Raw genomic sequence first — 53,608 nt, 5'->3', positions numbered from 1 at the left:
AGCCGATCCTGGATATCTGTATCTCGGACGGGCGGGTCGGCGAAGGCCCGTCCCCCCTGACGCTGCATTTCGACCATGCCGAGATCGAGGAAGGCCCTATGGGCCACATGGTCGAAGACCGCCACCTTCGCCCCGCCCTTCTGAACGCGCGCGGCGACATCGTCCGGATCGAGGCCGGCGTCGCCCGCCAGCAGATCGAGCCGGGTGCGGTCGAGGTGACGCTGACCAATGGAGACACGTTGCAGGCCGCGGCGTTGGTCGGCTGCGACGGCAAGCGATCGGGTGTGGCACAGCGGGCCGGCATTCGGCGCACGGGATGGGACTATAGCCAGTCGGCCCTTGTCGCCGCGATCAGCCACGAAAAGCCCCACGAAGGCATTGCGCATCAGTTCTTCATGCCCGAAGGCCCGCTGGCGATCCTGCCGTTGATGGGCAACCGCGCGTCGATCGTGTGGACCGAGCGGCGCGACCGGGCCGACGCGTTGACGGCCTTGCCCGACGCCGCCTATCTGGATGTTCTGCGCCCGCGCTTCGGGGATTTCTTGGGGGACACCACGCTGGCGGGCGCGCGTTTTAACTATCCCCTGAGCCTGTCCATCGCCAATCGTTTAGTCGCCGATCGCATGGCGCTGGTGGGCGACGCGGCCCATGCGGTCCATCCCATCGCGGGACAGGGCCTGAACGCGGGGCTGAAGGATGTCGCGGCGCTGGCCGAGGTTCTGATCCTCGCTCGTCGGCGCGGGGAGGACATCGGCAGGATCGACGTTCTGGAACGCTATCAGCGCTGGCGGCGCTTCGACGTCGCGACGTTGGCCCTGGCAACGGACGGGTTCAACCGCCTGTTCTCGAACGACAACCCGGTTCTGAGATTGGCGCGCGATCTGGGGCTTGCAGCGGTCCAGCGCCTCCCCGACCTGCGCCGGGGCTTCATTCGTGAGGCCGCGGGCCTGACCGGGGACCGGCCGAAACTGTTGCAGGGACAGAAGGTCTAGTCTTCGATCTTCCGCGCTTCGTCGCTGAGCATGATCGGGATCCCGTCGCGGATCGGGTAGGCCAAATGCGCGGCTTTCGAAATCAACTCCTGCCGCTCGGCGTCATAGGTCAGAACGGCATGAGTTTCGGGACACACGAGGGACTCGAGCGTCTTTCGGTCCACCTTGGTCATTGAAGGTTCTCCTCTCCGCCGCCGGCCAGCGCGTATTCGATCAGGGTGACCAGAGTCTCGCGCCGGGTTTCCAGCGTGGGCGCTTCCAGAAGGGCCTGCTTGTCCTCGGGCTCGAACGGGCACAGCATGGACAGCGCGTTGATCAGAAGTTCGTCCTCGGCCTCGCTGAGGGAATCCCAGTCGGTCTTCAGTTCCTCGTTCGCGAAATACCGCCCCAAGATTTTCAGGAACCGCTTTCGGTCGAAATTCGGATCGCGCTCGACCGCACCCAGATCGCGGCTGAAGGCGTCCCAGGTCACATCGCACTTCCGGTAGGGGGTGAACCCCTCGACCTCTTCGCGGATGCGGAAGCGGGACACGCCTGTCAGCGTGATCATGTACCGACCGTCCTCGGTCTCGGAAAAGCCGGTCAGGCGACCCGCACACCCGATGGAGTGAAGGCGCGATTCGCCGCCCGGCGTCTCGCGCGGTTGAACCATGCCGATCAACCGGTCCGGCGTCTTCATGCAATCCTCGATCATCGCAAGATACCGCGGCTCGAAGATATGCAGGGGAAGGCGCCCCCGCGGAAGCAGGAGTGCACCCGGAAGCGGGAAGATCGGAAGCGTCTGAGGAAGGTCCGCTATGCTGAACATGATGGGCGACGTAGGACGCCGGTCAGGTCAGGCAAATATCATCGAGGACAACCGCCTGCGCCCTTTCAGCGCGACAGGATCCTTCGCCGGCAGCGCGTCGAAGATCGTGAACAACTGGGCGCGTGCGGCTTCGTCGTTCCAAGTCCGGTCACGACGGAAGAGTTCCAGAAGTTCGTCCACGGCCTCCTCCGTCATGCCCTTGGCGTGCAGGGCCTGGGCAAGGTCGAAACGGGACTGATGGTCGTCTGGATCGGCATCGACCTTGGCCCGAAGTTCGTCCACGGGCCCTGCGTCCGCGCCCTGCTTGGCCAGTTGGAGCTGGGCATGGGCGGCTTCGAGTTCGGGGGCGTGACTGATGGAAGCGTCGGCGCCGTTCAGGATCGCCTCGGCCTGATCCAGATCGCCCATCGCGATATGGGCGCGCACCATGCCCGCGTAGGCAGCGGGATGGTTCGGCTGTTCGCCCAGGATCGCGGCGTAGGTTTGCGCGGCGTCGGAGGCGGCGCCTTGCTCCAGCATCTCGTCCGCGGCGGCGACGGCCTCATCCAGGCCGCCCCCTTCGGCTTCGCCGCCTGCCTGTTCGATCAGCCGGTCCACGAAGGCCTTGATCTCCGAGCCCTGAACCGCCCCTTGGAAGCCGTCGATGGGTTGCCCCTGATAGAACGCGTAGACGGTCGGGATCGACTGGATCCGCAGCTGCGCGGCGATCTGCTGGTTCTGGTCCACATCGACCTTCACCATCTTCACCTTGCCGCCGGCGGCGCGCACGGCGTCTTCCAGCATCGGGCCCAACGTCTTGCACGGACCGCACCACGGCGCCCAAAAATCCACGATGACCGGGACCTGCTGGCTGGCCTCGACGACATCGGCCATGAAGGTCGCCTCGGTCGTCTCCTTGATCAGGTCGTCCCCGCCTTGGCTGGGCTGCGCGCCGCCCATCAGATCGATCACCATATCCGTCCTCGCATATTCGTGTGCTGCCGCATCAAATGGGTCGCCCGGGCCCGATCCTCAAGTCTTCAAAGGTCAAAGGTCGCGAAGACGGGCGCGTGATCGGACGGTTTTTCCCATCCACGCGCGGCACGCAGCACCCGGGACCCGTGCGCCGCACCGGCGATATCGGGCGAGGCCCAGATATGATCCAGCCGCCGCCCCTTGTCGGCGGCGTCCCAGTCCTTCGCCCGGTAGGACCACCAGGAATACAACTTACCCTCGGGGATATTCCGACGCGTGACGTCCACCCAGGCGCCGGCCTCCTGCGTTTCGCCCAACTGCGCGACCTCGACGGGCGTATGGCTGACGACCTTCAGAAGTTGCTTGTGGGACCAGACGTCATCCTCGCGCGGGGCGATGTTCAGATCGCCGACGAGGATCGAACGCTCGGGCCGTTCGGCCCGAAAGGCATCGCGCATGGCGGTCAGGTAATCCAGCTTCTGGCCGAACTTCTCGTTCACCTCCCGATCGGGGACGTCGCCGCCCGCGGGGACATAGTAGTTGTGGATGACAACGCCGTCCTCGGTTTGCGCCGAGACATGGCGGGCATGACCCAGATCGGCGTGATCCAGCGCCGAGACCTCGCGGATCGGGGTCTTCGACAGGATTGCCACGCCGTTATACCCCTTCTGCCCGCGGGCGATCATATGGCTATATCCCAAGGCCCCGAACGAGGGGATCTTTTCGACCGGGGATTTGCATTCCTGAAGGCAGAGAATGTCTGGTGCTTCTTCTTCCAAAAGCCGGGCGACAAGCCCTTCGCGCAGGCGCACCGAGTTGATGTTCCACGTGCAGACAGTGAATGGCATGGCGTCCCCCTTGATCCCGCGCCCCCATATCGGGCGCGCGACCGCTTGTCACCGGAACGCGCGTCATTTCAGGCGCGTTGGCCCTGCACCCCATGAATGGAGAAGCCCAATGCGCATACGCGCCCTGACCCTTGCCGCCGCAATCGGACTGCCGACCACCCTGGCGGCCCAGACCACAGTTGGCACCATGAGCGGAACCCTGGAAGGTCCGCCCGCCGCCTATTCGATCCTGGATGGCGAAGATATCGCGACCGGCTGGCGCGAGGTCGAAGATGGCGTCGAAGTGACGCTGGAGGCCTATCCGGCGGAAACGCCCGTGTCCGACGACCAGCGCCTGACCGTCACCTTCACCGCCGACCCCGGAACCCGAAGCCCTGATCTGATCAGCGGCCAGATCGAGCTGATGCGGGACGGCGAAGCACTGACCGCCACGGACGATGCAATCAACCTGAGCGTCGACAGCTTCGAGATACAGGGGGACAGCCTCCTGATCGACGGCAACATGCGCGCGACCCTTGCCGAGGGAGAGGAAGATGTCAGCGTGGTATCGTCAGAGGGGATCACCTTGTCGGTCGACCTTCAAGCGACGGTCATCCGGGCCGAGGGCGACTGACACGCCCTGTCATGCAAACGAGAAAGGGCCCCGCGGGGCCCTTTTTCATATCGACAACCTGTAGCCACCCGTTTCTGTGACCAGAAGCCGGGCATTGGACGGGTCCGGCTCGATCTTCTGCCGCAGCCGATAGATGTGCGTCTCCAGCGTGTGGGTCGTCACACCGGCATTGTATCCCCAGACCTCGTGCAACAGAACGTCGCGCGGAACGACGCCTTCAGGGGCACGGTACAGAAACTTCAGGATATTCGTCTCTTTCTCGGTCAGACGGATTTTCTTGTCCGCCTCGTCCAGAAGCATCTTCTGCGCCGGTCTGAAGGAATAGGGACCAAGCTGAAAGACGGCGTCTTCGCTTTGCTCATGCTGGCGGAGTTGCGCACGGATGCGGGCCAGCAAGACCGGAAACTTGAAGGGCTTCGTGACATAGTCATTCGCCCCGGCATCCAGTCCCAAGATGGTATCCGCATCACTGTCATGGCCGGTCAGCATGATGATGGGGCACTTCACGCCTTGCTTGCGCATCAAGCGGCACAGCTCACGGCCGTCATTATCGGGAAGGCCCACATCGAGGATCACGAGATCGAAGTGATCGCCTTTCGCACGCTCCATCGCGTGGGCGGCCGAATCCGCTTCGAAGACGTCGAAATCTTCGGTCATGATAAGCTGCTCGCTCAGCGCCTCGCGCAGGTCGTCGTCGTCATCGACCAGCAGAATTTTCTTAAGTTGGCTCATCGTAACCTCCACATCCCTTGAACGCGCAAATGTGCCCCAAGTTCACTCGCTGCAATGGATGCGACAATCGTTCACGGCCGTGTGTCCATTCCGGTCAGAACTGTTTCACTTTCCCGGGTCGAGGGCCTATCTCCATGGCAATGGACCCGATCTCCCCCTCCCCCCTCGAATGGCTCAGCCGGGCGCGCTCCGATCTGCGGGTCGGACTTCCAGTCATTCTTCGGGAAGGCGCGCGGCGCTGCCTGATCGCGGGGGCCGAGACGGTCTCGGACACGCGGTTGTCGTGGTTCTGCGAGGACGGCACCGCGACCCTTGCCTTGACCCACTGGCGTGCCGAGACCCTGAAGATACGGGTCTATGACGACGATCTCGCTCGGCTTCCTCTCGCGCCGGGCATCCAAAGGCGCGATCTGGCCGCGCTGATCGATCCGGTCGGCGATCTTGCCACGCCGCTGAAGGGGCCGTTCCATGCCGTGCGGGATGGGGCGTCGCACTTTGCACGCGCGGGGTTGGCCTTGGCCAAATCGGCCCGGATCCTGCCAGCCGTCATCCTTCGCGATCTCGACACTCCCGTTGCGGGACTGACCGAGATCTTGGTGGACGATATCACCCCCCCTGCCCCCGCCCGCCTGAAGCGCGTCGTCGACGCGGCCCTTCCCATCGCCGCGGCCGTCGGAACGCGCCTGCACATCTTCCGCCCCCATGATGGCGGCGAGGAACACTATGCGATCGAGATCGGCCGCCCGGATCGCGCGAAACCGGTTCTGACGCGTCTGCATTCCGCCTGCTTCACCGGTGACGTTCTGGGATCGCTGAAATGCGATTGCGGGCCGCAGTTGCGCACCGCGCTGGAAAGCATGGCGACAGACGGGGCCGGCGTGCTGTTGTACCTGAACCAGGAAGGGCGCGGGATCGGGCTGGCAAACAAGATGCGGGCCTATGCGCTGCAAGATCAGGGTTTCGACACGGTAGAGGCCAACCATCGGCTGGGCTTCGACGACGACGAGCGGGATTTCGGACTGGGGTCGGCCATCCTGCGGGACATGGGGATCGGACAGGTGCGGTTGATGACCAACAATCCCCGCAAGGTGAACCGCCTGCAGCACGAGGGCATCGACGTGGTTGAACGCGTGCCGCTTTGGGTGGGTGAAACGGCGTTCAACCGGGACTACCTGGACGTGAAAGCTAAGAAGAGCGGGCACCTGACATGACCCCGAAAAACCTGGTCCTGTCGCCGCGAGGCCTAAGGGTCATGGGGCGCACCCTGCCTTGCGTGATCGGCCGTGGGGGCGTGACCGAGGCCAAGCGCGAGGGCGACGGGGCGACCCCGACGGGGACACACCGCATCATTGGCATGCTCTATCGTCCGGATCGCATGGCCCGGCCTGCACCATGGGCAGTCCCGATCCTTCCCGGTGACATCTGGTCCGACGATCCGGCCGATCCAGAGTACAACCTGATGACCCGGGCGCCGACCTCGTTCTCGCATGAACGCTTGCGCCGCGCCGATCCGCTTTACGACCTGGTCCTGCTGACGGACTGGAACTGGCCCGACGCCACGCCGGGCTTGGGGTCTGCCATTTTCCTGCATCGCTGGCGTCGGCCGGGCTACCCGACGGAAGGCTGCATTGCCCTTGATCCCCTGCATTTGCGCTGGGTGGCGGCACGACTGGAGCCAGGGAGCCGCCTGATAGTCTAGTCTGACGGACGATCCCCGAAAATCGCCGACCCCACGCGAACGTGGGTCGCCCCCTGCGCGATGGCGGATTCGAAATCCCCGCTCATCCCCATCGAAAGTTCGCCTATTCCGTTCCGAGCCGCGATCTTGCCCAGAAGCGCGAAATGCAACGCCGGTTCTTCGTCGATCGGAGGAATGCACATCAATCCGCGCAACGGCAGGTCCATCGCCCTGCACTCGGAGATGAAACTGTCGGCCTCGGCAGGCAGGATTCCGGCCTTCTGGTCCTCTTCCCCGGTGTTCACCTGGACGAACAGATCAGGACACCGTCCGATCTCCTGCGCCAGCCGTGCGAGGGTCTTGGCCAGTTTCAGGCGATCCAGCACCTGAATCGCGTCGAAAAGCTCCATGGCCGCGCGGGCCTTGTTCGTCTGAAGGGGGCCGATCAGGTGAAGCTCGCACGGGCCATACCTGTCACGAAAGGCGGGCCACTTGTCCTGCGCTTCCTGAACGCGGTTTTCGCCGAAAACCCGATGACCCTGGTCGAGGACAGCCTCGACCCGTTCGTCCGGTTGCTTCTTGGACACGGCGATGAGCGAGATTTCGGACGCGGCACGCCCGGCCCGTTTCGCCGCCTTGTCAATCTTTTGCCGGATATCGGTAAGACCCACATCTGCCTCCTGCATGTCGCGAGGACACTACAATCGGAGATGCGAAAAAGAAAAGGGCGGCTCCGAAGAGCCGCCCGATCCTGTAGTCCAATCCGGTTGGATCAGAAGGACATCGAGATACCGAAGGAGTAGGTATCTACATCACGATCGGCGTCAAACCCGTCGAACGTATCGTCGTCGGCGTCGATATCCGAGTGACCGTAGCCCGCCTGCAGAGCGGCGCCGCCACCGAGGTCGTAGTTCGCGACCACACCGTAGCCGGACAGGTCGCCGCCATTGGTGTCGAAGTGGCCGTAGTTGGCAGCAACGAGGAAGTTTCCGAACTCATAGCCAACAGCCACACCGAAGTGGTTCTCCAGATCAACGATGATCTCACGGTCGACTCCGGGGACCGGAACGCCGGTCACAACGTTGATGGAGTCATCGGAGTTGCCACGGCCGTCGAGGTCTTCCGTGAAGCCGTCGTACTCGGAGTAGTTCAGGATGGCTTGGAACCCGTTGGACATTTTGCCCGAGAGGCTGATACCGTAGACATCGCTGTCATCGCCATCGTCATCGCCGTCCGTCGTCTGGTAACCAAGGCCAGCGCCGAAGGCGACCCCGGCGAACTCACCTTGGTAGCGGACGCCAAGGCCCAGGACGGGATCGTCTTCACCGTCGTCGTCGATCTCAGCAGACGCACCGACCGAGAAATCGCCGAAGGCGTACTGGTACAGGGCGACCTGACCGTCATAGTTGCCGTCGAGGCCCGAGTTGCCGCTGTAGCCGGCATGCTCATGATCGTCACGAAGGGCGCCACCGATGATGGCTTCTTCCATCACGAAGTCATACGCGCCGTCGACGTCGCCAATGGTCAAGCGGCCATACGCGCCGTCTACGAAGAGGGTCGCGCCGCCATCGTCGGAGTCATCGCGCGTTGCCGCGGATTCAGCACCACCATCATCCGCGTTGTTGTCGCCGATTTCTTCGTCGAGGTCGATCGACGCACCGAAGGTCAGACCGGCATCGGTTTCGCCGGCCATCGAGAAGGTAACGTCGATGTCGGTGTGGAACTGCAGGTCGCCGTCGCCGGCACCAAGGCCATCACCATCGAAGCCGAATACGCCCATTTCGGCCGAGCCGGACAGGCTGACATCCGCCATGGCGAAGGTCGCGGAGGCAACCAGAGCCGTGGAGGCAAGAAGAAACTTATTCATGTTTTCCCTCATGATCTTTTTTCCAGCCCCAAAGGTCCGTCACCTCCTGGGCACAGCGGTGGAATGCGCTTTTCCCGCCATCGCTTCAAGCAAGGCCGGGATACCGCGATCATCGGGAAAACATTTGATGCAGCTATGTCACACACCTGCGAGCACGCTGCACATGCAAAAATGGCCGCCCCCAAAGGGACGGCCATTCACGTGCGCTAGGCACTCAGTCGGATCAATCTTCCTGAAGGAAGCCTTCGATCGTCGTGCACTTATCGGTCTGAGAATCGGAGTTCGTAGCGATGATGATGCCAGATACATCGGCGATGCTCAGGTTCATCATTTCTTCTTCGGTGACTTCGACGTTGCAGTCGGCCAGCGCATTCTGAAGGCGCTGCGTCATCATCGTCATCGACTCGTCCATGTGGGCTTCGGCGAAAGCGGCCGGAGCGGCGATGAGCGAAACGGTGGCGAGAGCAATAATCTTTTTCATGTTTTTTCCTCGTGGTCTTTCCATTTTGACCGGCAGCAATCTGCGCGGCCTGCACATACTCGGGCTGTTTCGACCCTTGGGGCGAAACCCCTGTAAATCGTGAACTAATCCGCCACGCGTCTGCGTCACGGGTGCGATAGAGAGATTCTTTTATGTCCTTCCCTTCGCCGAACTTGTCACTTGCCGCACCAACACGCCGGTCCGGATTTGGTTCCTTGCTCGCCTGCGACGGCTCGGATACTCCAATGCGAAAGAAGAAAGACCGGGGGACCGCTTCCATGGGCCAAGGCCATTCAATCACGTTCGCCGCCGCCTTGGGGGCGCTGGTCGCACTTTCAGGGTGTGGCGACCGCGAAAGCGCGGACCGACAGCGGGCCCTTCTGGACCGAGACGTCGCACCGCGCGAATCTATCTTCGATCTGTTCGGGAACCGCGACAACCCGAACACCCGGATCGAGGTGAACAAGTACATCTGGACCGCCGCGCAGGACATTCTGGATTTCCTGCCGCTAGAGACGGCGGATCCGTTCACCGGCGTGATGGTCTACGGCTACGGCCGTCCGCCGGGTGGTGGCCCGGCCTACCGCGCGACCGTCTATGTCCAGGATCCCGCCCTGGACGCGCGGTCGCTTTCGGTCGCGTTGGCCACGCAATCCGGCCCGGTGAACCGCGCCACGGCGCAAGCGGTCGAGGATGCGATTCTGACCCGTGCGCGTCAGTTGAGGGTGGCCGACGGGCGGCTTTGATCGCCTGACGCCAGTCCCTCGATCCACCTGAACTGCTGCGGCAGGCAAACCCGTTTCAGGTCGTAGTCGCGCAAGACCCGGGCACGCGCTGCCTGACCTAGTGCAGCACGAGCTTGGGAATCGTCCAGAAGCGCGTCCACCAGATCGACCATCCGCGGCCCATCGAAGAAATCGAACAGACGGCCCGTCTTGTCCTGGTCGATCACCTCCCGGACTGGCGCGGTATCGGACGCGACGATGGCACAGCCCACGCTCATCGCCTCGACAAGCGACCAACTGAGCACAAATGGATAGGTCAGGTACACGTGCACCCGGCTGACCTGCAGAAGGCGGGTGAAGTCGTCGCGGCCGATGCGACCCGTGAAATGGACGCGGTTCCAGTCCTGCGGCGCAATCCGGCTGCCGAGTTCGGCCACCATCTTCTGCCGCCAGGTGCCACCGTCCTTCGGCGCAGACCCGTAGCTGACCCCGTCATCGCCCACGATCAAGAACTTGGCCCCGGGGCGCCGCCGCAGAAGGTCGGGCAGCGCGCGCATGAAGACGTGAAAGCCGCGATAGGGTTCCAGGTTGCGATTCACGAAGGTGACGACCTCGTCGTTGCGCGTGAAGGTTCCGTGGCCGGGCAACACCAGTTGCGCGGAAGGGTCCGGCGCGATGTCGTCCGTGTCGATTCCATCGAAGGCCACGGTGATCTTCCGGCGCAGCTCGGGCGGGTGCATGTCGGCCTGCCAGTGGGTCGGACTGATCCCGGCATCTGCACTTTCAAGCTGAAGTCGCATGGCGAGGTTCTTCATCTCGACCCGGGGGCCGCGTCCCAGCTCGGGTTTTCCGTCGAACTCGGGGTCGAACCCGATATCCGCCCCCTCGGCCCGATAGGAGAATTCGCAGAAGACGCCGATCCGCGCGTCGGGCCATACGTGCCGAAGAAACATCGCCTCGCCCCAGCCTGAATGTGCCACGATCACGTCAGGGTTCAGCCCGCGCCCCTTCAGTGCCTCGCAGGCACGGAAGACGGTTGCTCCGCGATCGATGGCCTTGTTCACAGTGGTTGTCCAAGGATGAAGCTTTTGCTCCGAAGGGGCGTCGTAGCGATAGGCTATCACGTCCACGCCCCGCCACATGTGACGCTTTTCATACCGGCTGGTCAGGGCAAAAACCCGGTGCCCCGCTTTGGCGAGTGCAGGGGCCAGATGCGCGAACTGGCCAGGAAAATTCTGGTGCAGAAACAGGATGACCATGTGGGTTTCGACCTCCGGGCCACTGAATGCCCCAGAATTGAGGCGAAGATAAGGGGCTGCCGCTGGACCCGCCCGCATAGCACCCCTATCAAGGCGCCCGACAGACAACAGCTTCCCGGGCAGGACGACATGGCACGCTACGACGCTGGCGCGATCGAACCGAAATGGCAGAAGGCGTGGGAGGAAGCGGGCTGCTTCACCGCGCGTCGCGATGACACCAAGCCGAAATACTACGTCCTCGAAATGTTTCCCTACCCGTCCGGGAACCTGCATATCGGCCACGTGCGCAACTATGCGATGGGCGACGTGGTCGCGCGCTACAAGCTGGCCACCGGCCACGCCGTCTTGCATCCGATGGGCTGGGACGCCTTCGGCCTGCCGGCCGAGAATGCCGCGATGGAGCGAAAGGTTCATCCCGGCGACTGGACCTATGCCAATATCGACAACATGAAGGCCCAGTTCGCCCGGCTGGGTCTGACGCTGGACTGGTCCCGCGAATTCGCCACCTGCGATCCGGAGTATTACGGTCAGCAGCAGGCCATGTTCATCGACTTCCTGGAGAAGGATCTGGTCTATCGCAAGAACGCGGTGGTCAACTGGGATCCCGTCGACATGACGGTGCTGGCCAACGAACAGGTCGAGGACGGGCGCGGCTGGCGATCCGGCGCCCTGGTCGAGCGGCGCGAACTGACCCAGTGGTTCTTCCGCATCTCGACCTACTCGGACGAGCTTCTTTCGGCACTCGATACGCTCGACAATTGGCCGGACAAGGTCAAGACGATGCAGAAGAACTGGATCGGCAAGTCGCGCGGCTTGCAATTCCCGTTCGGCCTGAAGGACCGCGACGACCTGATCGAGGTTTACACTACTCGCCCCGACACGCTTCTGGGCGCCAGCTTCGTGGGTATCTCGCCCGACCATCCGCTGGCGAAGGAGCTTGAGGCCGACAATCCCGAGCTGGCCGCCTTCAACGCCGAATGCCGCAAGATGGGCACCGCCGAGGAAGAGCTCGAGAAGGCCGAGAAACGCGGCTTCGACACCGGGCTTCAGGCGGTCCACCCGTTGGATCCGCAATGGACGCTGCCCGTGTTCGTGGCGAATTTCATCCTGATGGAATACGGCACCGGCGCGATCTTCGGCTGCCCGGCGCATGACGCACGCGACTTGGAATTCGCGCGTAAATACGACCTGCCTATCAAGTCCACCTTCGTGCCCGTCAACGGTCCCCACACCGCGCCCGAGGATCAGGGCGAACCCTTCGTGCCCCCCAAGACCGAACTCGTGCGCTATACCCGCATCGTCGCGGGCGACGCCGAGCAGACGGGGGGCGCCGCGATCGACGCGGCAATTGATCGTGCCGAAGCCGAAGGCTGGGGCACCGGCGTCACCAAGTTCCGCCTGCGCGACTGGGGCCTTTCCCGCCAGCGTTACTGGGGCTGCCCGATCCCGGTCGTGCATTGCGACACCTGCGGGGTGGTGCCCGAAAAGAAGGAGAACCTGCCGGTCGAGCTTCCCCGCGACATCGATTTCGATACCCCGGGCAATCCTCTGGGCCGGCATCCGACTTGGCGCGACGTGCCTTGCCCGAAATGCGGGGCGGCCGCGACGCGCGAGACCGACACGATGGACACCTTCGTCGACTCGTCGTGGTACTATGCTCGCTTCACGTCGCCCGGGGCGACGACGCCGACCGACCCCGATGAGGCCTCGTACTGGATGAATGTCGACCAGTATATCGGCGGGGTCGAGCACGCGATCCTGCACCTTCTGTACTCGCGCTTCTTCGCCCGCGCGATGCACGAGGGCGGCCACCTGCCCGCCAGCGCAAAGGAGCCATTCGACGCCCTCTTCACACAAGGGATGGTCACGCACGAGATCTATGCGAACCAGCTTGTTGGTCCCGAAGTCTTCCCACAAGGCGAGAGGGTTCGCTACTATCTGCCATCTGACGTTGTGCCCTTCACGAAAGACGGAAAGCGCGTCGCGGTTTTGCGAAGTCGCTTAAACGAAGCTGGCCGAGGAGAGGATCAGCTCGCCCTTGAAGACCAATTACTCGAAGACCAAGACACCGAGTGGGGTGTAAGGGTTATCCCCTCGGCCAAGATGTCGAAATCCAAGCGCAACGTCGTCGACCCGGTCGAGATCATCGACCGCTTCGGCGCGGACACCGCGCGCTGGTTCGTCCTGTCCGACAGCCCGCCCGAGCGCGACGTGGAATGGACGGATGCGGGGGCCGAGGCCGCGTCGAAGCACCTCGCCCGCGTGTGGCGCATCGCCGAGGGCGCGCGCGATGCGCCCGAAACGGGGCAAGGCGACGAAGACCTGCTGCGCGAGATGCACAAGGCGACCCATGACGTGACCATGGGTATCGAGTCCTTCGGCTTCAACGCGGCCATCGCGCGGCTCTATGCGTTCGCCAACACGCTGCAGAAGTCGAAAGCCGGCCGCACAGCGCAGGTCGCCGCCGCGCGGACGTTGGCACAACTGATGTCGCCCATGACGCCCCACCTGTCCGAGGAGCTTTGGCAGATGCTGGGCGGGGAAGGCCTGATCGCTACGGCGCCCTGGCCAAAGGCCGATCCCGCGATGCTGGTCGAGGATGAGGTGACCATGCCCATTCAGGTCAACGGAAAGCGCCGGGACGAAATGCGCGTGCCCCGCGACATGCCCAAGGACCAGGTCGAGGCGCGGGCGCTGGCATCGGATGCCGTGCAAAGATCGCTGAACGGTGCTACGCCTAAGAAGGTGATCGTGGTGCCCGGAAAGATCGTGAATGTCGTCATCTGACGCAAGCAAGACATGGGGGCGGCGCAGCGTGTTGACCGCGCTGGTCGCGCTGCCCGCTTGTGGCTTCACCCCCGTCTACGGTCCCGCCGGTGTCGCGCGGGGCCTGACGGGGCAAATCCTTGTGGACGAGCCCGAGGACGAAGCGGGCTATCTTCTCGTGACCCGACTGGAAGAACGGTTGGGCAGACCGAACGACGCGCAATATCGGCTGGCACTGGACGTCAGCATCTCCGACAGGCGCCTGGGGCGAAACACCCAATCCTCGACCGCGCGAGAGCAGCTTGTGGGGCGGATTCGCTATCGCCTGATCGACCGATCCACGGACCAGACCTTGCGCCGCGCGGATTTGACCAACTTCACCAGCTATTCCTCGCCGCTGATCGACCCGGACAACACCCCCGACCCCGGCGAGCCCTATGTCGGCAGCTACGTCTCGATCCGCGAGGCACGACGCGACGCGGGCGAACGACTGATGACCATTCTGGCGGATTCGATCGTGGCGGACCTTCTGGCCACGGCGCCCGACTGGCAGCAATGAAACTCAACACCCGCGACGGCAACGCCTGGATTGCGAAACCGCCGGAGGGGCGCCCAGGCACACTGATCTATGGCGAGGATGCCATGCGCGTCGCGCTGAAACGTCAGGAACTGATCGCCAATCTCGCCGGGCCGAACGCGGACGAGGAGATGCGTCTTACCCGCATTCCCGCCGCCGATCTGCGCAAAGAAAAGTCGCTGCTGGCCGATGCGCTGGCCGCGCAAGGGTTCTTCCCCGGGCCCCGCGTCGCCTTCGTCGAGGATGCGACCGCCAATGTCGCCGACCAGATCGCCGGCGCGCTGACCGATTGGCGCCCGGGAGATGCGCATGTGGTCGTCACGGCCGGGTCGCTGAAACCGACCTCGCCCATCCGCAAGGCATTCGAGAAGCACCCGCAGGCCGCCGCCATCGCGATCTACGACGCGCCGCCTGACCGGGCGGAGATCGACAAATGGCTGTCCGAGGCGGGACTGAAGCCGGACCTGGATGCGACCGCCGCGATCATGGCGCTGGCGGCCGAACTCGGGCCGGGCGACTTGAAGCAGGTGATCGGCAAGATCGGCCTCTACAAGTATGGCGACGCGGACCCGCTGACCGCCGGCGACGTCGCCGCCTGCGCCCCCGCATCCACCGAAGCCGATCTGGACGACATCCTGCACGCCACCGCCGACGGGCGCACGGCCGAGATCGGGCCGATCCTGACGCGGCTGGAAGCACAGGGCGCCCAACCCGTTGCGCTGATCATCGCCGCGACCCGCCATTATCGCACGCTGCATACGGCCTCCGCCGATCCTGGCGGGCCGGGTGCCGGGGTGGGCAAGCTGCGTCCTCCTGTCTATGGCCCCCGCCGCGATGCGATCTTGCGGCAGGCCCAGCGCCTTGGCCTGCGACGGATCGAGGACGCGCTGCATATCCTGACCGACACCGACCTCGCCTTGCGTTCCACGGCAAAAGCCCCCCAGATGGCGTTGATGGAACGGACGTTGATCCGGCTTTCGATGATGGGGCGACGATGAAGCTTACGCTTTACGGACAGAAGACAACCCGGGCGATGCGGGTGATCTGGATGCTTGAGGAACTGGGCCTTTCCTTCGAGCACGTCGACTGCGTGGCTGGCACGAAAGACGCGCTAGAGGCATCTCCCACCGGAAAGGTGCCCGCCCTCGACGTGGATGGAACGGTGATCACCGACTCGACCGCGATCCTGACATTCCTTACCGACCACACGGGCAAGCTGACCGCACCTGCCGGAACGCTGGACCGCGCCCGTCAGGATGCCTTGACCCAGCAGATCAACGACGAGCTGGACGCGATCCTGTGGACCGCCGCGCGCCACAGCTTCATCCTGCCCGAGGAGCACCGCGTCCGGGACATCAAGCCATCGCTGCGGTGGGAGTTCTCGCGCAATGCCGCGCGGCTCATGGAGCGCGCCGAAGGGCCTTTCCTGATGGGCGAGGCCTTCACTGTGCCTGACATGCTTGCCGCGCATTGCGGGATCTGGGCCCGCGTGGCCAAGTTCGAGCTTCCCGAGAGTTTTGCGGCCTATACCGACCGTTGTGTCGCGCGCGACGCGTACCGACGCGCCGTCGGGTCCTGACGCCACCGCTCTCAGCCGCAGGACGCGCCGACCTCTTCGTCCAGGCCTTCCCACACGGCCGCCCCCCACGGCAGCAGCCGCCGTCCGTCCCAGCCGGTTTGCAGGACCGGCGTGTCTGCGGAACGGGTCGGGACAGGAAGGGACTCGGTCGTCGAAAAATTCAGAACGACCATCCAGTCCTTGCCCCCGCGCGCGATACGAAGACTCATCGCGGAGGTCGAGGCATCGACGCGCAGCTTGTCGGGGGCGTTCAAGCGAACCTCTTTGCGAAACGCCATGGCGCGGCGATAATAGTTCAGGACGCTATCCTCGGCACCTTCCTGCTGGTCAACGCAGCGATCCCGTTCCCACCGCATCGGCAGCCATGGATCGCCCGTGGTGAACCCGTAATTCTTCTTCCGCGACTTCCATGGCATCGGAACCCTTGGCCCCTCGCGCCCGGGTGCATCGGGCCAGTAGAGCAGATCGAAAGGGTCTGTCGTTTCCGCCTTGGCGAGGGTCGGCTGTGGCAGGGCCAGCTCCTCTCCCTGGAACATGATGGCCGCGCCCGGAAGAACCGCCAAAAGCGTCGCGTAGAACCTGGCGCACGCATCCGAGCCGTCCCCCAACCGCGAGATATGGCGCGGCTGATCGTGCGAGGTGAACCACCACGGCGTGCACCAATCCCCGTCCAGCGCCTTGAGGATGTTCATCAGGGCAATCGGGTCGTTGCCAACCTGCATCGGGTCTGTGGTATAGCACGCATCCAACCTGCCTTCCCGGGTGAAGCTCTGCGCAACCTCGACGGACTGGTTGCCGGTGTTGCTTTCGCCCAGAAGGTAGATGTCCTTCCCGGCCCATTTGCGCATGTTCTCGGTATACGCCGCGCCGTCGCCTTGCAGCAGGTCGTAGACGTGATCCTGGTAGGAATAGGGGTTGTGGTTCGGCCCGGTGACCTTTGACAGAACCACGGGTCGGGCCGGGGGATTGTCCGGCATATCTTCGTCGAACAGATAGGCCGTGACCACGTCAAAGCGGAAGCCGTCCACGCCGCGATCCAGCCAGAACTCCATGGTCTCGCGGAACATGGTCTTCACAAGGTCATTCCGCAGGTTCAGGTTCGGCTGACAAGACAGAAACTGGTGGTGATAGTATTGCTGCCGACGGTGGTTCCAGGTCCAGGCCGGCATGCCGAACTGGCTGATCCAGTTGTTGGGCGGCGTCCCGTCCGGCTTGGGGTCGCGCCAGACGTAGCAGTCGGCCTTCTCCTCATCCCCGTCGATCGACGCTTGGAACCAAGCGTGCTCGGCGCTGGTGTGATTGAACACCTGGTCGATCATCACCAGCATGCCGCGGTCGTGGATCTCGCGGACGAGATCGTCGAAATCGTCGAGGGTCCCGTATCGAGGGTCCACTGTCCGATGGTCGGCAATGTCGTAGCCGCCATCGGCAAGAGGAGAAATGAAGAAAGGCCCGACCCATATCGCATCCACGCCCAACGAAGCAACATGGTCGAGCTTTTCTATGACGCCCTTCAGGTCGCCCTCCCCCGAGCCGCTCGTGTCGTTGAACGACCGGGGGTAGAGATTGTAGATCAGAGGCGCATCCGGCCACATCCGTCTAGGCGCCAACGATCTTCCCGCCGTTCGGATGAAGCGTCTGGCCGGTGAAATAGCTGCCGTCCGGCCCCGCGAGGAACAGGAAGGCCGTCGCGATCTCCCACGGTTGGCCAGCCCGGCCAAGCGGTGTGCCCGACCCGAAATCCTCGACCATGTCGGGCGGCATCGATCCGGGGATGAACGGTGTCCACACGGGACCCGGTGCCACGGCGTTCACCCGGATGCCCTTGTCAGCCAACGCCGAGGCAATCGATCGTGAGAACGCGAGGCCCGCCCCCTTGGTCGTGGAATAGCCAACCAGGCTGTCGTTGCCCTTGAAGGCATTGACGCTGGTGGTGTTCACGATAGTCGCACCTTCCTTCAGGTGTTTCAGCGCGGCCTGGGTGACGTGGAAGTAGCTCTTGATGTTCGAGCGTAGCATGTCGTCCAGGCGCTCTTCCGACAGCTCTTCGTCAATAGGCCAGTCGATATATTGCTGGGCCGCGTTGTTCACCACGACGTCGAGCTTGCCGTAATGGGCCACGGTCTCTTCGACCACCTTGGCGGCATGGGATTTGTCGCCCAAGTCACCTTCGAAGGTCAGACATTCGCTGCCTTCGTCTTCGACGATCATCTTGGTGTCCTCGGCATCGCGGCTTTCCGAGCGATAGGCGATGGCTATTCTCGCGCCTTCCCGCGCGAACAAGGCCGCAACGGCCCGGCCAATGCCGGAATCACCACCCGTGATGAGGGCGACCTTGCCATCCAGCTTTCCGACACCGGGGAACCGAGGCTTCCAGTCGGGGGCCGGATCCATCTCGTACTCGCGGCCCGGCATCGTATCCTGGGCCTGTGGTTTGATCTTCGGATCACTGACGACATCACTCATGAGTCTGCTCCTTTCACTGGTTAAACGTTTACGGATTCCACGGAGCCGCCATCCACGCGGAAGGCGGAACCATTCGTGAAGGTGGCCCTGTTCGAGCACAGAAGTGCCGCGACGACCGCAACTTCTTCCGGTTTGCCGCGACGACCGAGCTTCAGATACGGACGTTCCGTTTCTAGGAACTCTGCAATAGCTTCCTCGCGCGAAACGCCTTTGCTCTCGGCCAGCTGGTCCATCATCATGTCGGTCATCGGGCTTTCGATGAACGCGGGTGCGACGGTGTTCATCAAAACGCCTTTCGGCCCGTAGACCTGACTGGCACCTTTCACCCAATTCAGAAGCGCGGCCTTTGCCGTATTGTAGACCGCTTCGTCCCAATAGGGCTGGATCGCATTTTCGGACGTGACACAGACGAAACGCCCCCAACCTTTGTCGGCCATGTGGGGAACGAACCGCTTGGACACGCGCACCGCTGACATGAAATTGGTTTCCCAGACGCGGTGATATTCCTCGTCCGTCATCTCCAGCGGGTCGCCCTTTTCGCCCGTCACGCCGGCCGAGTGGAAGACGATGTCGACCCCGCCATTGTCAATCACACGTTCGGCAAGGGCATCCAGATCGTCGGTGTCGGTCATGTCCGCTGCAATGGCATCGACGTCATCCCCGATCTTCGCGGCGGACGCCTTCACGCCGTCCTCTTCAAGATCGGTCAGCGTCAGGTGAACGCCTTCCTCGTGAAGAACCTTGGCGACGGCAGCGGCAATCCCGCCCGAGCCGCCGGTGATGAGGGCGCGCTTGCCCTTGATATCCAGATCCATTGCGGACCCCCTTTTCCAAATATGTCGACCCGTCAACGAGGCCGTTGGAAAGGCGTTCCGCGGTGCGGCGATTTACGCCGCCCGGGCCTCGCTGGGCGACAACAAGCCTTCAGCCACCAGCCGGTCGGCCCAGCCTCGGGGTCCGTCGAAATGGTGGACCTGCCAGCCCCGCGCAGCCGCAGCGGCGATATTCTCGCGCTTGTCGTCCGTGAACAGGATGCGCCCTGGCGCGATCCCCGTCTCGCGCTCCAGCGCCTCGTATATCCCCGGGTCGGGCTTCACTATGCCGATATGGGCAGAGACGACGGCCCCATCGAACTCGGTCAGCGCGGGATAGACGGAACAGGCATAATCGAACGTTTCGCGTCCGAAATTGGTCAGGGACCAGACGGGGATCCTTTTCGCCCGGAGCGCACGCAGCATCGCCACGCTTTCGTCGATCAGGGGGCTGGCCATCTTCCCCCAATTATCACGCCAGGCCAGGATCTCGGGCTTCCAGCGACGGTATTTCTCTGCAGTTTCCTCGACCGTCTGATGCCAAGGGGCGCCAGCATCAATGGAAAGGTTCATCTCGTTCAAGGGAACTTCCTGAAACAGGCGGACCCGGGCGACCCGACCCATGGCCCGATCGTAATATCCCTCGGGGTCCCAGTTCAGCAGGACATTCCCGATATCGAACACGACCAGATCAACCGCCATCGTCAGCTTCCCTTTGCCTGCCGCACCACGCGTTCCAGCGCGTCGCGGAACCGTGCCCGATCGGCCTTGCCGAACGGCTTGCCGCCGCCCTGCCGGAACGGATCCGCCGCCCTCAAGTCCGACATCAGGTCGCGGGTGGCAAGGGCCTGACCCACATTCCTCTCGGTCAGGACTTCACCATTCGGTTTCAGCACGCAGGCCCCCGCCGAAACCGCCTTCGATGCCAGCGGAATATCGCTTGTAATCACGACATCGCCGGCCCCGCACCTTTCGGCGATCCATTTGTCGGCCTCGTCGGGCCCTTCAGTCACATAAACCATTTCGACCAGCGGATTGCCCGACGGGCGCAGTCCCCCGTTGGACACCATTGCGACCGCGGTGCCATGCCGCGTTGCGACCGCCTCGACCTCGGCCTTGACGGGGCAGGCATCTGCATCGACGTAGATCATGCGCGTCTTCCCGGGGTGGCTTTCACCGATACAGTTCCTCGGCATGGAAGCGCATGTGATCTTCGATGAACGACGATACGAAGAAATAGCTATGGTCGTACCCCGGCTGGAGACGGAATGCGCCTGGCTGCTTGCGATCGGTCATAGCGGCCGCCAAGGCGCCGGGCTTCAGCTTGTCCCAGAACTGATCCGCCGTCCCGGTATCTACCAACACCGGCCCGTCGAATCCTTTCTCTCGCATGACGTGGCTGGCGTCATGCGGCGTCCACGCATCCTGGTCCTCGCCCAGATACAGGCCCAGCTGCCGCGTGCCCCAATCGCTGTCCATCGTACGGCACATCGGGCTAAAGGCCGAGATCGAGCGGAACCGCGAGCTCCCAAGCCCCATGCCGATGGTCAGCGCACCGTGCCCCCCCATCGAGTGCCCGGTGATCGCCTGTCGCTCGGGATCGAGTGCGAACTCCTCGAACAGCAGCTCCGGCAGGTCCTCGGTCACATAGTCCCACATGCGGAAATGTTTGGCCCAGGGATCCTGCGTCGCGTTCACGTAGAACGACGCGCCTTGCCCCATGTCGAAACTGTCGTCATCCGCGACGCCTTCCCCACGCGGAGAGGTATCGGGAAAGACCAGCGCGATCCCGAATTCGGCCGCCCATGCCTGCGCACCGGCCTTGGTCATTGCATTTTCGTGCGTGCAGGTCAGACCAGACAGATACCACAAGACCGGCACCGGTCCGTCCCTGGCCTCTTCCGGCAGGAACAGACCGAAGGTCATGTCGCGCCCCGTGGCCGCGGAGGCGTGGGAATAAACACCCTGCATGCCCCCGAAACACACGTTTTCCGATTTGGTCTCCATCGCCGTCCCTCCGGTGGTTTCGCATGGCACTTGAAAACCCGCAGGCTTCGGGCGTCAACGCATTCCCCGGAAGAACCAGCACCACTGCGCCGAACGCCGCGGCTTTGTCCGCTCACCACGAAAGAGCGTTTCATGAAACGGCAGCGCGACAAACCCTTCTGACATAGCCAAGATTACGTTATGGTAAACTTCTATTAAAGCTGATCGGGGCGTTCCACGGATTTCGTTTTCATCCAGGGCGCCGTCCTGCCAGCTGCGCTTCTTTCACTCCGATCACCCGCCAACCTCTCCGAAGTCCCCTACGCGGTGCCGGTTTCCCCTTCAGTATCAATGCAGCCCGAGGGCCGGCAGCACTCTATCCCTGGTGCCGCTTGTGGGGATCAGTGATAGACTTGCTGGCTTGAAGACCCCTACTCGCGGACCCATCTGAACGGTGGGTGGCCAAAGATTGCCGGGCCACTTTTCGTCCGCCTAGTGTTGCCGGGCGTTCGAGTGAGGGGAAGACGGAATGAACGTCGAGGCACGGATCAAGAAGGGCCGGAAATACGATCAGGTCGTCGAAGGCGCCCGAGACGTGTTCATGTCGGACGGTTTCGAAGGGGCAAGCGTTGACACGATTGCCAAGCGTGCCGGCGTGTCCAAGGCCACCTTGTACAGTTACTTCCCCGACAAGCGCTTACTGTTCGTTGAAGTAGCGTCCCTGGAATGCCGGCGGCAGGCTGTAGAATCGGTCGACAAGATCGATTTCACCGCCAGCCCGCGCGAAGTTCTGTCCAAGACAGGCGCGGCCTTGATGGGCTTCATATTTTCGGAAACGGGGCAGCAAGTATTCAGAATTTGCGTTGCAGAATGCGAAAGGTTCCCCGAGATCGGGCGCGCCTTCTGGGACAACGGTCCCGGAATGCTGGAAAAATTACTGACGGACTACTTCGATCAGGCCATCGCGCGCGGCGAGCTCAAGATCGACGATCCGACCCTGGCTGCGCACCAGTTCGCCGAACTGTGCAAAGCCGAGGTTTTCCCCCGCCTTTGCCTACGTCTTCAGCCCGATTTCACCGAGGCCGAGCGCAAACGTATCCTCGACGGCGCTGTCGAAACTTGGCTTGCCCGCTACGGGATCTGAGCGCCCTTAGTCGACCCGGCGCAGGTGCAACTGGTTGCCGATTTTCTTCGCTTCGAACCGCTTCAGCTCGGTCACCAGATCGCTCAGCTTTCTTTTGCCATAGGTCCGGGTGTCGAAATCCGGGTGTTCGGCCGTGATGTACTGCCCAATCTGGCCCAGCGCATACCACTCGTCATCCTGCTCGATCCGGTCCATCGCCTGAAGGATCAGGGGCACTGCCTCGATCGGTGCGACCTTGCCGGACGGCGCACGGCCCGAGTCGGCGGTCTTGGGCTGCACCGGCTCGTCCACGATGTTCTCGATCAGAATGAATCGGTTGCACACGTTGCGCAGCGCCTCGGGTGCCTTCTTCTCGCCGATGCCGATCACGTCCAGCCCGTTCTCGCGCACGCGGTTGGCCAGGGCGGTGAAGTCGGAATCCGAGCTGACGAGGACAAACCCGTCGAACCTGCCGGTATGCAGGATGTCCATCGCGTCGATCACCAGGCCGATGTCGCTGGCGTTCTTGCCGACGGTGTTCGCCGTCTCCTGATGCGCGACGAGGCCCAGGTCTCGCACCGTCTTGGACCAGTTGTTCAGCCGACCCGACGACCAGTCGCCATAGACCCGCCGCAAGGCCGGTTCCCCGAACTTGGTGATCTCTTTCAGGATCGGGTCGGCATATTTCGCCGGGATGTTGTCGGCGTCGATCAGGACTGCGTAAAGCGGGCGGTCGCGGTTGGGCATTGGGCCTCTCCCAGGCGAAGGATACCTTCTCGTCCGTGTCGCAGGGGGGGCGGATTGTCAAACCCGGAACACGGCCCGGAACGGTATCGCGAGGCGCCCGTTGGACCGGGAAGCTTACGATTGGGGATTGATATGCTGCGCATCGTCTTTCTGATCCTGCCGCTTGCCGCCTGTCAGGTTACGGCCCCCCAGGCCACGCCGGATACCTGCGAAGCGGTGGCCGAGCGCGTGTCTGCCCGGATCGGAACCCCCGTGGCAGAGGTCGACGCAACCGGCCCTGAAGGGCGCCGGGTGATCGGCCCGAACGACATGGTGACGATGGACTATGTCGAGGGACGCCTGAACCTGAAGACCGACGCCGACGGCACCCTTACCCGCGCCTATTGCGGGTAGGCTTGCGCGGCGACCTCAGCCCATGTCGGGTTCGGTTGCCTTGAGGGCTTCGTCCTCCGAAAGTCGCGCCCACCAGTCCTGAAGGCCCCCGGCCTCGAGCAATGCATCCCCATGTGGCGTCGTCATGATGTAGAAGACGATTGGTCCAAGGTAGTAATCCGCCAGCGAACAATACGGCCCGGCCAGCCAGGGATCGCTGCCTTTAATCTCGCCCACTAGCCGCATGAACGTCATGGCGGCGTCCAGCGTCTGCTGATGCTGCGCCTCTGACGGGTCGCCAATGAATGACGGCATGATGTGATAGAACGCCGTCCCGACTAGCGCATCATAGCCGTATCCGTGGATCAGCGAGATCACCTCTTGGCAGCGCGTCTTGTCCCAGGCGCCTTCGGGAATGGCCGACGGCCCCTCGCGCGAGGCTTCCAAGTAGGTGACGATCGCGTCCGTCTCGCGGATTCGATGCCCGTCGATGTCGAGGACGGGAACCTTGCCAAAGGGGTGGCGCTTCAGATGCTCTTCGCCCTTGGGCTCCCCCTCCAGCACGTTGACGGGGTTCTGCTCGTACTCCACACCCTTGCGGTGCAGGATGATACGGGCGGTCCGAACGTAGGTGGAGCCGCTGAAGCCATGCAGCACGGTGTCGGCCATGGGAACTCTCCTGTGATCACTGGGTCTAGACGGTAGGCCGCCCCACCCCCCGGACAAGTTCGCCGCGCCCTTCGCTGCAAGGCCTTACGCGAACGCCCCCTGGCAGAACCACCCCGCCGACAGCCCCGCCCCGTGCGCATAGTACAGCCACAGCCGCTCTCCGCTGATGCAGGTGACGCGCCAGTAGTCGCGTACCCCGGTTCGCCATGCCGGATCGTCCAGCCACCACTCGGGCGCGATCCGCTCAGGCCCCTCTGCCGCCACGGCGGACATGTCGCGGTTGCGCCAGCGAAACGCCTCCGGGGGGCGCGGCGTGTCCGGCGCCCCAACGGCTTCGGACGGCCACAGAAGATAGGGTCGCTGCACGGGCAGAGCGGGCCAGTGCTGCGCAGGTTCGGACCAGGCCGCGGCAAGGATTTGCGCCTCCTTCTCGGGGATATGGCTGTCGGCGGGATGGGTGCGGGTGATGCGTTCAAGCCCGATGCGCGCGCCCAGCCGGCCGATCAGATCGTCCATCGGCACTCCCGTCAGCCGCGCCTTTGCATCCTCGGCCGCGTCGGCATGGCCGCGATGCTGACGCTCGAACACAGGTTCGGTCCCGTGGGCCACGATCCGCACCGTGTCGATGCCGAAGCCCGCCTCGATCTCGGAGACTTTCATGGCGATCAGCGACCGCAGCCGCTCAGGCTCGTAAGAGGGGCGCGCCAGCCCGATCTCGGCCTTGCCCATCGTATGATCGGCGCGGTGGCATTCCAGCCGCACCTGCCGCGCCCCGCGCCCCTTTTCTTTCAAGCGCGCACAGAGCACCGGCAGAATCCGGTCGACGGCGGCCATCACGTCTTCTTCCAGACCGATCGGATCAGGCAGGGTCATCCGGACCGCGAAATGTGGATCGGGCCGGGCGGGCGACACGGGCTCGGGCGCGGTGCCCAAGGCCTGGTCCAGACGCTGCACCAGATGCTGTCCGAACCGACGGGCCAGCGCGGCCCGCGGCTGATTGGCCAGATCCTCGATCCGGCGCAACCCCAGCCGCCCCAGCTCGGCCACCGTGGCAGGCTCCAACCGCAGGGCGGCAACGGACAGTGCTGCAAGCGCGGTCCGCGTGCCCCCCGGCGGCGCGATCCGCCCCGCACCCAATGGGAACTGGCCGCGCGCCCCTGCCGGCGCGGCCCCCCCACGTTCCCAATGGCGCCGTTTCACGGCACGCGACCGGGTCGCCGGTGCCTCTTGATCAATGGCATCGCCCGAGCGGCTGGCCACGATCCCCCGCCCCCCATGACGGGCAAGCGCCCAAGCCGCGCCGACAGTATCGGCGATCCCGCTTTGCACGGTCAGCCGCAGGTCGGCGCAATCAAACTCGATCTGCCTCAGAAGCTCGGCCTCACCCCCGAACAGATGCGCACACCCCGTCAAATCCACCATCAAGGCGTCGGGTGGCGCTTCGGCCACCCAAGGACTGAACTTCCCCGCCCACCGCCTGAGCGCCGAAAGAAAGGCGGCCTCGGCCTCGGGCACCTCCCACCGGGTGGTCAGGTCGGGGCACATTGCACGCGCATCCCGAAGCCCTTGCCCCACGGAAAGCCCGGCCCCCTCGGCCCCGGCGTCGAGGCTGACAAGCACTTGCGCCCCGCCCCGGTCAGCAACCAGCGCGAAGGGTCCGCCCAAAGGGGTATCCAGGCGACGTAAAAGGCGTTCCGCGCCAAGGCGTGGAAACCAGAGGGAAAGTATCCGGCGATGCATCATGAGCGTCCCGTGGCAGCAGGATGTTCACGTTAAGTTCTGTCCGGCTAGCGCCGAATCGGGGCTTGAGTCGAGTCCTCCCGGCCGCGGTCGGACCGAAGGATAGGAAGGACAGGAAAATCCCCGATGCCGCAGCCATGTGGGGGCACGAAACCACGGCATCGGAGTAGCACCTTTTGCTATCCGCCGCGTATGCCACATCGTCATGGCAGAAATCGGAAGCGCCAGGGGCAATTCCGCGACAGCCCAACGGTGCTGACATGGCACCTTGCCAAGTGAGCGACACTACCCCACCTTTCAAAGATGACCGTGATGACCCCCACCCCGTTTCCCGGGCGGCCCGATCCCCACGCCCAAGTCGCCTTCGATCGGATGGAACTAAACCTGATCCTGGGTCTGTACGGCCGCGCCGTCGCCGCCGGGGAATGGCGCGACTACGGCATGTCGTTCCTGAAGGATGTGGCCGTCTTTTCCATCTTCCGCCGCACGGCCGAGCATCCGATCTACCGGATCGAGAAACGCCCGAAGCTGCGCAGCCGGCAGGGCCAGTATTCGGTCATCGGCATGGACGGCCAAATCCTCAAACGCGGCAGCGACTTGCGCGCGGTCCTCGGCGTCCTGGACCGCAAGCTGATCCGCGCCATCGAATGATCAGTCCAATCGGCGGCGCGAGGTGACAGGTCCGTCGCCCTGCGCATCGATCCGCGCGATCGCGGCGGCGATGGGCTCGTAATTCACGGCCATGTGGTGGGCGTTGGCGTGGATCAGAACCTCGTCATCCACGGCCATGGCGACGTGGCCTTTCCAGAAATACAGATCGCCCCTTCGCGCCGCCTCGTCCGTCAGGGGACGCCCGAGAACGCCTTCCTGCAGATCGCTGTCCCCCGGGCACGGGATGTGGCAGGCGATGCACGCCGCCTGGATCAGGCCGGAACAGTCGATCCCGTCGATCGAGTTCCCGCCCCAAAGATATGGCACCCCGAAGAACAGCTGCGCGACGCTGGCCGGATCGGTGAACGCCCTGTTCGCGGGCGACAGATGCGGGCGGGGCACATGCAGGCCATCCGCGGTTTCGAAGAAACGGTCCGATCCGGCAACGACCCTAAGCCGGGCCCCGAAGGACAGGCGCATCACGGCCGGCTGTTTCATGTCCGGCGCGGGATACAGATGTGTCGCAGGCACCCCCACGATATGGGTTGCGTCCAGCGGGGCGCCCAGATCGCCCTCGGGGACATAGCCGACATATCCATCCTTGCGGGCCCGCAGGAACGCCATGCCCAGGTGACGCTCGTAGATGTCCACCGCTTCACCGCGCAAGATCTGGCGGTCCCGCGCCCGGGCTTCGGGCGTGGCCCAGAGATCGGCCACGGGGGCCAAGACCGAGGCCGCTTCGGGGGCGACGAACCGCTCGGCCTCGACCCGGCCTGCAAGTTCCCTTGCCGCGACACGGCCATTGGCAGGGGTCAATCGGCGGTCGGTCATGCCATTCCCGCAATCAGTTCAAGCAGCGCCCGTGCACCTTGGCCGACGCCGCCCTTCGGACGCGCCGGGGCCGCGGTCGGATTCCAGCCGTAGATGTCGAAATGGACGTATCGCGGCGAAGGCCTTGCGAACCGCCGCAAGAACAAGGCTGCCGTGATCGAGCCTGCGAATCCACCCGAGGGCGCATTGTCCAGATCTGCGATACCGGGCTCGATCATGGTCTCGTAAGGGTCCCAAAACGGCATCCGCCAAAGCGGGTCGCGCACACGACGTCCGGATGCCATCAACTCGGACGCGACATCGTCGTCATCGACATAGAACGGGGCCAAGTCCGGCCCCACTGCCACTCTCGCCGCGCCGGTCAGAGTCGCCATCGATGCCAAAAGGTCGTGGTCTTCCTCGCAGGCAAGCGCCAACGCATCGGCCAGAACCAGGCGTCCTTCCGCGTCGGTATTGTTGACCTCGACCGTCGGACCGAGGCGCGAAGGCAAGATGTCGCCGGGGCGGAACGCCTCGCCCGAGACGGCATTCTCGACAGCCGGAATGAGAACGCGAAGCTGGATATCAAGGCCTAGCGCCATGATCATGTGTGCCAGACCCAGGACCGTCGCCGCGCCGCCCATGTCCTTCTTCATCAGTCCCATGGATGCGCCGGGCTTGAGGTTCAGGCCGCCCGTATCGAAGCAGACGCCCTTCCCCACAAGCGTGACCCGTGGGCCAGATTGGCCCCACCGCATTTCGATCAGCCGAGGGCCGCGATCAGGACCGGCCGCCTGCCCGACGGCCTGAACCAGGGGGAAGCCTTCGGCGATCTCGGCGCCGCTCCGCACGACGACCTCAGCACCGAAAGCCTTTCCCAATGCCTGCGCAGATGCGGCAAGATCCGCGGGCCCCATGTCCCGGGCCGGCGTATTGATCAGGTCGCGGGTCAACGCCTCTCCGGCCGCGATGGCCTCGATCCGGGCGGCATCGACCCCGTCAGGGGCCACAAGCATGGCCTTCGGTGTCTTGGCTTCGGCAAAACGGTCGAACCTGTAACCCGACAAGAGCCATCCGAGAGCAGCTTCGGCCATCTCTTCGCCGGGAAGGTGGGTGGCGATGCGCCAGATACCGGCGGGCAGCTCGGCTCTGGCCGCCGCTACGGAAAAACGCTGCCTTCCGTTCCGGGCTTTCGCCCCCAGCCCGACGAGAGCCGCGCTTGGCGCACCGTCCGTGCCGGGCAAGACCAGCGTCTGCCCCGCCCGCGCCTCGAACGCTAGGGCCGAGACCCAAATGCGCGTCGCCTCTGTCTGGTTTACCGACCAAGCCTCGAAGTCTTCTGGCCTGAGGACATGGATCGGCCGTGCCCCTTCGGTCTCCGAGGCGAATTTCATAGAGGGTCGGTCCATCCAAAGTGCTCCTCGGGCCAAGTCGGGGTGCCGGCACCCTAGCCCTGGGATCCTTGGCTGCAATCCCTAACCTGGCTGGTTTTGCATCCCCCATACATCCTCGAACAGGCCGTCGCCAAGCCGCATGAGGCGAGCGACATTCGCAGCCAATGCGTTCGGATCATTCTGGTGCAACAGCTTTTCGACCGCACGCGCCACGCGGGCAATCCGATTCAGGCCAAGAACGCTCGCGTCTTCGCCGATCCTGCGGCAGGACAACGCCAGCTGGGCAGCGTCATCATCCTTTGCTGCGGTCTGAACAAGCTGCAGCTGTATCGCAATCTCATCGAGGGCACGTCCCAGCCCCTCCTGCGGGTCACAATCGGTTTCTATCCCGAACAAGCGCCAGGTATCCTGTCGCGCATTCTCATAAAGCCGTATGTCCACTACGCTCATCCAAGTCTCCCTCAATCCCCGGGGTAAGGTGACATACCAGTTCTAAGGGGAAGTTTAGGAGGACACCCCACAGCGATGGAAAATGCCTAGGATCCCAGCTAGATCATTCACATGACCGAAACCAAGGAGGAGCGTATGTCTCCGGCGAAACCGCTGCCGCAATATCTCGTCCAGCGCTATCATGGATGGAGGGCGACGACATTCTCGGAAAACCATAGCTGGTATCGCCGCCTTGCCGAAGAAGGTCAGCGCCCGCGTGCAATGGTTATCTCGTGCTGCGACAGCCGCGTTCACGTGACGTCGATCTTCGGGGCGGAACAGGGCGAGTTCTTCATTCATCGGAACATCGCAAATCTGGTGCCTCCCTACGAACCTGACGGAAACCAGCACGGCACCTCGGCCGCGGTAGAATATGCCGTGACCGCACTGCGCGTCGCCCACATCATCGTCATGGGCCATTCCAAATGCGGTGGCGTTCAGGGCTGCTTCGACATGTGTACCGGAAACGCGCCGGAACTGAACGAGAAGACCAGTTTCGTCGGCCGCTGGATGGACTTGCTTTTGCCGGGATTCGAGCGGCTGGATCCGGCTGCCGACGACGCATCACGCGTCTCCCAGCTTGAGCTCGAGGCGGTTCGAACTTCCCTCGACAATCTCATGTCTTTTCCTTTCGTCAAAGACGCCGTCGAAAAAGACCGGCTTTCCCTGCACGGATTGCACAATGATATTGCGGAAGGAAGCCTGCGAATGCTGGACCCCAAGACCGACGAGTTCGTGGCAGTCTGACCTAGATTCGAGGTCCGGGCACGATCAGATCCGCAAAGACGTTTCTTTCCCGACGCCGCGAGACTTCCAGGGCAACCCGACGGCCTTTTCGAGCCTTGGTCAGCATATCGGACATCAATTCACCTCACAGGTTAAGGACTTTTCCTTATCCCGAACTGTACGGCAGCGTCGCCCGCGCACGCACGCTTTAAACGCGGGCAATTTTTCTCAGCTTTGCGCAAAACCCAAACCTTACCGCCGATCGAACAGGCACACCTTTAGCTCTAAGCGCGTCAGAGACGTCCGTTTCGGGAGGTTTGCGGCTCGGATAAATATACTCTGGGTGCCAAGGCAAATACTCCGCCCAACTTTTGGGGAGGGAACGTCCACCGACCCGGGGACGTGCAGTGACCCCTCAGGTCCCCTCCTGCCGGGAGACGATTTGCCATTGCGTCAACAGGCATGCTTCAGGACCTGCTGAAGCTGTGCGTCGGACCGCGGGTGAATATCCGCGAAGACATTGTCCTCGATCCGGCGCACTGCGCTCAGAGCGATACGGCGACCTTCGCGGGCTTTGATCATGAGTTCAGACATCGGAGGACCTTTTCGTTATGAGGCTCCCCCGATTAGTCTTGGTTAATTGTGACCAGTTTCGGTCCGGTTCGTGAAATCCTTGGTATTTGACGCGATTGTTGCGCGCCTCATCCCTTCTTAAGGACTTCACGACCCAAAAGCTCGGCGATCTGGACGGCGTTCAGGGCGGCGCCCTTCCGCAGATTGTCGCTGACGCACCAGAAGGACAGCCCGTTCTCGACCGTCGAGTCCTGGCGCAGACGCGAGATGAAGGTGGCGAAGTCGCCGACGCATTCAATCGGCGTCACGTAGCCACCATCCTCGCGCTTGTCGACGACCATGATCCCCGGCGCCTCGCGCAGGATGTCCCGCGCCTCGTCTTCGTCGAGGAACTCCTCGAATTCGACATTCACCGATTCCGAATGACCCACAAAAACCGGCACCCGGACACAGGTGGCCTGCACCTTGATCGCGGTGTCGATGATCTTCTTGGTTTCGGCGACCATCTTCCATTCTTCCTTGGTCGAACCGTCATCCATGAAGACGTCGATATGGGGAATGACGTTGAACGCGATCTGCTTCTGGAACTTCTTGGCCGGAACGTCGTGTGTCGGGTTGTAGATCGACTTGGTCTGGTCCCACAGCTCGTCCATGCCCTCCTTCCCTGCGCCGGACACGGATTGATAGGTCGACACCACGACGCGCTTGATCTTCGCGCGGTCGTGCAGGGGCTTCAGCGCAACGACCATCTGAGCGGTCGAACAGTTGGGATTGGCGATGATGTTTTTCTTGGAATACCCGTGGATCGCCTGGGGATTACACTCCGGCACGATCAGTGGAACATCCGGATCATAACGATACAGCGACGAATTGTCGATTACCACGCACCCGGCCTTGGCCGCCTTCGGGGCATAGATCTTTGTCGCATCCGACCCGATGGCGAACAGCGCCATGTCGAAACCGGTGAAATCGAACGTATCAAGGTCCTTCGTTTTCAGGGTCCGGTCACCATAGCTGACTTCGGTGCCCAGCGACTTTCGGCTGGCCAGCGCAACGACCTCGTCCGCGGGGAAACCGCGCTCGGCCAGGATGTTCAGCATTTCGCGACCCACATTCCCCGTGGCACCCGCGATGGCGATCTTGTAGCCCATGAAGATCCTCCTTCTTGAAGACTCGGCCTCTTACCTTAACAATCAGGGACGTGAAAGAGGACGGCGGCGATCTATGTAGCCGTTCCGAACACCGCCTGAAGGAGCGACCACATGTACATCATCGTTCTCATTATCCTGATCGCCTTGCTTGCCCTCGCCTGCTGGAACTATCTCCAGACGCGCTGACTCCTGACGCGGCCCTCGGCTAAGCTGGGGGCCGCAAGGGGCGACGTCCGTCTTCGTGCAAAGTGAAGACCCCGTCCTCGTCGAAAACGGCGGGCACCAGCGGATTCCCGAAACCCGCCCCACCGTCCAGATTGACGCGATTGCCGTGGTGCTGAGGGAAATCGAGAGCGGTGTGTCCGTGGACTACAAGCCACGGGTGCGTCTTAGTACTGTCCAGCCACCCGTCCCGGATCCAGATCAGATCGTCTTCGACCTGATCCTTCAGGTCGATTCCGGGCCGTAGTCCAGCGTGAACGAACAAATACTGTCCATCCTCGATATACAAAGGCAGGTCCGCCAGGAACTGCTTGTGGGCTTCTGGCACAAGGACCCGGGCTTCCTGCGCAAGTTCGAGATCGGAAAGGCTGCGGCCATCCACGTCGTAGGAGGCCAGCGTCTCGCGACCGCCGTTCCGGGAATGAAGGAACATGGGCGCACCGCCCAACCCGTAGCTCTCCAAGGTTTTCGGCCCACCCAGGCGCCGGTTCATCCAGCTCAGGCCTGACTTGATGTTCCTATCATGCTGTTCCCCGCTCAGCAGGAAATTCATGAACATCCGGTCGTGATTGCCGCGAACGAAGCGCCACGGCTTGCCGGCATCGCGCCCCGCGATCAACCGGTCCAGCACGCCCTTGCTGTCCGACCCGCGATCCGTGTAATCGCCAAGGAACACGATCCGGGCCTCGGGCCCGCCGTCTTGCTCGATAAGCCCAATGGCACGGTCGAGTTGACCCGACTGCCCGTGAATGTCGCCGATTGAATATATGGTCATGCGTCGCGACCTAACTCAGCCTGCGATCTCGTCCATGATAGCTTGAGCAGCAGCGTGGGGATCCACCGCTTGCCAAATTGGCCGTCCGACGACGATGTGATCCGCCCCGGCATCCAGCGCGGCCCGTGGGGTCGACACGCGCTTCTGATCGTCCTGCAGCGCGCCTTTCGGCCGGACGCCGGGGGTCACGATCAAACGGTCCGAAGAACTTCCTAAGGCCCGGATCGCGGCTGCCTCGTGCGGGGACGCGATCACGCCATCGGCGCCAGCTTCGAATGCACGTCCGGCCCTTTCCTGCACAAGGTCGGTCACGTCCCCCTGACGCATGAGGGACGCGTCCAGATCGTCACGGTCCAGCGAGGTCAGGATCGTCACCGCGAGAATACGCGTCTCGCTGCCCGCGGCCCCTTCCATTGCGGCGCGAACCACGTGCGGATCCCCGTGGACGGTCAGAAAATCGATGCCGAACCGCGTCAGACCGCGAACCGCAGCTTCAACGGTGGCGCCGATATCGAAGAGTTTCATGTCCAGGAAGATGCGCTTGTCGTGATCGTCCTTAAGCTCACGCGCCAGCGCAAGCCCGCCGCCCGTCAGCATCCCAAGCCCGATCTTGTAGAACCCGACGGCATCACCGATCCGCTGCGCCAGGTTCAGTCCACTCAGCGCGTCGCCTGTATCCAGGGCCACGATCAATCTGTCGTCTGCCATATTCGGACACTCCTTGAACTCTGGACGCCCTTTGCCCGATCTGCGGCAAAGCGGCAAGATGGGGAACAACGCGGCCCGCGACCCCGTTTCCGCCCCAAAGGAAATCAAGGAGAGATCTCATGGCCAATTCTTCGAAGGGGGCGGGAAATCCTCTTCTTCCGATCGGTATTATAGCCGTCGTCGTTGTGGCGATCATTGTCGGAGTCTTCAGTCTTGGGGATGAGACCCCGCCGGATGAGCCGACCATCATCGCCGAGGACGACATCGAGGGCGAGCCTGCCGGTGCCGGAACGATGCCCGAAGGTGAGGCCGATGAGGTCGAGGAAGGCATCACCGAACAGGTGGATGACGTAACGCCCGCTGCCGAAGGCGTGGACACTGTTCCCGCGGCAGACCGCGTCGATACCAGCGGATCGGATATCGAGGGTGAAACCAACGTCGACGAACGTCTGGCCGATACGGCGAACGACGACGCTGCGGGAGTCGAGAGTGAAGGCGACAGCGGAACCGTGGGCGCGACGTCGACCGGCGAAGTCGGCTCTGGCGGTGCGGATGGGGAGCTCGGCGACGAGGGTGCAGCCGATAACCCGACTACCGAAGACCAATCGGCAACCGAAGAATTCCTGCTGGACGAAGAGACGATCGGTGCCGACAATACCGACAACGTCGACACCCAAGCCTCGACCGAGGGCGCAGAAGACCTGCCCGAGGGTCGCGACGCTCAGGTGAACCTCGACCCCGAACCAGATCAGGATGTTGTCCGCGATACCGATGATGGCGGCGCGGCGTTCATCCCGACCCCGTCGGGACCCGAAGGACGCGACGACGAGACGATCGCCCAATAATATTGACAACAAAACGCCCCGGAAATTCCGGGGCGTTTTTCGTATTCCAGATGCCAAGTATCAGGCGACGCGGTCGACCGGCGCCTTGGCATCCTGCTCCAGGAAATAAGCCGCCATGGCGGCTGCATCGGCGACGAGGCGTTCCCGCAGGGACGCGGTGCCACGTGAAGGCACGTTCGTGCGCAGACGGACGGCGCGTTTCGCTTCACCCTTGCGCTTGACGTCTAATACCACGGTTGCCTCGATCCGTCCGAAATCGCGGTCGCGGTGAACGGAATCGATCTTGGCATCGAGTACGATCATGCCGGCGCGGGCGGACACGACGTTAGTGGAATTACCTGCCATGGGTCTGTTCCTTTGCTGCTCTGGGGTGCGCCCCATTTTCACAACAGCGCGCGATGCTGTGGATAAGTTCCTTGTCAACCATCTCACGCCCGCGTGAGTCGCAATCTTGATCGGGTGTGGCTGCCTCCCCATCTATGCCCCGGAGGCCCCGAAGAACCGTGCCGACGCGGGCGGTTGCGTGGGGTGCTTGTGATAGGAGAAGACAGAAATGAACCTTGAAAAGTTCACTGAACGGTCGCGCGGCTTCATCGAAGCGGCTCAGACCATCGCCCTGCGAGAGAATCATCAACGTCTCGTACCCGAACACCTGCTGAAAGCCCTGCTCGACGACGACCAGGGGTTGGCGTCGAACCTGATTTCCAAGGCCGGTGGCGCGCCCCAACGCGTGGCCGAGCAGATCGACCTGTCCTTGGGCAAGCTGCCCAAGGTGTCGGGCGATGCAGGTCAAGTCTACCTCGACCAGACGACGGCCCGCGTTCTGGACGAGGCTGAGAAGCTTGCGAAGAAGGCCGGCGACAGCTTCGTGCCGGTCGAACGCATCCTGACCGCGCTGTCGATGGTGAAGTCCAAGGCGAAGGACGCGCTGGACGCCGGTGCGGTGAACGCGCAGGCCCTGAACGCCGCGATCAACGATATCCGGAAGGGTCGCACTGCGGACTCGGCCAGCGCCGAGGAAGGGTACGAGGCGCTGAAGAAGTATTCTATCGACCTGACCCAGCGCGCCCGCGAGGGCAAGATCGACCCGATCATCGGGCGCGATGACGAGATCCGACGGACCATGCAGGTCCTGTCGCGTCGCACCAAAAACAACCCCGTGCTGATCGGCGAACCCGGCGTCGGCAAGACCGCCATCGCCGAAGGCTTGGCCCTGCGCATCATCGACGGCGACGTGCCCGAATCACTGCGCAACAAGCGGCTGCTGGCGCTGGACATGGGGGCCCTGATCGCCGGCGCGAAATATCGCGGCGAGTTCGAGGAGCGCCTGAAGTCCATTCTGAAGGAGGTCGAGGCCGCCGCAGGCGAGGTTCTGCTGTTCATCGACGAGATGCACACGCTGGTCGGAGCCGGGAAGGCGGACGGGGCAATGGATGCCTCGAACCTGCTGAAGCCTGCCTTGGCACGGGGTGAGCTGCACTGCGTTGGCGCGACCACCCTCGACGAGTATCGCAAGCATGTGGAGAAGGACGCGGCGCTGGCCCGCCGCTTCCAGCCCCTGCTGGTCGAGGAGCCGACCGTCGAGGACACGGTGTCGATCCTGCGCGGCATCAAGGAGAAGTACGAACTGCACCACGGCGTGCGGATCAGCGACTCGGCCCTTGTCTCGGCGGCGCAGCTTTCGCACCGCTACATCACGGACCGGTTCCTGCCCGACAAGGCCATCGACCTGGTGGACGAGGCCGCCAGCCGCCTGCGCATGGAAGTCGATTCCAAGCCCGAGGAGCTGGACGCCATCGACCGGCAGCTGTTGCAGATGCAGATCGAACAGGAAGCATTGCGCAAGGAAGACGACCAGGCCTCGAAGGACCGGCTTGAGAAGCTCGAGCGTGAGCTGGCCAACCTGCAGGAACGTGCGGACGAGATGACCGCCAAATGGCAGTCCGAGCGTGACAAGCTCAACACCTCTCGCGGGCTGAAAGAGCAGCTCGACCGCGCGCGCGCGGAACTCGACATTGCCAAGCGCGAGGGCAACCTGGCCCGGGCGGGCGAGCTGTCCTACGGGATCATCCCGCAGCTGGAGCGTGAGCTGGGCGAGGCCGAAGAGCACGAGGACGACCTCATGGTCGAGGAAGCCGTCCGCCCAGAGCAGATCGCCAGCGTCGTCGAACGCTGGACCGGAATCCCGATGTCCAAGATGCTGGAGGGCGAGCGCGACAAGCTGTTGCGGATGGAGGAAGAGCTGGGCCGCCGCGTGGTGGGGCAGAAAACCGCGGTCACGGCTGTGGCCAACGCCGTCCGGCGCGCCCGCGCGGGTCTGAACGACGAGAACCGCCCCCTGGGCTCGTTCCTGTTCCTGGGCCCCACCGGCGTCGGCAAGACAGAGCTGACCAAGGCCGTCGCGGAATACTTGTTCGACGACGATCAGGCCATGGTCCGGATCGACATGTCCGAGTTCATGGAAAAGCACTCGGTCGCCCGCCTTATCGGCGCCCCCCCGGGATACGTCGGATATGATGAAGGTGGCGTCCTGACCGAAGCCGTGCGCCGGCGTCCGTATCAGGTGATCCTGTTCGACGAGGTCGAGAAGGCCCACCCCGACGTATTCAACGTCCTGTTGCAGGTTCTCGATGACGGGATGCTGACGGATGGCCAGGGCCGGACGGTCGACTTCAAGCAGACGCTGATCGTCCTAACCTCGAACCTTGGATCGCAGGCCCTTAGCCAGATGCCCGAGGGGGCCGACAGTGCCGCTGCCAAGCGCGACGTCATGGATGCGGTTCGGGCGCATTTCCGGCCCGAGTTCCTGAACCGCCTGGATGAAACGGTCATCTTCGACCGCCTTGGCCGCGAGGACATGACGGGCATCGTCGACATCCAGCTTCACCGGCTGGAACGGCGCCTGGCACAGCGCAAGATCACGTTGGATCTTTCGGACGCGGCGCGGAAGTGGCTGGCCGATGAAGGATACGACCCTGTCTTCGGCGCGCGCCCTCTGAAGCGGGTCATCCAGCGCGCCCTGCAGGACCAGTTGGCCGAGATGATACTGGCCGGCGATATAGCGGACGGGCAGACGGTGACGGTCGATGCGGGCGCGGACGGCTTGCTTGTCGGCGACAGGGTCGCGGCGTCAAACCGGCAACCGCCGGCAAACACCGTGGTGCATTGATCGCCTGCAGGGAACGAAAGGCCCCGCCGCGCGTGACACGTTCAGCCTAGCGGGGAGATCAATACTGGGACCCGGCGTGCCTCGCGCGCCGGGTCTTTTCGTCTTTGGACGTCAAAGATGGTCCACATGTCCGGACGCCGCCCGGTTTCCCGGGCCGCCGACGGCGCTAACGCTGCATTGCAGCAAACGCAAACCGGGCATTCGAAGCTGTGTGTTCTCACCGACCTCGAAAGGGGCCATCTGCAGTGCTGAAACACAGACACACGCATTGAAGGACATCACCATGGCCACTTTGAGCAACATCCGCTTCGACACTGGATTTCTGGGCCGTCTTCGCGCCGAGCTGGCAACCCGTCGCGCCCAGCGCCAGGAATACAACCGCGTTCACGCCGAGCTCGACGGGCTGAGCAACCGCGACCTTCTGGATATCGGCATCAGCCGTGGCCAGATCGACGACATAGCGCGTCAGGCCGCCGGATACTGACGCCTAGGCCCGGCCGCCTTCCGCTGAAAGAAGAATGGGGTTGATCCCCAGCGCCTCGATGGCGGCGATCCACTTTCCCGAGTGGTCGCCAGAAAACACCAGATCGGGCTCGGCATCGGCAATCAGCCACCCGTTCTGGGCGATCTCTTCTTCCAGCTGTCCCGGCCCCCACCCGGCATAGCCAAGCGCGACGATTGACTTGTCGGGCCCGGCCCCGTTGGCCATGGCCTGCAAGATATCCAAGGTGGCCGTCATCCCCATTTGGTCGTCGATACTCAGCGTCGTGTCGTCCTGGCGATAATCCGACGAGTGCAGCACGAAACCCCGCGAATTTTCGACCGGCCCGCCGAAGAAGATCGGCCCGTTCGCCGCGATTTCCCCTTCGATGGACAACTGCTCCAGCAAGTGGCCCAAGTCGATCGACGGCGCTGGCTTGTTAATGATCAGCCCCATTCCCCCGTCTGAACCATGTGCCACGAGGACCACCACGCTTTTCTCGAAGCGGGTATCGCCCATACCGGGCATGGCGATCAGCAGTTTTCCGGTCAGGTCTTTGAGGGTGGTCTCATCTGTCATGCCCCAGAACATGGCGTTGCCTGCGCGCCGCGCAACCCCGCCTACCCCCGCATATCCCGGTCTTGTGACTTCCGTAGGCTTACGTCGGGCCGTTAAGGAAGGCGTATGCGCCAGACCCTTGCCCTGATCGCGCTGCTTTGCAGCGCAACCGCAGCCCTGTCCCAGCAGGGTGTCGACGATCTTCGTTTACTGCCCGGCTGGAGGATGGAGAACGGCCGCCACATGGCCGCGCTGGAAATCCGGCTGGATCCCGGCTGGAAAACCTATTGGCGCCACCCCGGCGATGCGGGCATTCCGCCGACATTCGATTGGTCCGGGTCGGAGAACGTAGAAGCCGTTCGGATTCATTGGCCCGCGCCCGAGGTCTTCTGGCAAAGCGGTATGCGGTCGGTCGGCTACCGGGACGGGGTCGTTCTTCCGATCGAGATCACGCCCCGCCACACGGGCAGGCCGGTCGACCTGAAACTGGCCATAGACATGGGGGTATGCGACGATATCTGCGTTCCGGTCAGCGCCCGATCCGAAATCGCGTTATCGGCCAATCACGTCCGCCCGGATGCGAGGATTCGTTTTGCCCTTGCGAACCGGCCCCTTACGGGGTCGGAGGCAGAGCTTTCTGGTGTGGCCTGCGACATCCGCCTGACCCCGAAAGGCGCCGAACTGACAGCGACCTTGTCCATGCCGTCCCTCGGTGAGGGGGAGGATGTCGTTTTCGAATCTGGCGATCCGAACCTTAGGTTGTCCGATACCTACGCACGTCGGGAGGGGGCAAAGCTGCTCGCCTCCGTGTCGATCGCGCCTCCGCGTGGGCAGCCCTTGATGGTCGACCGGAGCGCACTTCGCATGACCGTCGTCGGATCCCGCGGCGCTGCCGAGATCGTCGGCTGCGACTGAACGTCAGAGCATCCGGATCACGTCCTTGTCTATCGCAAGCACGTAACCGCGGCGCGCGATCGTTCGGACCAGAAGCTCGCTGACCAACTGGTTGCCCAGCGCGTCGCGCAGACGTTTGATCCGCGTCGCGCCTGCCGCTTCGTCGCAGTCCGACAGGCTTCGCCCGGACACCATCGCCTCGATCTGGGCGCCGGACAGGATATCCTCGTCCATGCGCGCTTCGGCCAGAACGCTCAGCGTCTCGATGGCCGCCTCGGTCAGCCTGAACTCCATGTTGTTGAGGTAGACAGATCGCTCGTCCCGGCTGATCAACAGCGACGAGACCTGGATCCCGGATCTCTCGATTTCGCCCATGCGCCGATAGAGTGTCACCATGATGATCAGAAAAACCAAAGCCGCCACCAGAAGGGCCACCGCGAACACGAGAAGGACGAACAGAACGACCCGGTAACTGGCCAACACTTCCGAAAACGCGGTCCCCGATTGCGCGAGGATTTCAAGAAGGCCAACGGATTCAGGATCGGTCAGGCCGCTGTTCTCGATGAAGATACGCTCGACCCGCTCGTTGAACGCGTTCGCATCGGGCAATGTCACCAACAGTAAGGTCGCCGTCACGCCGAGGATACCCACGATCGCGACGACGCCCCAACCGATCAACCGCGCAATGCCCTTCGAACTTTCAGTAACGGAGGAAATACGCGCCAGCATCCGATCGCCTCTCTTCCGCTTCGGCCTCGGACAAGTCGTCCATGACTGTCAGCAAAGTCCATCCATCCCCGGCAATCCGGTCCGAGATCGCCGGCGCCGGGTCGGCGCAGTCCGCATCGTCCAGACGGATCACGCCGTAGTGCAACTGCAAGGGATCGTCCTTTTTGGCCTTATAGTCCACCAGGCAATCCGCTTGGGCCGGACCTGCGATCAGCACGACCAAAACGGACATCAGGGTTGCATCGCGTATCATGACATGAGGTTCCAGGCGAAAGAGGCGTCTCGCATGTGGGGGTTCAGATGCTTGTCATTCAATGACATAGGCGCGCGGTGCCCGGTGTCATCCCATGACAGGCCCCTGTCATTGCCTGTCTGGGCCGTACGACCCCATCTTCGGTCCAAGCCAACGAGGGCCGCATCAGGGCCCTAGTGATGGACCCGAATGACGGGGGGACCGAAATGAAACGCACTTTGATGGCCGCAAGCCTTGGGCTGACCCTAGCCGTCGCGCCCATGGCGTCGCTGCCTGCTCAAGCCCTGGACCGCGATCAAGTGGCCGGCTTGATTGCGGGGATCGCGATACTGGGTCTTGCCGGGTCGGCCTTGTCCGACGGGCAAGGCGGACGTGTCACAAGTCAAGTCGTGCGACGGTCGACCCCCGATTACCGGGTACAACGGCCCCCAGTCCGACACACGTTGCCGGCCCGTTGCCTTCGATCCTTCGAACGCCGCCAACGGGCGCTGCACGTTTTCGGCCAACGCTGCCTGCAGAAATCAGGCGTGAACCTTCGACATCTGCCGCGCGCCTGCGCCACCGAAATCCGGGTAGGCGGGCGCTACCGCCCTGCCTACGAGGCACGGTGCTTGCGGCACAACGGATGGAGGATGGCGCAGCACCGCTGAGTGCGGCCACCTCTTGGCGGCCTGTCCTGTTCTGAAACCGCACATCTCGGGCGACGGGTCGCACAAGTCGGGCGAGGGTCTACGGGCCCTCGCCCATTTTTGTATTGCAGGTTCCGCCCTGGATCGGCGATGCCCGCCCCTATGCCCGATCTGTCTCTAGAATCCCGCCTGCACGCTCAAGGCGCCCGTGTCGTTGCGGGCGTCGACGAGGTTGGCCGCGGCCCTCTGGCCGGCCCGGTGGTCGCCGCCGCGGTCGTCCTGTTCCCCTGCACGGTTCCCGTGGGCCTGGACGACAGCAAGAAGCTGGACGCACCGACCCGGCAACGCCTAGCCGACGAAGTCCAGCTTTGCGCGCATATCGGGATCGGCGAAGCCAGCGTCGAAGAGATCGACGCCATCAACATCCTTCAGGCGACGTTCCTTGCGATGTGCCGGGCCGTCGATGCGTTGTCGGTCAGACCCGACGCGCTTCTGATCGACGGCAATCGCCTGCCGGCGAATCTGCCATGCCGGGCCGAGGCTGTCGTCAAAGGAGACGCTCGTTCCGTGTCGATCTCGGCGGCTTCAATTGTGGCGAAAAACAGGCGAGATTTAGGCATGTTGACCCTTGCGCAACAATACCCCGGATACGGCTGGGAAACGAACATGGGCTACGGCACGCGCGAGCACCTGCTGGGACTGAAAAGACACGGCGCCACCCCAATCCATAGACGCTCTTTCCGACCCGTCCACGACATCTTGTTTCAAGGAAATTTTGACGTCGGCCAGGTCAAATAGTTTTTGAAAGGCGGAATACCCCCCTCCATCCTGCCCACACAATAAGCGGCCCACCCAAAAAAAACCGGGTCGCAACCTGAGGCAGTTGAATGACAAAGAGTGGTGCAGAGGTGGCAAAGCTGCCTCTCAACGAAATCGTGCGCGGCGATTGTATCGACGTGATGAACGCCCTTCCCGAGGCGTCTGTCGATCTGATCTTCGCGGATCCTCCCTATAACCTGCAGCTTGGCGGCACCCTGCATCGCCCGGACAATTCGCGCGTCGACGCGGTCGACGACGACTGGGACCAGTTCGCCAGTTTCGAGGCCTACGACTCGTTCACCAAAGCCTGGCTTGCGGCCGCGCGGCGGATCCTTAAGCCCAACGGGGCGATCTGGGTCATCGGATCGTACCACAACATCTTCCGCGTCGGCGCAGCGCTGCAGGACGAAGGGTTCTGGATCCTGAACGACGTGGTGTGGCGCAAGACCAACCCAATGCCCAATTTCAAGGGCAAGCGGATGACCAACGCGCACGAGACGATGATCTGGGCGGGCCGTGACCGGAGCGCGAAGCCCACCTTCAACTATGACGCACTTAAGGCCCTGAACGAGGGCACCCAGATGCGCTCGGACTGGACGCTGCCGATCTGTTCGGGGCACGAGCGACTGAAGACCGAGGAAGGGGGCAAGGCCCACCCCACGCAAAAGCCGCAATCGCTGCTGCATCGCGTTCTGGTGGGATCGACCAACCCGGGCGACGTGGTTCTCGACCCGTTCTTCGGAACCGGCACGACCGGCGCCGTAGCAAAGATGCTGGGGCGGGATTTCATCGGAATCGAACGGGACGAAGGCTATATCAAGGTCGCGAAAAAGCGCCTTTCGATGATCCGCAGCTACGAGAAAGCGGCCCTGGAAGTCACCACCAGCAAGCGCGCCGAACCGCGTGTGCCGTTCGGGCAACTGGTCGAACGCGGCCTGCTGCGTCCGGGCGAAACGCTGGTCAATCCCAAGGGCGAAGTCGCGAAGATCCGCGCTGATGGGACGCTCGCAACCAAGACGCTCAAAGGGTCGATCCACCAGGTTGGCGCGGCCTTGGACGGGGCGCCGTCCTGCAACGGATGGACGTATTGGAGCTTCGTCCGCGACGGCCAGCGCGTCGTCATCGATTCACTCAGACAACAGATCCGCTCCGAAATGAGCTGATCCCACCGGTTACCGCCAGTGCCGATCGTGCGCGCCCCCGCATCAGCGGGGGTGCCGGTCGGCACGACTTGACCCTGCCATCCCTCGGGATGCGCAGGGTCCTTTTTTGTCCGGCCGAACATTGACGTGCAGACATGAAAAAAGGGTGCGCCCAGAGGCCACCCTTCCCTCAGTCCTGCAGCAGGCGTCAGCTGTTGACGCTGTCTTTCAGCGCCTTGGCGATCGTCATCTTGACGACCTTGTCCGCGTCTTTCTTCATCTGTTCGCCGGTCGCCGGATTGCGGACCATACGCTCGGGCCGTTCGCGGCAGTAGATCTTGCCGACCCCGGGAAGGGTGACCGCGCCGCCGCCGGAAACTTCCTCGGTGATGATGTCGGTAATCGCATCCAGCGCCTCGCCGGCCTCTTTCTTCTGGGTGCCCATCTTGTCGGCCAGTGCGGCGACGAGCTGCGTCTTGGTCATCGGCTTTTGCGCCATGTCATCATTCTCCCTTGTGTCGTCACATACGAAACAGTGGTCGGACTAAACGCGATAGGGCTGCTCAACACAACCGATTGATGAGCAGAAGGCCCGTGAAACAAGGGGAATGAGCGGTTTACCACCCGTCAAAGGAAGGCAGTTTCCTCGAATGAGCGCAACTTTCGGGAATGGATCCGTTCCAGTGGCATCTCTCGGATCGCTTCCATGGCGCGGACGCCGATCAGCAAATGCCGGGCGACCTGGGTGCGATAGAAGTCGGTCGCCATGCCAGGCAACTTCAGCTCGCCGTGCAACGGCTTGTCCGAAACGCACAGAAGCGTTCCATACGGCACCCGGAACCGGAACCCATTCGCCGCGATCGTGGCGCTTTCCATATCGAGCGCCACCGCACGAGACTGGCTGAGCCGTTGGACCGGCCCGGAATGGTCCCGAAGCTCCCAATTGCGGTTGTCGATGGTCGCGACCGTTCCCGTGCGCATGATCCGCTTGAGCTCGTAGCCCTCCAGCTCGGCGACGGCTTCGACGGCCTCTTCCAGGGCGATCTGGATCTCGGCCAGAGCCGGGATCGGAACCCAGACCGGCAGATCGGCGTCCAGCACGTGATCTTCGCGCAGATAGGCATGGGCCAGGACGAAGTCCCCCAGACGCTGCGAATTGCGCAGGCCGGCACAGTGCCCGACCATCAACCAGGCATGGGGTCGAAGCACCGCGATATGGTCCGTCGCCGTCTTCGCGTTTGACGGCCCCACACCGATATTGACCAGCGTGATCCCCTGCCCGCCTTCCCGCGTCAGGTGATAGGTCGGCATCTGCGGCATCTTCGGAACCGGTTCCAGAACGGCATCCGGGTCCGTGATGACTTGATTTCCAGGCCCAACAAACGCGGTATAGCCGCTGTCCGGATCGGCCAATGCCTCGCGCGCGTAGGCCTCGAACTCATCCACGTAGAACTGATAGTTGGTGAACAAGACGTGGTTCTGGAAGTGATTGGCGTCCGTGGCGGTATAGTGGCTGAGTCGGGCCAACGAATAGTCGATGCGCTGCGCGGTAAACGGGGCCAGGGGGCGCGATCCGTCGTCAAACACGAACCCCTCTCCATTGACGATCGCATCGTGAGTCACCGTCAGGTCGGGGGTGTCGAAGATGTCCCGCAGGGTGAAATTCATCGCCCCGTCCTGCGGAACGGTCAGCCCAGCGGTGTTCGCGACCGCGAAATGAAGCGGCATGGGCGTGTCCGACACGCCAATATGAATCGCGACGCCCTGGTTCTTGAGAAGAAGATCGATCTGCTGAATCAGATAATTCTCGAAAAGGTCGGGACGAGTGATTGTCGTCGAGTACCGCCCCGGCTGTGCAACATGGCCGAACGACAAGCGACTGTCGGCCGAGGTATAGCTTGTCGTGGTCAGCCGGATCTCGGGGTAAAACGCCCTGTAGCGGACATGCGGTGCATCGCCTTTCAGGGACGCCATGAACCGGTCCGTCAGAAAGGCGACGGAGGCCGAGTACAATTCTTGCAAGCGGGCGACGGCGGGGGCAGCCTCGGTAAATGCTTCGGGGCCCGGGAGATCCGGTGTTTCGATCGGCAGAGTCTCGGTCATCGGCCACTCCTTTTCACAGGCAACTACCGGCAACGCCGCCCAGATCACAAGCGTCCCGAAACGTTTTGCCCCGGAACCCGCTACGGACAGCCGCGGTTTCACGCTAGCAATGAAGGACATTCCCGATCTCGTCCACTTTCCCGAGGTATCCAGGTGTCACCCGCAATCGGGGCCGGTCGGGGCTGCTTGTACACCTCGCCCGACGGCACCTGTATCGCCCACCGGGCTGAGCGTGTGCGTCTTGATGCGCTGGCCGTGCGGCGGGCCTTTGCGGACGCTTGGATCTGCCCTGTCCGGTCGGCAATCTTCAGGCCACGGGCCGCAATGCCGGGGACCGCAAGCAGTATCAATATCATCCGGACTGGACGAAGTTTCGCGCGCGCAAGTAGTTCGCTTAACTGCCGTCCTTCGGCGACCATCTCCCGCGGATCAAGCGAACCCTGCACGATCGGCGGTTGGCGCACGCCCTGCATCAGCTGGACGACCTGCCCGGGTCCGACCTTCGTGACCTGAATCGATGGTCCCGGCGGGACGCACGAGGTTACCCCCGCCTCAAGTCGACGAAATCCTGCGCGATATCAAAGGGGAAGACGACCCTGGCCATCAAGACCATCACGGATGCGCCGTTGGAAACGCTGGGCAACACCCCGACCATCGCCCGGAACAGCTATATCCATCTGAAAGTCGTGGCACTGGCTGACCACCCGCACGCATACACTTACGCGGCGTCGCTGGCACTCCGCTGGGTCAGCAGCGCGTGGATGGTCGTGATGTCGCCGTTCGCCCGCAGGGTCGAACACAGGTCCGGATCGCGCAGCGTACGCGACACCGACGCGAGTGCCTTCAGATGATCGACGCCGGCAGTGTCGGGTGCGAACAAGCCGAAAACAAGGTCGACGGGCTGTCGATCCGCCGCCCCGAAATCCAGAGGTTTTTCCAGCTTCAGGAAAACGCCGCGAACCCGGTCGATCCCGCGCAAACGCGCATGAGGCAAGGCCACACCGTGACCCACGGCCGTCGGCCCGAGGCTTTCACGGTCCATCAGGGCATCGCAGGACGTCTCGGAACACAGGCCGTACACCTGACGGGCGATCTCCGACAGGGTGTTGAAGAGGCGCTTCTTGCTCGACATGGCGGGAATGACCCGAATGGCCTCGGGAACGAGGAGGTCGGACGAAATCATGCAAAACCCTGAAAAATTACGAGGTGGCGATCGCCACCCTCAGCCTGTCGTATTGGGGTCTATCCAGCCGACGTTCCCATCTTCGCGACGGTACACGACGTTGACCCCGCTCTTCTGCTTCTCGTTCCTGAAGACCAGAACCGGCGCCCCCGCAAGCTCCATCTGCATCACGGCCTCACCGACCGACAGGGATGGAATCGTCGTTTCCATCTCGGCGATGATGATCGGCTGCAAGCTTTCAGGTTCGTCGTCCCCACTGTCCTCCGTTGCGGCGAGGATATACGAAGAGGCCCCGGAAAGTTCAACAGGCTGTGGCCGTTCTTTGTGGTGATCCTTCAACCGCCGCTTGTAGCGTCGAAGTTGCTTTTCCATCTTAGTGACGGCCGCGTCGCACGCGGCATAGATGTCATGCTCCACCGCGCTGGCCTGAACCGTCAAACCGGTGGAAAGATGGACCACTGTTTCGCAGCAAAAGGCAGAGCCATCCTTCGAGAACACGACGAGCGCGTCGGTCGGCCGGCCGGGATACTTGCTGACCGCTGTCTCGATCTCGGACTGGACGTGCGATTGGAGGGCTTCGCCGATGTCGATCTGCTTTCCGCTGATCTGGTAGCGCATGAAATTTCCTTTCATCACTGGAACGCCGCCCGCCTTCCGCAGAAGATGCGGGTGGCAAACTGTCTAGTCTGGGATCGATCTGATGGATGCGCGTTCGTTTTTCGACACGTGAGAACGCCAAGTCCTTGTATGGACTTGCGGAAACGGACCGAGCGCGAGGCGAAAGTGCATCTCATCACCTTCGATTGGGAGCGAAAACCACCCAACCTGTCAAGCACAAGCGCGCAATTATCGCCAGAAGCCGCACTTGGGTTATCCCAAGGTGAACCCTTCGCCCAGATAGACCCGCTGTACATTCGCATCGGCGACGACCTCTTCACTGGTACCGCTCATCAGCACGCAGCCATCATGAAGAATATAGGCGCGATCCACGATGGACAGGGTCTCGCGCACGTTATGATCCGTAATGAGGACACCGATTCCGCGCTCGGTCAGATTCGCCACGAGAAAGCGGATATCGCCAACGGCAATCGGATCGACGCCCGCGAAGGGCTCGTCCAGAAGAAGGTATTTTGGATCGGCGGCCAGGCAGCGCGCGATTTCTGCCCGGCGCCGCTCCCCACCGGACAGGGCCAGGGACGGCGTGCGCCTCAGATGCGCGATGGAGAATTCCGCCAGCAGGGATTCGAGTCTGTCGTAACGCCTGTTCCTGTCCCGCTCGACCAGTTCGAGGATTGCCAGGATGTTGTCCTGTACCGACAAGCCCCGGAAAATCGACATCTCTTGCGGAAGATACCCGATTCCCATGCGGGCGCGGCGATACATGGGCAAAGTGGTCACCTCGCGGCCGTCGATCGACACGCGTCCCCCGTCGGGTGTCACAAGACCCGCGACCGAGTAAAAGCACGTCGTCTTGCCCGATCCGTTCGGCCCCAGCAGGGCCACGACCTCGCCCCGCCGCAACGACAGCGAGACATCCTTGATCACGGCCCTCTTTCGATAGCTTTTGCGGAGATGCTCGACCACCAGCCCGCCCGAGGGGTCGTTTCGGAACGTGGTGTCCCGCATTACTGGGTATCGGTCTGGATGACCGACCGGACCCGTCCCTCCATGCGGCCCTGCCCCGTCTCGAGGTCGACGGTCAGGCGCGATCCCGCGATGGCCGATTGTCCCTGAGTGACCAGAACGTCGTCGGTCATGACAATGCTGCCCGCATCGACGTCATAGACGGCCGTCTGGGCCTCGGCGGCCTCGGTCGGGGTGACCAGGGTGACGTTGCCCGTAGCATGCACCTCGTCGATCCGGCTTCCATCCCCTTGGGTATAATAAACCTGGACCGAGTTTCCCGTCAGCGTAATATCACCCTGCGTGGCGACGACGTTGCCGGTAAACAGCGCGTTTCCGGTATTCTGATCGACTTCCAGCTGGTCCGACACGATCTCGATCGGTTGCGAACTGTCCCGGTCGAGGCCCCCGAAACTTACGGTTGACTGTGCAGCGACAGAAAAGCCGAAGGCAACGAATATCATGGCAAGGCGCAGGGATTTCATGGCGGTTACTCCGAAGCGTTGGGGTCGTATATCACGCGAACGCCATCCGTGAAGATCGCAAGCGGCGTCCCGGCTCGCTGTTCAATGCGCATTCCGCCCGCTTCGATCCGCGTCGCAGGTCCGGTACCCACTACGGGTCCTGGCGAAACGATGTTCTTCGTGACGCCGTCGATCTTCAAAGCCTCACTGGCCAGCCGATACCCTTGTGAATCGATCACGTTCACATCCCCGTCGACCGCGACATCGCCGGTGTCAGCAAACAATCGTCCGTGCAATCCCGTCAACGTTACCTCGGCGCCTGAAACGCTTTGCCACGTGCCGCGAAGTCGGCTGGCCTCGACATCACCGCCATCATCAGTCGCGGGCTTTGCCTCTTCGGCCAGGAATTCAACCGACGCGCCGCCGTCCCCAACGCCGGAAAAGGAGGGGTTCGCGACGCGACCTTCGGTCAGCAAGCGGTCCAGCGTAACCGTATCCGTAATCGAGACACCGTTCGCGCCGCGGCGGTCAGCCACGAGAAACAGCGTGGACAGGATCGCCAAGGCGCTGAGGGGAAGGATGACCTTCAGCCGTGCCACCCATCTGGAATGGCTATTGTCGAAATGTCCGGATCGTCGCGGTGTCCTCATGGTCGCAATCTAATCGCCCCGCGGTCCCTGAAACAGGGGGCTCAATGGGCGAAGATGTCGATGTCGGGCCAGCCATCGAGGTCAAGCCGCGCCCGGGTGGGCAAGAACGCGAAACAACTCTGCGCCAGCGCCATCCGATCTTCCCGGTGTAGACGGTCGTTCAGGGCCTCGCGCAAGGCATGAAGGTGCAGAACGTCGGAAGCCGCATAAGCGATCTGGGCCTCCGAAAGCTCCGGGGCGCCCCAGTCGGATTGCTGCTGGTATTTCGAGATGTCGACGCCCAGAAGCTCTGTCAGCAACTGCTTCAGCCCGTGCCGGTCCGTATAGGTGCGGACCAGCTTCGACGCGATCTTGGTGCAGTAGACCGGCGCGGCCAGCGCGCCGAAGGTATGATACATCGCGGCAATGTCGAACCGGCCGTAATGGAACAGCTTCCCGACGTTCGGATCGGTCAGGATGCGTTCCAGGTTCGGCGCACGCGTCTGTCCCTTCGCCACCTGGATCAGATGCGCATTGCCGTCCCCGGCCGACATCTGCACCACGCAAAGTCGGTCCCGATGCGGGTTGAGGCCCATGGTTTCGCAATCGATCGCCACCGACGCGCCTAGGTCCAGATCGTCGGGCAGATCGCCCTGATATAGGTAGTTTGCCATGATCGGGATTTACCGCGTGCGGTCGGGCCGGGCAACGGGTCCTTCCCGTACGCCGGACTCCTTTTCGCAAAGAGAATGCGTCGAACGTTTCCGAACGCCCGACCGCCTAGAAAACAGGTTTGTTTGTCCGTGCGCACCAAAGGTCGATTTCCCGAAATCCAGTCCGCGCACCTTTTTCGACCTAAATGCAACGATGCCCCGCCCAACAGAGCGCTCGGCGTTCCGCAAAAAGGGGGCTAGCAGGGGCGGACCACCGCGGCATTTGAACGCGGCACCTTCACGCTGACCATCCGATCAAATTCCGTTCGGCAAGCGAAAGGCGGGATCGGCGTGACCATACAACGCCTCGCCAAGGTGGCGCTGGATACATCGCCCGCCCCGGCCCGTGCCCGCGGTTCATTTGCCACCCCCGCGGAAGCCGAATTCGCTTTGCGCTTGAGCCGAGGGGGGAATACGGCGAAAAACGCCCGGACCTTACGGCAGAAAGAGAGGCTCATGTCCCTGCTCCTGATCGTGCTCGTGCCGTTTCTTGGCGCCCTTCTTCCCGGCCTCATGGGACGTGCGGGGCGTCAGACCTGTGCCATGACCACGCTTCTGGTGACGCTGACGTCCCTGGTCGGCCTCATCTCTCAGGCGCCGGCTGTCATGTCTGGCGAAGTCGTCACGCAAAGCATCGTCTGGATGCCCGAGCTTGGGCTGAACCTGTCGCTGATGCTGGACGGGTTGGGGATGTTCTTCGCGGCGCTGATCCTGGGGATCGGGGTGCTGATCATCATCTACGGTCGGTTCTACCTGTCGCGCGACGACAACATGGGCGAGTTCTTCACCTACCTTCTGCTGTTCCAAGGGGCGATGGTTGGGATCGTACTGTCGAACAACGTCCTCGTCCTTCTGGTCTTCTGGGAGCTGACGTCCCTGTCGTCGTTCCTGTTGATCGGATACTGGAAGCACTTGCCGGACGGTCGGCAGGGCGCCCGTATGGCGCTAACCGTGACCGGTATGGGCGGTCTGGCGATGATCGGGGGCATGCTGCTTCTGGGGCGGATCGTGGGGTCCTACGACCTGACCGCCATTCTGGAAAATCGCGAGGCGATCCAGGCCTCTCCGCTGTATCTGCCGGCGCTGATCCTGATCCTGCTGGGCTGCTTCACCAAGTCGGCACAGTTCCCGTTCCACTTCTGGCTGCCGCATGCGATGGCCGCGCCGACGCCGGTCTCGGCCTACCTGCACTCGGCCACGATGGTGAAGGCCGGCATCTTCCTGTTGGCGCGCCTCTGGCCGGTGCTGTCGGGGACCGAGGCTTGGTTCTTCCTGGTCGCGGGCGCGGGTCTTGTGACCATGGTCATCGGCGCGGTCGTGGCCTTGTTCAAGGACGACCTGAAGGCGCTTCTGGCGTTTTCCACGATCTCGCATCTGGGGCTGATCGTATTCCTTCTGGGCACCGGTTCGTCCTATGCGGCCGTCGCGGCCGTGTTCCACATCCTGAACCACGCCACGTTCAAGGCGGCGCTGTTCATGACCGCGGGCATTGTCGATCACGAGGCCCATACCCGCGACATCAAACGGTTGGGCGGTCTGCGAAAGCTGATGCCGATCACGTTCTCGATCGCCGTAGTGGCGGGGCTGTCGATGGCCGGCATTCCGCTGTTCAACGGCTTCCTGTCGAAAGAGATGATGCTGGAAGAAGCCGCCCACACCACCATCTTCGGCCCGGATTGGCTGGTCCCCGCGCTTGCGACGGCCGGGGCGCTGTTCTCGGCCGCGTATTCCTTCCGGCTGATCGGACACACCTTCCTGGGCAAGGTCCGCGACGACTATCCTGCCAAACCGCACGATCCGGGCATCGGCATGTGGGGTCCGCCCGCTGTTCTGTGTGCCTTGGTCCTGTTCATCGGGGTCCTGCCCCAGTACGCCGAGCCGCTGGTCTTCTTCGTGGCCGAAAGCGTCATGGGCGAGGCGGGCGCCATCCCCGAGGGCTTGCACCTGAAGCTCTGGCATGGCGTTACGCCCGCCCTGATCATGTCGATCATCGCGGTCGGCGGGGGCCTGATCCTCTTGCTGCTGTATCGCCCGGCCGAATGGACGTGGAAGGTTCTGCCCGTTCCCTTTGCCAAGTCGATCTTCGACGGGATCATCGCGGGGGTCGTCGCGCTGGCGCGCGGAGTGATCCATCCCCTGCACGACGGCAGTTTCACCCGGTTCGCCGGCCTGTTCTTCGTCGCGGTCCTGGCGTTGGCCGGGCATGCCTGGCTGACGGGATCGGTCGCACCACCGACCCGCGAGGGCTTGCCGATGGGCGAGGTCGCAGTGGCGGGATGGCTTATGCTGGTCGTCTCTGCGCTGGCGCTGATCTGGTACCATCGCAACAGGTTGTTCGCCCTGATCCTAATGGGGATCATCGGCTTGATCGTGTCCATCGGCTTTGCCGTGTTCTCGGCCCCCGACCTCGCGATGACCCAGCTTTCGGTCGAGGTGGCGACGATCATCCTTTTGCTGCTGGCATTGAACTTCCTGCCGAATACTTCGCCTTCGGAGTCCACGGTCCTGAAACGCGTCGGCGACGGGGTCGTGGCGATTCTGGGTGGACTGATGGCCTTCGGCCTCAGCTATCATCTGCTGCTGCGCGATTTTGTGGCGCCGACGATTTCGGACTATCACCTCGAAAACAGCTACAAGGGCGGTGGCGGCACCAACGTCGTGAACGTGATCCTCGTGGATTTCCGAGGCTTCGACACGTTCGGCGAGATCATCGTCCTCGGCATCGCCGCGTTGGTCATCTATGCGCTGACGCAAGCGCTGATGAATGGGCCGGTGCGGGCCAAGTTGTTGAACCGTCGCCCGGACAAGGACCTGGCAGGGGACATGCACCCGCTGATGATGGTGGTCCTGACCCGCGTTCTGATGCCGATGGTGCTTCTGGTCGGCGTCTATATCTTCCTGCGGGGCCATAACATGCCCGGCGGGGGCTTCATCGCGGGCCTCGTGGTCGCGATCGGGGTTGTGATGCAGTACATGGCCAGCGGCTTCTACTGGGCGCAGGAGCGGCAGCGGTATCCCTATCACGGGATCATCGGCGCGGGTGTACTGATCGCCGGTCTGACCGGCATCGGCGCGTGGTTCACCGGATATCCGTTCCTGACCTCGTCCTTCACCTACATCCACATCCCGCCGCTGGAAGAGTTCGAGATCGCCAGCGCCATGGCCTTCGATCTGGGCGTGTTCCTCGCCGTCGTCGGCGCGGTACTCTTGTCGCTGGAAAGCTTTGCGCGCATGGCCCGGCGTGCCGACCAGAGAGAAAGCGAATACCCGATGGATATCGACCCCTCGCGCGAGGAGACGACCTGATGGAAATGCTCGTCGCTTCGGCCGTCGGCGTCCTGACGACGGTGGGCATCTACCTTGTCCTGCGGCTCAGGACCTTCCCCGTGATCGTCGGGGTGTCGCTTCTGACCTATGCGGTGAACGTGTTCCTGTTTGCGAGCGGGCGGCTTGCCGTGAACCACCCCCCGATCCTTCGCGACGAGGCGCTGAGCTACACCGATCCGCTGCCGCAGGCGTTGGTGCTGACGGCGATCGTGATCTCGTTTGGGATGACCGCGGTCGTCGTCGTGGTCGCCCTTGGTGCGTATCTGGGTAACGACAACGACCTGGTGAACGACCCCGACAACCCCGAAGACGCCATATCCAAGGAGCCCGAGGCATGAGCCACTGGGTCATCGCCCCGATCATCCTGCCGGCGATGCTGGCCGCGATCATCGTGCTGGTCGCGCGGTATCACAAGGTGGTACAACGCACCCTTTCCGTATCTGGGCTGGTCGCACTTCTTGGGATTGCCACAAGCCTTGCCTGGCGCGCGGCCGATGGCACCGTCACGATCTACCAGCTGGGCGCCTGGCAGGCGCCGTTCGGGATCGTCCTGGTGGCCGACAGGCTGTCGACCTACATGGTGCTTCTGACCGCGATCCTGGCGCTTCTGGTATCCCTCTATGCGATCGGGTCCGGCTGGGACCGGCGGGGACGCCATTTCCACGCGTTGTTCCAGTTCCAGATCATGGGGATCACGGGCGCCTTCCTTACGGGCGACATCTTTAACCTGTTCGTGTTCTTCGAGGTGTTGCTG

59 protein-coding genes (2 of these 59 running past the window's edge) are annotated in these 53,608 nt (G+C 63.0%); 22 read left to right on the top strand and 37 right to left on the bottom strand.

Features of this window, described 5'->3' with window-relative positions:
* Positions 1–992, top strand: the 3' portion of a protein-coding gene (locus PAA8504_RS05630; protein ID WP_108893512.1) for a UbiH/UbiF/VisC/COQ6 family ubiquinone biosynthesis hydroxylase. Its footprint begins 217 nt before the window's first position; the window shows 992 of its 1,209 coding nt (coding positions 218–1,209); its start codon lies off the left edge, out of view; the stop codon is at positions 990–992.
* Here the strand turns inward: PAA8504_RS05630 and PAA8504_RS05625 are convergent.
* From PAA8504_RS05625 to PAA8504_RS05610, 4 genes are all read right to left on the bottom strand, one after another.
* A complete protein-coding gene (locus PAA8504_RS05625; RefSeq protein WP_108893180.1) occupies positions 989–1,165 on the bottom strand; it encodes a Trm112 family protein in 177 nt (58 codons plus the stop codon). The genes PAA8504_RS05630 and PAA8504_RS05625 overlap by 4 nt on opposite strands.
* Entirely contained in the window at positions 1,162–1,800 is a 639-nt protein-coding gene (locus tag PAA8504_RS05620) for an LON peptidase substrate-binding domain-containing protein (protein ID WP_108893179.1), read from the bottom strand. The genes PAA8504_RS05625 and PAA8504_RS05620 overlap by 4 nt, the downstream gene beginning before the upstream one ends.
* A gap of 27 nt (positions 1,801–1,827) precedes the next feature.
* Positions 1,828–2,754 (bottom strand): thioredoxin, encoded by a 927-nt coding sequence (gene trxA, locus PAA8504_RS05615; RefSeq protein WP_108893178.1) that lies wholly within the window; start codon positions 2,752–2,754, stop codon positions 1,828–1,830.
* 65 nt (positions 2,755–2,819) lie between these two features.
* Entirely contained in the window at positions 2,820–3,602 is a 783-nt protein-coding gene (locus tag PAA8504_RS05610) for an exodeoxyribonuclease III (RefSeq protein ID WP_108893177.1), read from the bottom strand.
* Between the two features lie 109 nt (positions 3,603–3,711).
* Between PAA8504_RS05610 and PAA8504_RS05605 the strand changes: the two genes are divergently transcribed.
* The gene (locus PAA8504_RS05605; protein WP_108893176.1) at positions 3,712–4,215 is read left to right on the top strand and encodes a hypothetical protein; all 504 of its coding nucleotides are present in this window, start codon (positions 3,712–3,714) and stop codon (positions 4,213–4,215) included.
* A gap of 45 nt (positions 4,216–4,260) precedes the next feature.
* On the opposite strand, the gene PAA8504_RS05600 is transcribed toward PAA8504_RS05605, so the two are convergent.
* Positions 4,261–4,947, bottom strand: coding sequence for a response regulator transcription factor (locus PAA8504_RS05600; protein WP_108893175.1), 687 nt, complete (start codon positions 4,945–4,947; stop codon positions 4,261–4,263).
* Between the two features lie 134 nt (positions 4,948–5,081).
* Between PAA8504_RS05600 and ribA the strand changes: the two genes are divergently transcribed.
* Together ribA and PAA8504_RS05590 are read left to right on the top strand one after the other, a co-directional pair.
* On the top strand, positions 5,082–6,158 hold the full coding sequence (ribA, locus tag PAA8504_RS05595; protein ID WP_108893174.1) for a GTP cyclohydrolase II: 1,077 nt from the start codon (positions 5,082–5,084) through the stop codon (positions 6,156–6,158).
* Positions 6,155–6,646, top strand: a complete 492-nt coding sequence (locus PAA8504_RS05590) for a L,D-transpeptidase family protein (RefSeq protein WP_108893173.1) — start codon at positions 6,155–6,157, stop codon at positions 6,644–6,646. The genes ribA and PAA8504_RS05590 overlap by 4 nt, the downstream gene beginning before the upstream one ends.
* On the opposite strand, the gene PAA8504_RS05585 is transcribed toward PAA8504_RS05590, so the two are convergent.
* From PAA8504_RS05585 to PAA8504_RS05575, 3 genes are all read right to left on the bottom strand, one after another.
* Positions 6,643–7,311 (bottom strand): YggS family pyridoxal phosphate-dependent enzyme, encoded by a 669-nt coding sequence (locus PAA8504_RS05585; protein WP_281259935.1) that lies wholly within the window; start codon positions 7,309–7,311, stop codon positions 6,643–6,645. The two genes, PAA8504_RS05590 and PAA8504_RS05585, sit on opposite strands and share 4 nt — an antisense overlap.
* Before the next feature lie 86 nt (positions 7,312–7,397).
* Positions 7,398–8,492 (bottom strand): porin, encoded by a 1,095-nt coding sequence (locus PAA8504_RS05580; protein WP_181375705.1) that lies wholly within the window; start codon positions 8,490–8,492, stop codon positions 7,398–7,400.
* Between the two features lie 223 nt (positions 8,493–8,715).
* On the bottom strand, positions 8,716–8,973 hold the full coding sequence (locus tag PAA8504_RS05575; RefSeq protein ID WP_108893170.1) for a hypothetical protein: 258 nt from the start codon (positions 8,971–8,973) through the stop codon (positions 8,716–8,718).
* Positions 8,974–9,218: 245 nt separating this feature from the next.
* Between PAA8504_RS05575 and PAA8504_RS05570 the strand changes: the two genes are divergently transcribed.
* Complete coding sequence (locus tag PAA8504_RS05570; protein ID WP_245897528.1) at positions 9,219–9,719, top strand: DUF3576 domain-containing protein; 501 nt, start codon at positions 9,219–9,221, stop codon at positions 9,717–9,719.
* On the opposite strand, the gene PAA8504_RS05565 is transcribed toward PAA8504_RS05570, so the two are convergent.
* Positions 9,689–10,957, bottom strand: a complete 1,269-nt coding sequence (locus tag PAA8504_RS05565) for a glycosyltransferase (protein ID WP_108893168.1) — start codon at positions 10,955–10,957, stop codon at positions 9,689–9,691. The genes PAA8504_RS05570 and PAA8504_RS05565 overlap by 31 nt on opposite strands.
* 129 nt (positions 10,958–11,086) lie before the next feature.
* On the opposite strand from PAA8504_RS05565, the gene leuS reads away from it, so the two are divergent.
* The 4 genes from leuS to PAA8504_RS05545 are packed head-to-tail and all read left to right on the top strand — an operon-like array spanning position 11,087 to position 15,879.
* On the top strand, positions 11,087–13,744 hold the full coding sequence (leuS, locus tag PAA8504_RS05560; protein WP_108893167.1) for a leucine--tRNA ligase: 2,658 nt from the start codon (positions 11,087–11,089) through the stop codon (positions 13,742–13,744).
* Positions 13,731–14,282, top strand: a complete 552-nt coding sequence (gene lptE / locus PAA8504_RS05555) for an LPS assembly lipoprotein LptE (protein WP_108893166.1) — start codon at positions 13,731–13,733, stop codon at positions 14,280–14,282. Before leuS ends, lptE begins: the two co-directional genes overlap by 14 nt.
* A complete protein-coding gene (gene holA, locus PAA8504_RS05550) occupies positions 14,279–15,298 on the top strand; it encodes a DNA polymerase III subunit delta (protein ID WP_108893165.1) in 1,020 nt (339 codons plus the stop codon). Before lptE ends, holA begins: the two co-directional genes overlap by 4 nt.
* On the top strand, positions 15,295–15,879 hold the full coding sequence (locus tag PAA8504_RS05545; RefSeq protein ID WP_108893164.1) for a glutathione S-transferase family protein: 585 nt from the start codon (positions 15,295–15,297) through the stop codon (positions 15,877–15,879). Before holA ends, PAA8504_RS05545 begins: the two co-directional genes overlap by 4 nt.
* A gap of 11 nt (positions 15,880–15,890) precedes the next feature.
* On the opposite strand, the gene PAA8504_RS05540 is transcribed toward PAA8504_RS05545, so the two are convergent.
* The 6 genes from PAA8504_RS05540 to fghA form a co-directional block, all read right to left on the bottom strand.
* Entirely contained in the window at positions 15,891–17,489 is a 1,599-nt protein-coding gene (locus tag PAA8504_RS05540; RefSeq protein WP_146190454.1) for an alpha-amylase family glycosyl hydrolase, read from the bottom strand.
* Positions 17,479–18,345 carry an SDR family oxidoreductase gene (locus tag PAA8504_RS05535; RefSeq protein WP_108893162.1) on the bottom strand — a complete coding sequence of 289 codons (867 nt, stop codon included), beginning with the start codon at positions 18,343–18,345 and terminating at the stop codon, positions 17,479–17,481. The genes PAA8504_RS05540 and PAA8504_RS05535 overlap by 11 nt, the downstream gene beginning before the upstream one ends.
* Before the next feature lie 20 nt (positions 18,346–18,365).
* Positions 18,366–19,160, bottom strand: coding sequence for an SDR family NAD(P)-dependent oxidoreductase (locus tag PAA8504_RS05530; RefSeq protein ID WP_108893161.1), 795 nt, complete (start codon positions 19,158–19,160; stop codon positions 18,366–18,368).
* Positions 19,161–19,232: 72 nt separating this feature from the next.
* The gene (locus PAA8504_RS05525; RefSeq protein WP_108893160.1) at positions 19,233–19,859 is read right to left on the bottom strand and encodes an HAD family hydrolase; all 627 of its coding nucleotides are present in this window, start codon (positions 19,857–19,859) and stop codon (positions 19,233–19,235) included.
* Between the two features lie 2 nt (positions 19,860–19,861).
* Positions 19,862–20,308 carry a YaiI/YqxD family protein gene (locus PAA8504_RS05520; RefSeq protein ID WP_108893159.1) on the bottom strand — a complete coding sequence of 149 codons (447 nt, stop codon included), beginning with the start codon at positions 20,306–20,308 and terminating at the stop codon, positions 19,862–19,864.
* Positions 20,309–20,330: 22 nt separating this feature from the next.
* A complete protein-coding gene (fghA, locus tag PAA8504_RS05515; RefSeq protein WP_108893158.1) occupies positions 20,331–21,164 on the bottom strand; it encodes an S-formylglutathione hydrolase in 834 nt (277 codons plus the stop codon).
* 508 nt (positions 21,165–21,672) lie between these two features.
* Here fghA and PAA8504_RS05510 point away from each other — a divergent pair.
* Positions 21,673–22,287 carry a TetR/AcrR family transcriptional regulator gene (locus tag PAA8504_RS05510; RefSeq protein ID WP_108893157.1) on the top strand — a complete coding sequence of 205 codons (615 nt, stop codon included), beginning with the start codon at positions 21,673–21,675 and terminating at the stop codon, positions 22,285–22,287.
* A 6-nt stretch (positions 22,288–22,293) separates the two neighbouring features.
* Here PAA8504_RS05510 and PAA8504_RS05505 read toward each other — a convergent pair whose 3' ends face one another.
* A complete protein-coding gene (locus PAA8504_RS05505) occupies positions 22,294–23,013 on the bottom strand; it encodes an NYN domain-containing protein (RefSeq protein ID WP_108893156.1) in 720 nt (239 codons plus the stop codon).
* A 132-nt stretch (positions 23,014–23,145) separates the two neighbouring features.
* On the opposite strand from PAA8504_RS05505, the gene PAA8504_RS05500 reads away from it, so the two are divergent.
* Positions 23,146–23,406, top strand: coding sequence for an I78 family peptidase inhibitor (locus tag PAA8504_RS05500; RefSeq protein ID WP_108893155.1), 261 nt, complete (start codon positions 23,146–23,148; stop codon positions 23,404–23,406).
* A 15-nt stretch (positions 23,407–23,421) separates the two neighbouring features.
* Here the strand turns inward: PAA8504_RS05500 and PAA8504_RS05495 are convergent, their stop codons facing one another.
* Positions 23,422–24,054, bottom strand: a complete 633-nt coding sequence (locus PAA8504_RS05495) for a glutathione S-transferase family protein (protein ID WP_108893154.1) — start codon at positions 24,052–24,054, stop codon at positions 23,422–23,424.
* Positions 24,055–24,138: 84 nt separating this feature from the next.
* Positions 24,139–25,797: a Y-family DNA polymerase gene (locus PAA8504_RS05490; protein ID WP_108893153.1), complete on the bottom strand. Its 1,659-nt coding sequence runs from the start codon at positions 25,795–25,797 to the stop codon at positions 24,139–24,141.
* A gap of 300 nt (positions 25,798–26,097) precedes the next feature.
* Between PAA8504_RS05490 and PAA8504_RS05485 the strand changes: the two genes are divergently transcribed.
* Positions 26,098–26,445, top strand: a complete 348-nt coding sequence (locus PAA8504_RS05485; protein ID WP_108893152.1) for a DUF2794 domain-containing protein — start codon at positions 26,098–26,100, stop codon at positions 26,443–26,445.
* Here the strand turns inward: PAA8504_RS05485 and PAA8504_RS05480 are convergent, their stop codons facing one another.
* The 3 genes from PAA8504_RS05480 to PAA8504_RS05470 form a co-directional block, all read right to left on the bottom strand.
* On the bottom strand, positions 26,446–27,276 hold the full coding sequence (locus PAA8504_RS05480) for a C40 family peptidase (protein ID WP_108893151.1): 831 nt from the start codon (positions 27,274–27,276) through the stop codon (positions 26,446–26,448). It abuts the gene before it with no gap.
* Positions 27,273–28,664, bottom strand: coding sequence for a leucyl aminopeptidase family protein (locus tag PAA8504_RS05475; protein ID WP_108893150.1), 1,392 nt, complete (start codon positions 28,662–28,664; stop codon positions 27,273–27,275). Before PAA8504_RS05475 ends, PAA8504_RS05480 begins: the two co-directional genes overlap by 4 nt.
* 66 nt (positions 28,665–28,730) lie before the next feature.
* Positions 28,731–29,099 carry a hypothetical protein gene (locus tag PAA8504_RS05470; RefSeq protein ID WP_108893149.1) on the bottom strand — a complete coding sequence of 123 codons (369 nt, stop codon included), beginning with the start codon at positions 29,097–29,099 and terminating at the stop codon, positions 28,731–28,733.
* A gap of 135 nt (positions 29,100–29,234) precedes the next feature.
* Here PAA8504_RS05470 and PAA8504_RS05465 point away from each other — a divergent pair, with 135 nt between their 5' ends.
* Positions 29,235–29,885, top strand: a complete 651-nt coding sequence (locus PAA8504_RS05465; protein ID WP_108893148.1) for a carbonic anhydrase — start codon at positions 29,235–29,237, stop codon at positions 29,883–29,885.
* Positions 29,886–30,317: 432 nt separating this feature from the next.
* Here PAA8504_RS05465 and PAA8504_RS21995 read toward each other — a convergent pair whose 3' ends face one another.
* From PAA8504_RS21995 to pyrF, 4 genes are all read right to left on the bottom strand, one after another.
* The gene (locus PAA8504_RS21995; RefSeq protein ID WP_181375704.1) at positions 30,318–30,458 is read right to left on the bottom strand and encodes a hypothetical protein; all 141 of its coding nucleotides are present in this window, start codon (positions 30,456–30,458) and stop codon (positions 30,318–30,320) included.
* A gap of 107 nt (positions 30,459–30,565) precedes the next feature.
* Entirely contained in the window at positions 30,566–31,588 is a 1,023-nt protein-coding gene (locus tag PAA8504_RS05460; protein WP_108893147.1) for an aspartate-semialdehyde dehydrogenase, read from the bottom strand.
* Positions 31,589–31,793: 205 nt separating this feature from the next.
* Positions 31,794–32,585 carry a metallophosphoesterase gene (locus PAA8504_RS05455; protein ID WP_108893146.1) on the bottom strand — a complete coding sequence of 264 codons (792 nt, stop codon included), beginning with the start codon at positions 32,583–32,585 and terminating at the stop codon, positions 31,794–31,796.
* A gap of 15 nt (positions 32,586–32,600) precedes the next feature.
* Entirely contained in the window at positions 32,601–33,293 is a 693-nt protein-coding gene (pyrF, locus tag PAA8504_RS05450; RefSeq protein ID WP_108893145.1) for an orotidine-5'-phosphate decarboxylase, read from the bottom strand.
* A 119-nt stretch (positions 33,294–33,412) separates the two neighbouring features.
* Between pyrF and PAA8504_RS05445 the strand changes: the two genes are divergently transcribed.
* Positions 33,413–34,138 (top strand): hypothetical protein, encoded by a 726-nt coding sequence (locus PAA8504_RS05445; protein WP_108893144.1) that lies wholly within the window; start codon positions 33,413–33,415, stop codon positions 34,136–34,138.
* 60 nt (positions 34,139–34,198) lie between these two features.
* Here the strand turns inward: PAA8504_RS05445 and PAA8504_RS05440 are convergent, their stop codons facing one another.
* A complete protein-coding gene (locus tag PAA8504_RS05440; RefSeq protein ID WP_108893143.1) occupies positions 34,199–34,483 on the bottom strand; it encodes a hypothetical protein in 285 nt (94 codons plus the stop codon).
* Positions 34,484–34,691: 208 nt separating this feature from the next.
* On the opposite strand from PAA8504_RS05440, the gene clpB reads away from it, so the two are divergent.
* Together clpB and PAA8504_RS05430 are read left to right on the top strand one after the other, a co-directional pair.
* The gene (clpB, locus tag PAA8504_RS05435) at positions 34,692–37,307 is read left to right on the top strand and encodes an ATP-dependent chaperone ClpB (RefSeq protein WP_108893142.1); all 2,616 of its coding nucleotides are present in this window, start codon (positions 34,692–34,694) and stop codon (positions 37,305–37,307) included.
* Positions 37,308–37,590: 283 nt separating this feature from the next.
* Positions 37,591–37,791, top strand: a complete 201-nt coding sequence (locus PAA8504_RS05430; RefSeq protein WP_108893141.1) for a DUF1127 domain-containing protein — start codon at positions 37,591–37,593, stop codon at positions 37,789–37,791.
* Between the two features lie 3 nt (positions 37,792–37,794).
* Here PAA8504_RS05430 and PAA8504_RS05425 read toward each other — a convergent pair whose 3' ends face one another.
* Positions 37,795–38,367 (bottom strand): YqgE/AlgH family protein, encoded by a 573-nt coding sequence (locus PAA8504_RS05425; protein WP_108893511.1) that lies wholly within the window; start codon positions 38,365–38,367, stop codon positions 37,795–37,797.
* A gap of 105 nt (positions 38,368–38,472) precedes the next feature.
* Between PAA8504_RS05425 and PAA8504_RS05420 the strand changes: the two genes are divergently transcribed.
* Positions 38,473–39,261, top strand: coding sequence for a protein-disulfide reductase DsbD domain-containing protein (locus PAA8504_RS05420; protein WP_108893140.1), 789 nt, complete (start codon positions 38,473–38,475; stop codon positions 39,259–39,261).
* Positions 39,262–39,264: 3 nt separating this feature from the next.
* Here the strand turns inward: PAA8504_RS05420 and PAA8504_RS05415 are convergent, their stop codons facing one another.
* Together PAA8504_RS05415 and PAA8504_RS05410 are read right to left on the bottom strand one after the other, a co-directional pair.
* Positions 39,265–39,969, bottom strand: a complete 705-nt coding sequence (locus PAA8504_RS05415) for a winged helix-turn-helix domain-containing protein (RefSeq protein ID WP_108893139.1) — start codon at positions 39,967–39,969, stop codon at positions 39,265–39,267.
* Entirely contained in the window at positions 39,941–40,222 is a 282-nt protein-coding gene (locus PAA8504_RS05410) for a hypothetical protein (protein WP_108893138.1), read from the bottom strand. The genes PAA8504_RS05415 and PAA8504_RS05410 overlap by 29 nt, the downstream gene beginning before the upstream one ends.
* A 779-nt stretch (positions 40,223–41,001) precedes the next feature.
* On the opposite strand from PAA8504_RS05410, the gene rnhB reads away from it, so the two are divergent.
* A complete protein-coding gene (rnhB, locus tag PAA8504_RS05400) occupies positions 41,002–41,649 on the top strand; it encodes a ribonuclease HII (protein ID WP_245897527.1) in 648 nt (215 codons plus the stop codon).
* A gap of 89 nt (positions 41,650–41,738) precedes the next feature.
* Positions 41,739–42,833, top strand: a complete 1,095-nt coding sequence (locus PAA8504_RS05395) for a site-specific DNA-methyltransferase (RefSeq protein ID WP_108893135.1) — start codon at positions 41,739–41,741, stop codon at positions 42,831–42,833.
* Between the two features lie 187 nt (positions 42,834–43,020).
* On the opposite strand, the gene PAA8504_RS05390 is transcribed toward PAA8504_RS05395, so the two are convergent.
* The 8 genes from PAA8504_RS05390 to PAA8504_RS05355 all read right to left on the bottom strand — a co-directional run bounded on the left by PAA8504_RS05390 (position 43,021) and on the right by PAA8504_RS05355 (position 49,488).
* Entirely contained in the window at positions 43,021–43,311 is a 291-nt protein-coding gene (locus PAA8504_RS05390) for an HU family DNA-binding protein (protein WP_108893134.1), read from the bottom strand.
* 128 nt (positions 43,312–43,439) lie between these two features.
* Positions 43,440–44,915 (bottom strand): AMP nucleosidase, encoded by a 1,476-nt coding sequence (locus PAA8504_RS05385; RefSeq protein WP_108893133.1) that lies wholly within the window; start codon positions 44,913–44,915, stop codon positions 43,440–43,442.
* A 718-nt stretch (positions 44,916–45,633) separates the two neighbouring features.
* Positions 45,634–46,098, bottom strand: a complete 465-nt coding sequence (locus tag PAA8504_RS05380; RefSeq protein ID WP_108893132.1) for a PTS sugar transporter subunit IIA — start codon at positions 46,096–46,098, stop codon at positions 45,634–45,636.
* Between the two features lie 39 nt (positions 46,099–46,137).
* The gene (hpf, locus tag PAA8504_RS05375; protein WP_108893131.1) at positions 46,138–46,716 is read right to left on the bottom strand and encodes a ribosome hibernation-promoting factor, HPF/YfiA family; all 579 of its coding nucleotides are present in this window, start codon (positions 46,714–46,716) and stop codon (positions 46,138–46,140) included.
* 252 nt (positions 46,717–46,968) lie between these two features.
* Entirely contained in the window at positions 46,969–47,724 is a 756-nt protein-coding gene (gene lptB / locus PAA8504_RS05370; protein WP_108893130.1) for an LPS export ABC transporter ATP-binding protein, read from the bottom strand.
* Positions 47,724–48,206: a lipopolysaccharide transport periplasmic protein LptA gene (lptA, locus tag PAA8504_RS05365; RefSeq protein WP_108893129.1), complete on the bottom strand. Its 483-nt coding sequence runs from the start codon at positions 48,204–48,206 to the stop codon at positions 47,724–47,726. The genes lptB and lptA overlap by 1 nt, the downstream gene beginning before the upstream one ends.
* Positions 48,207–48,211: 5 nt before the next feature.
* Positions 48,212–48,835 (bottom strand): LPS export ABC transporter periplasmic protein LptC, encoded by a 624-nt coding sequence (lptC, locus tag PAA8504_RS05360; protein WP_108893128.1) that lies wholly within the window; start codon positions 48,833–48,835, stop codon positions 48,212–48,214.
* Positions 48,836–48,876: 41 nt separating this feature from the next.
* Positions 48,877–49,488, bottom strand: a complete 612-nt coding sequence (locus tag PAA8504_RS05355) for a ribonuclease D (protein WP_108893127.1) — start codon at positions 49,486–49,488, stop codon at positions 48,877–48,879.
* 495 nt (positions 49,489–49,983) lie between these two features.
* Between PAA8504_RS05355 and PAA8504_RS05350 the strand changes: the two genes are divergently transcribed.
* The 3 genes in view from PAA8504_RS05350 to PAA8504_RS05340 are tightly spaced (each overlapping or abutting the next) and all read left to right on the top strand, a layout consistent with a single transcriptional unit that may run on beyond the window.
* Entirely contained in the window at positions 49,984–52,833 is a 2,850-nt protein-coding gene (locus tag PAA8504_RS05350) for a monovalent cation/H+ antiporter subunit A (protein WP_108893126.1), read from the top strand.
* Positions 52,833–53,192, top strand: coding sequence for a Na+/H+ antiporter subunit C (locus PAA8504_RS05345; RefSeq protein WP_108893125.1), 360 nt, complete (start codon positions 52,833–52,835; stop codon positions 53,190–53,192). Before PAA8504_RS05350 ends, PAA8504_RS05345 begins: the two co-directional genes overlap by 1 nt.
* Positions 53,189–53,608 carry the 5' end (the start) of a monovalent cation/H+ antiporter subunit D gene (locus tag PAA8504_RS05340; RefSeq protein WP_108893124.1) on the top strand. It continues 1,149 nt past the right edge of the window, so the window shows 420 of its 1,569 coding nt (coding positions 1–420); it begins with the start codon at positions 53,189–53,191; its stop codon lies beyond the right edge, outside the window. The genes PAA8504_RS05345 and PAA8504_RS05340 overlap by 4 nt, the downstream gene beginning before the upstream one ends.

This window comes from Palleronia abyssalis (assembly GCF_900302445.1).
In the GTDB taxonomy this organism is placed as follows: domain Bacteria; phylum Pseudomonadota; class Alphaproteobacteria; order Rhodobacterales; family Rhodobacteraceae; genus Palleronia; species Palleronia abyssalis.
The sequence above is the reverse complement of the archived record's forward strand: the minus strand, read 5'-3'. Positions and strand labels throughout refer to the sequence as shown.

What these genes read in the sequence shown, in the direction of transcription:
- PAA8504_RS05505 (WP_108893156.1), bottom strand. Translation starts at nt 23,013, where the DNA reads ATGCCCAACCGCGACCGCCCGCTTTACGCAGTCCTGATCGACGCCGAC.
- PAA8504_RS05490 (WP_108893153.1), bottom strand. Translation starts at nt 25,797, where the DNA reads ATGATGCATCGCCGGATACTTTCCCTCTGGTTTCCACGCCTTGGCGCG.
- PAA8504_RS05445 (WP_108893144.1), top strand. Translation starts at nt 33,413, where the DNA reads ATGGCCAATTCTTCGAAGGGGGCGGGAAATCCTCTTCTTCCGATCGGT.
- PAA8504_RS05525 (WP_108893160.1), bottom strand. Translation starts at nt 19,859, where the DNA reads ATGGCGGTTGATCTGGTCGTGTTCGATATCGGGAATGTCCTGCTGAAC.
- PAA8504_RS05440 (WP_108893143.1), bottom strand. Translation starts at nt 34,483, where the DNA reads ATGGCAGGTAATTCCACTAACGTCGTGTCCGCCCGCGCCGGCATGATC.
- PAA8504_RS05625 (WP_108893180.1), bottom strand. Translation starts at nt 1,165, where the DNA reads ATGACCAAGGTGGACCGAAAGACGCTCGAGTCCCTCGTGTGTCCCGAA.
- PAA8504_RS05415 (WP_108893139.1), bottom strand. Translation starts at nt 39,969, where the DNA reads ATGCTGGCGCGTATTTCCTCCGTTACTGAAAGTTCGAAGGGCATTGCG.
- PAA8504_RS05565 (WP_108893168.1), bottom strand. Translation starts at nt 10,957, where the DNA reads ATGGTCATCCTGTTTCTGCACCAGAATTTTCCTGGCCAGTTCGCGCAT.
- PAA8504_RS05500 (WP_108893155.1), top strand. Translation starts at nt 23,146, where the DNA reads ATGCTGCGCATCGTCTTTCTGATCCTGCCGCTTGCCGCCTGTCAGGTT.
- PAA8504_RS05620 (WP_108893179.1), bottom strand. Translation starts at nt 1,800, where the DNA reads ATGTTCAGCATAGCGGACCTTCCTCAGACGCTTCCGATCTTCCCGCTT.
- ribA (WP_108893174.1), top strand. Translation starts at nt 5,082, where the DNA reads ATGGCAATGGACCCGATCTCCCCCTCCCCCCTCGAATGGCTCAGCCGG.
- PAA8504_RS05465 (WP_108893148.1), top strand. Translation starts at nt 29,235, where the DNA reads ATGTCTCCGGCGAAACCGCTGCCGCAATATCTCGTCCAGCGCTATCAT.
- PAA8504_RS05480 (WP_108893151.1), bottom strand. Translation starts at nt 27,276, where the DNA reads ATGACCGACCGCCGATTGACCCCTGCCAATGGCCGTGTCGCGGCAAGG.
- PAA8504_RS05470 (WP_108893149.1), bottom strand. Translation starts at nt 29,099, where the DNA reads ATGAGCGTAGTGGACATACGGCTTTATGAGAATGCGCGACAGGATACC.
- hpf (WP_108893131.1), bottom strand. Translation starts at nt 46,716, where the DNA reads ATGCGCTACCAGATCAGCGGAAAGCAGATCGACATCGGCGAAGCCCTC.
- PAA8504_RS05580 (WP_181375705.1), bottom strand. Translation starts at nt 8,492, where the DNA reads ATGAATAAGTTTCTTCTTGCCTCCACGGCTCTGGTTGCCTCCGCGACC.
- PAA8504_RS05430 (WP_108893141.1), top strand. Translation starts at nt 37,591, where the DNA reads ATGGCCACTTTGAGCAACATCCGCTTCGACACTGGATTTCTGGGCCGT.
- pyrF (WP_108893145.1), bottom strand. Translation starts at nt 33,293, where the DNA reads ATGGCAGACGACAGATTGATCGTGGCCCTGGATACAGGCGACGCGCTG.
- PAA8504_RS05425 (WP_108893511.1), bottom strand. Translation starts at nt 38,367, where the DNA reads ATGACAGATGAGACCACCCTCAAAGACCTGACCGGAAAACTGCTGATC.
- PAA8504_RS05590 (WP_108893173.1), top strand. Translation starts at nt 6,155, where the DNA reads ATGACCCCGAAAAACCTGGTCCTGTCGCCGCGAGGCCTAAGGGTCATG.
- lptB (WP_108893130.1), bottom strand. Translation starts at nt 47,724, where the DNA reads ATGCGGGACACCACGTTCCGAAACGACCCCTCGGGCGGGCTGGTGGTC.
- PAA8504_RS05455 (WP_108893146.1), bottom strand. Translation starts at nt 32,585, where the DNA reads ATGACCATATATTCAATCGGCGACATTCACGGGCAGTCGGGTCAACTC.
- lptA (WP_108893129.1), bottom strand. Translation starts at nt 48,206, where the DNA reads ATGAAATCCCTGCGCCTTGCCATGATATTCGTTGCCTTCGGCTTTTCT.
- PAA8504_RS05600 (WP_108893175.1), bottom strand. Translation starts at nt 4,947, where the DNA reads ATGAGCCAACTTAAGAAAATTCTGCTGGTCGATGACGACGACGACCTG.
- PAA8504_RS05380 (WP_108893132.1), bottom strand. Translation starts at nt 46,098, where the DNA reads ATGATTTCGTCCGACCTCCTCGTTCCCGAGGCCATTCGGGTCATTCCC.
- lptE (WP_108893166.1), top strand. Translation starts at nt 13,731, where the DNA reads ATGTCGTCATCTGACGCAAGCAAGACATGGGGGCGGCGCAGCGTGTTG.
- PAA8504_RS05570 (WP_245897528.1), top strand. Translation starts at nt 9,219, where the DNA reads ATGCGAAAGAAGAAAGACCGGGGGACCGCTTCCATGGGCCAAGGCCAT.
- leuS (WP_108893167.1), top strand. Translation starts at nt 11,087, where the DNA reads ATGGCACGCTACGACGCTGGCGCGATCGAACCGAAATGGCAGAAGGCG.
- PAA8504_RS05510 (WP_108893157.1), top strand. Translation starts at nt 21,673, where the DNA reads ATGAACGTCGAGGCACGGATCAAGAAGGGCCGGAAATACGATCAGGTC.
- PAA8504_RS05410 (WP_108893138.1), bottom strand. Translation starts at nt 40,222, where the DNA reads ATGATACGCGATGCAACCCTGATGTCCGTTTTGGTCGTGCTGATCGCA.
- PAA8504_RS05495 (WP_108893154.1), bottom strand. Translation starts at nt 24,054, where the DNA reads ATGGCCGACACCGTGCTGCATGGCTTCAGCGGCTCCACCTACGTTCGG.
- PAA8504_RS05355 (WP_108893127.1), bottom strand. Translation starts at nt 49,488, where the DNA reads ATGGCAAACTACCTATATCAGGGCGATCTGCCCGACGATCTGGACCTA.
- PAA8504_RS05610 (WP_108893177.1), bottom strand. Translation starts at nt 3,602, where the DNA reads ATGCCATTCACTGTCTGCACGTGGAACATCAACTCGGTGCGCCTGCGC.
- PAA8504_RS05475 (WP_108893150.1), bottom strand. Translation starts at nt 28,664, where the DNA reads ATGGACCGACCCTCTATGAAATTCGCCTCGGAGACCGAAGGGGCACGG.
- PAA8504_RS05345 (WP_108893125.1), top strand. Translation starts at nt 52,833, where the DNA reads ATGGAAATGCTCGTCGCTTCGGCCGTCGGCGTCCTGACGACGGTGGGC.
- PAA8504_RS05605 (WP_108893176.1), top strand. Translation starts at nt 3,712, where the DNA reads ATGCGCATACGCGCCCTGACCCTTGCCGCCGCAATCGGACTGCCGACC.
- PAA8504_RS05460 (WP_108893147.1), bottom strand. Translation starts at nt 31,588, where the DNA reads ATGGGCTACAAGATCGCCATCGCGGGTGCCACGGGGAATGTGGGTCGC.
- PAA8504_RS05585 (WP_281259935.1), bottom strand. Translation starts at nt 7,311, where the DNA reads ATGCAGGAGGCAGATGTGGGTCTTACCGATATCCGGCAAAAGATTGAC.
- lptC (WP_108893128.1), bottom strand. Translation starts at nt 48,835, where the DNA reads ATGAGGACACCGCGACGATCCGGACATTTCGACAATAGCCATTCCAGA.
- PAA8504_RS05485 (WP_108893152.1), top strand. Translation starts at nt 26,098, where the DNA reads ATGACCGTGATGACCCCCACCCCGTTTCCCGGGCGGCCCGATCCCCAC.
- fghA (WP_108893158.1), bottom strand. Translation starts at nt 21,164, where the DNA reads ATGGAGACCAAATCGGAAAACGTGTGTTTCGGGGGCATGCAGGGTGTT.
- PAA8504_RS05530 (WP_108893161.1), bottom strand. Translation starts at nt 19,160, where the DNA reads ATGGATCTGGATATCAAGGGCAAGCGCGCCCTCATCACCGGCGGCTCG.
- PAA8504_RS05385 (WP_108893133.1), bottom strand. Translation starts at nt 44,915, where the DNA reads ATGACCGAGACTCTGCCGATCGAAACACCGGATCTCCCGGGCCCCGAA.
- PAA8504_RS05535 (WP_108893162.1), bottom strand. Translation starts at nt 18,345, where the DNA reads ATGAGTGATGTCGTCAGTGATCCGAAGATCAAACCACAGGCCCAGGAT.
- PAA8504_RS05545 (WP_108893164.1), top strand. Translation starts at nt 15,295, where the DNA reads ATGAAGCTTACGCTTTACGGACAGAAGACAACCCGGGCGATGCGGGTG.
- PAA8504_RS21995 (WP_181375704.1), bottom strand. Translation starts at nt 30,458, where the DNA reads ATGTCTGAACTCATGATCAAAGCCCGCGAAGGTCGCCGTATCGCTCTG.
- holA (WP_108893165.1), top strand. Translation starts at nt 14,279, where the DNA reads ATGAAACTCAACACCCGCGACGGCAACGCCTGGATTGCGAAACCGCCG.
- trxA (WP_108893178.1), bottom strand. Translation starts at nt 2,754, where the DNA reads ATGGTGATCGATCTGATGGGCGGCGCGCAGCCCAGCCAAGGCGGGGAC.
- PAA8504_RS05575 (WP_108893170.1), bottom strand. Translation starts at nt 8,973, where the DNA reads ATGAAAAAGATTATTGCTCTCGCCACCGTTTCGCTCATCGCCGCTCCG.
- PAA8504_RS05420 (WP_108893140.1), top strand. Translation starts at nt 38,473, where the DNA reads ATGCGCCAGACCCTTGCCCTGATCGCGCTGCTTTGCAGCGCAACCGCA.
- PAA8504_RS05350 (WP_108893126.1), top strand. Translation starts at nt 49,984, where the DNA reads ATGTCCCTGCTCCTGATCGTGCTCGTGCCGTTTCTTGGCGCCCTTCTT.
- clpB (WP_108893142.1), top strand. Translation starts at nt 34,692, where the DNA reads ATGAACCTTGAAAAGTTCACTGAACGGTCGCGCGGCTTCATCGAAGCG.
- rnhB (WP_245897527.1), top strand. Translation starts at nt 41,002, where the DNA reads ATGCCCGCCCCTATGCCCGATCTGTCTCTAGAATCCCGCCTGCACGCT.
- PAA8504_RS05395 (WP_108893135.1), top strand. Translation starts at nt 41,739, where the DNA reads ATGACAAAGAGTGGTGCAGAGGTGGCAAAGCTGCCTCTCAACGAAATC.
- PAA8504_RS05390 (WP_108893134.1), bottom strand. Translation starts at nt 43,311, where the DNA reads ATGGCGCAAAAGCCGATGACCAAGACGCAGCTCGTCGCCGCACTGGCC.
- PAA8504_RS05520 (WP_108893159.1), bottom strand. Translation starts at nt 20,308, where the DNA reads ATGATCTACGTCGATGCAGATGCCTGCCCCGTCAAGGCCGAGGTCGAG.